34 protein-coding genes (1 of these 34 only partly in view) are annotated in these 41,927 nt (G+C 55.7%); 11 read left to right on the top strand and 23 right to left on the bottom strand.

Annotated features, from left to right (window positions below; all coding sequences use genetic code 11):
• Positions 1–159 precede the first annotated feature (159 nt).
• The gene (locus D9N14_RS14725) at positions 160–1,491 is read left to right on the top strand and encodes an amidohydrolase family protein (protein WP_290581014.1); all 1,332 of its coding nucleotides are present in this window, start codon (positions 160–162) and stop codon (positions 1,489–1,491) included.
• Between the two features lie 38 nt (positions 1,492–1,529).
• Here the strand turns inward: D9N14_RS14725 and D9N14_RS14720 are convergent, their stop codons facing one another.
• Positions 1,530–2,192: a TetR/AcrR family transcriptional regulator gene (locus tag D9N14_RS14720; RefSeq protein ID WP_290581012.1), complete on the bottom strand. Its 663-nt coding sequence runs from the start codon at positions 2,190–2,192 to the stop codon at positions 1,530–1,532.
• Between the two features lie 199 nt (positions 2,193–2,391).
• Here D9N14_RS14720 and D9N14_RS14715 point away from each other — a divergent pair, with 199 nt between their 5' ends.
• A complete protein-coding gene (locus tag D9N14_RS14715; protein ID WP_290581010.1) occupies positions 2,392–3,645 on the top strand; it encodes an acetyl-CoA C-acetyltransferase in 1,254 nt (417 codons plus the stop codon).
• 94 nt (positions 3,646–3,739) lie between these two features.
• Here the strand turns inward: D9N14_RS14715 and D9N14_RS14710 are convergent, their stop codons facing one another.
• The 3 genes from D9N14_RS14710 to D9N14_RS14700 form a co-directional block, all read right to left on the bottom strand.
• A complete protein-coding gene (locus D9N14_RS14710; protein WP_290581008.1) occupies positions 3,740–5,236 on the bottom strand; it encodes a class I adenylate-forming enzyme family protein in 1,497 nt (498 codons plus the stop codon).
• An 11-nt stretch (positions 5,237–5,247) separates the two neighbouring features.
• On the bottom strand, positions 5,248–5,442 hold the full coding sequence (locus D9N14_RS14705; RefSeq protein WP_290581006.1) for a hypothetical protein: 195 nt from the start codon (positions 5,440–5,442) through the stop codon (positions 5,248–5,250).
• Between the two features lie 142 nt (positions 5,443–5,584).
• Complete coding sequence (locus D9N14_RS14700) at positions 5,585–6,811, bottom strand: CaiB/BaiF CoA transferase family protein (protein ID WP_290581004.1); 1,227 nt, start codon at positions 6,809–6,811, stop codon at positions 5,585–5,587.
• Between the two features lie 230 nt (positions 6,812–7,041).
• On the opposite strand from D9N14_RS14700, the gene D9N14_RS14695 reads away from it, so the two are divergent.
• The 5 genes from D9N14_RS14695 to D9N14_RS14675 all read left to right on the top strand — a co-directional run bounded on the left by D9N14_RS14695 (position 7,042) and on the right by D9N14_RS14675 (position 13,475).
• Complete coding sequence (locus tag D9N14_RS14695; protein ID WP_290581002.1) at positions 7,042–7,821, top strand: SDR family NAD(P)-dependent oxidoreductase; 780 nt, start codon at positions 7,042–7,044, stop codon at positions 7,819–7,821.
• Positions 7,822–7,868: 47 nt separating this feature from the next.
• Positions 7,869–8,705: an enoyl-CoA hydratase gene (locus D9N14_RS14690; protein ID WP_290581000.1), complete on the top strand. Its 837-nt coding sequence runs from the start codon at positions 7,869–7,871 to the stop codon at positions 8,703–8,705.
• An 18-nt stretch (positions 8,706–8,723) separates the two neighbouring features.
• The gene (locus tag D9N14_RS14685) at positions 8,724–9,434 is read left to right on the top strand and encodes an SDR family NAD(P)-dependent oxidoreductase (RefSeq protein ID WP_290580998.1); all 711 of its coding nucleotides are present in this window, start codon (positions 8,724–8,726) and stop codon (positions 9,432–9,434) included.
• 38 nt (positions 9,435–9,472) lie between these two features.
• Positions 9,473–10,945 carry a class I adenylate-forming enzyme family protein gene (locus D9N14_RS14680; RefSeq protein WP_290580996.1) on the top strand — a complete coding sequence of 491 codons (1,473 nt, stop codon included), beginning with the start codon at positions 9,473–9,475 and terminating at the stop codon, positions 10,943–10,945.
• 88 nt (positions 10,946–11,033) lie between these two features.
• A complete protein-coding gene (locus D9N14_RS14675) occupies positions 11,034–13,475 on the top strand; it encodes an efflux RND transporter permease subunit (protein WP_290580994.1) in 2,442 nt (813 codons plus the stop codon).
• A gap of 21 nt (positions 13,476–13,496) precedes the next feature.
• On the opposite strand, the gene D9N14_RS14670 is transcribed toward D9N14_RS14675, so the two are convergent.
• The 3 genes from D9N14_RS14670 to D9N14_RS14660 are packed head-to-tail and all read right to left on the bottom strand — an operon-like array spanning position 13,497 to position 16,558.
• Positions 13,497–13,862: a Rieske (2Fe-2S) protein gene (locus tag D9N14_RS14670; RefSeq protein WP_290580992.1), complete on the bottom strand. Its 366-nt coding sequence runs from the start codon at positions 13,860–13,862 to the stop codon at positions 13,497–13,499.
• A 12-nt stretch (positions 13,863–13,874) separates the two neighbouring features.
• Positions 13,875–15,269, bottom strand: a complete 1,395-nt coding sequence (locus D9N14_RS14665; protein ID WP_290580990.1) for an aromatic ring-hydroxylating oxygenase subunit alpha — start codon at positions 15,267–15,269, stop codon at positions 13,875–13,877.
• Between the two features lie 32 nt (positions 15,270–15,301).
• Positions 15,302–16,558: a metal-dependent hydrolase family protein gene (locus D9N14_RS14660; RefSeq protein WP_290580988.1), complete on the bottom strand. Its 1,257-nt coding sequence runs from the start codon at positions 16,556–16,558 to the stop codon at positions 15,302–15,304.
• Positions 16,559–16,727: 169 nt separating this feature from the next.
• Between D9N14_RS14660 and D9N14_RS14655 the strand changes: the two genes are divergently transcribed.
• A complete protein-coding gene (locus D9N14_RS14655) occupies positions 16,728–17,213 on the top strand; it encodes a VOC family protein (protein ID WP_290580986.1) in 486 nt (161 codons plus the stop codon).
• Between the two features lie 43 nt (positions 17,214–17,256).
• Complete coding sequence (locus tag D9N14_RS14650; RefSeq protein ID WP_290580984.1) at positions 17,257–20,772, top strand: indolepyruvate ferredoxin oxidoreductase family protein; 3,516 nt, start codon at positions 17,257–17,259, stop codon at positions 20,770–20,772.
• Between the two features lie 13 nt (positions 20,773–20,785).
• Here the strand turns inward: D9N14_RS14650 and folE are convergent, their stop codons facing one another.
• The 4 genes from folE to D9N14_RS14630 all read right to left on the bottom strand — a co-directional run bounded on the left by folE (position 20,786) and on the right by D9N14_RS14630 (position 24,696).
• The gene (gene folE, locus D9N14_RS14645; protein WP_290580982.1) at positions 20,786–21,331 is read right to left on the bottom strand and encodes a GTP cyclohydrolase I FolE; all 546 of its coding nucleotides are present in this window, start codon (positions 21,329–21,331) and stop codon (positions 20,786–20,788) included.
• A 75-nt stretch (positions 21,332–21,406) separates the two neighbouring features.
• The gene (locus tag D9N14_RS14640; protein WP_290580980.1) at positions 21,407–22,030 is read right to left on the bottom strand and encodes a nucleotidyltransferase family protein; all 624 of its coding nucleotides are present in this window, start codon (positions 22,028–22,030) and stop codon (positions 21,407–21,409) included.
• Positions 22,027–22,998 carry an XdhC family protein gene (locus D9N14_RS14635; RefSeq protein WP_290580978.1) on the bottom strand — a complete coding sequence of 324 codons (972 nt, stop codon included), beginning with the start codon at positions 22,996–22,998 and terminating at the stop codon, positions 22,027–22,029. The genes D9N14_RS14640 and D9N14_RS14635 overlap by 4 nt, the downstream gene beginning before the upstream one ends.
• A gap of 48 nt (positions 22,999–23,046) precedes the next feature.
• A complete protein-coding gene (locus D9N14_RS14630; protein ID WP_290580976.1) occupies positions 23,047–24,696 on the bottom strand; it encodes an MFS transporter in 1,650 nt (549 codons plus the stop codon).
• Between the two features lie 197 nt (positions 24,697–24,893).
• Between D9N14_RS14630 and D9N14_RS14625 the strand changes: the two genes are divergently transcribed.
• The gene (locus D9N14_RS14625; RefSeq protein WP_290580974.1) at positions 24,894–26,063 is read left to right on the top strand and encodes an MFS transporter; all 1,170 of its coding nucleotides are present in this window, start codon (positions 24,894–24,896) and stop codon (positions 26,061–26,063) included.
• Positions 26,064–26,072: 9 nt separating this feature from the next.
• Here D9N14_RS14625 and D9N14_RS14620 read toward each other — a convergent pair whose 3' ends face one another.
• The 9 genes from D9N14_RS14620 to D9N14_RS14580 all read right to left on the bottom strand — a co-directional run bounded on the left by D9N14_RS14620 (position 26,073) and on the right by D9N14_RS14580 (position 36,579).
• The gene (locus D9N14_RS14620; RefSeq protein ID WP_290580972.1) at positions 26,073–27,332 is read right to left on the bottom strand and encodes a hypothetical protein; all 1,260 of its coding nucleotides are present in this window, start codon (positions 27,330–27,332) and stop codon (positions 26,073–26,075) included.
• Between the two features lie 40 nt (positions 27,333–27,372).
• Positions 27,373–28,440 (bottom strand): aldo/keto reductase, encoded by a 1,068-nt coding sequence (locus D9N14_RS14615; protein WP_290580971.1) that lies wholly within the window; start codon positions 28,438–28,440, stop codon positions 27,373–27,375.
• Positions 28,440–30,194: an FAD-dependent oxidoreductase gene (locus tag D9N14_RS14610; RefSeq protein ID WP_290580968.1), complete on the bottom strand. Its 1,755-nt coding sequence runs from the start codon at positions 30,192–30,194 to the stop codon at positions 28,440–28,442. The genes D9N14_RS14615 and D9N14_RS14610 overlap by 1 nt, the downstream gene beginning before the upstream one ends.
• 32 nt (positions 30,195–30,226) lie before the next feature.
• Positions 30,227–30,559 carry a 2Fe-2S iron-sulfur cluster-binding protein gene (locus D9N14_RS14605; RefSeq protein WP_290580966.1) on the bottom strand — a complete coding sequence of 111 codons (333 nt, stop codon included), beginning with the start codon at positions 30,557–30,559 and terminating at the stop codon, positions 30,227–30,229.
• A gap of 6 nt (positions 30,560–30,565) precedes the next feature.
• Positions 30,566–31,417, bottom strand: a complete 852-nt coding sequence (locus D9N14_RS14600; RefSeq protein ID WP_290580964.1) for an SDR family oxidoreductase — start codon at positions 31,415–31,417, stop codon at positions 30,566–30,568.
• A 34-nt stretch (positions 31,418–31,451) separates the two neighbouring features.
• Entirely contained in the window at positions 31,452–32,822 is a 1,371-nt protein-coding gene (locus D9N14_RS14595; protein WP_290580962.1) for a cytochrome P450, read from the bottom strand.
• 40 nt (positions 32,823–32,862) lie between these two features.
• Positions 32,863–33,945: a helix-turn-helix transcriptional regulator gene (locus tag D9N14_RS14590; RefSeq protein ID WP_290580960.1), complete on the bottom strand. Its 1,083-nt coding sequence runs from the start codon at positions 33,943–33,945 to the stop codon at positions 32,863–32,865.
• A gap of 191 nt (positions 33,946–34,136) precedes the next feature.
• Positions 34,137–35,354: a CaiB/BaiF CoA transferase family protein gene (locus D9N14_RS14585; RefSeq protein WP_290580958.1), complete on the bottom strand. Its 1,218-nt coding sequence runs from the start codon at positions 35,352–35,354 to the stop codon at positions 34,137–34,139.
• Positions 35,347–36,579, bottom strand: coding sequence for a CaiB/BaiF CoA transferase family protein (locus tag D9N14_RS14580; RefSeq protein WP_290580956.1), 1,233 nt, complete (start codon positions 36,577–36,579; stop codon positions 35,347–35,349). The genes D9N14_RS14585 and D9N14_RS14580 overlap by 8 nt, the downstream gene beginning before the upstream one ends.
• A gap of 276 nt (positions 36,580–36,855) precedes the next feature.
• Here D9N14_RS14580 and D9N14_RS14575 point away from each other — a divergent pair, with 276 nt between their 5' ends.
• The gene (locus tag D9N14_RS14575; RefSeq protein WP_290580954.1) at positions 36,856–37,914 is read left to right on the top strand and encodes an AraC family transcriptional regulator; all 1,059 of its coding nucleotides are present in this window, start codon (positions 36,856–36,858) and stop codon (positions 37,912–37,914) included.
• 46 nt (positions 37,915–37,960) lie between these two features.
• Here the strand turns inward: D9N14_RS14575 and D9N14_RS14570 are convergent, their stop codons facing one another.
• The 3 genes in view from D9N14_RS14570 to D9N14_RS14560 are tightly spaced (at most 31 nt apart) and all read right to left on the bottom strand, a layout consistent with a single transcriptional unit that may run on beyond the window.
• A complete protein-coding gene (locus D9N14_RS14570) occupies positions 37,961–40,036 on the bottom strand; it encodes a hydantoinase/oxoprolinase family protein (protein WP_290580952.1) in 2,076 nt (691 codons plus the stop codon).
• Positions 40,033–41,862: a hydantoinase B/oxoprolinase family protein gene (locus tag D9N14_RS14565; protein WP_290580950.1), complete on the bottom strand. Its 1,830-nt coding sequence runs from the start codon at positions 41,860–41,862 to the stop codon at positions 40,033–40,035. Before D9N14_RS14565 ends, D9N14_RS14570 begins: the two co-directional genes overlap by 4 nt.
• A gap of 31 nt (positions 41,863–41,893) precedes the next feature.
• Positions 41,894–41,927 carry the end of an enoyl-CoA hydratase/isomerase family protein gene (locus D9N14_RS14560; RefSeq protein WP_290580948.1) on the bottom strand. The gene runs 947 nt beyond the window's last position, so only the last 34 of its 981 coding nucleotides appear in the window; its start codon lies off the right edge, out of view — the gene reads right to left on this strand; the stop codon is at positions 41,894–41,896.

Raw genomic sequence — 41,927 nt, 5'->3', positions numbered from 1 at the left:
CCGTTTGGTGCAAATTGGGCCATCAAATGGCCAAAAATGAAGAGATGCTTGGCTTGTTTTCTTGAGATTGGTGCCAGTTGGTATTTTGCAGGCCAATTACCAAGTTATTCAGAGGTTCCTTAGAACTCCAACAAACGACTAACCTTGAGGATGTGAGTCATGGAAATGAACGATATGGTGATCATTAGCGTAGATGATCACATTACTGAACCACCCGACATGTTCGATAAGCACTTGTCCGCCGAAGACCTCAAAACGGCGCCCAAATTCAACACCGATGAGAACGGCAAGAGCTATTGGACCTACCAGGGCATGTATATGCCGTCCGTGGGCCTGAATGCGGTCGTGGGGCGCCCCCTGGAAGAGTATGGCATGGAACCCAATTCCCTGGAGGAGATGCGCGCCGGTGTCTATAACGTGGATGCCCGTATTGACGACATGAACGCCAACGGCATCGCTGCGTCACTGAACTTCGGCACCTGCGTGGGTTTTGACGGTGGCCGCTTCCATAAAGCGCCGGACAAAGCGCTGTCCTTGAAGCACCTGCGTGCCTATAACGATTGGCACATCGATGAGTGGTGCGGTGCCTATCCCGGACGTTTCATTCCCTGCGCGTTGTTGCCCACCTGGGACATGGACGCCACTGTGGAAGAGATCAAGCGCATTGCAGCGAAAGGCTGTACCGCTGTCTCCCTCAACGAAAACCCCACAAAGCAAGAGCTGCCCAGCGTTCACAATGAATACTGGAACCCCATGTGGAAGGCCATCGCTGATCACGACATGACAATGTGTTTACACATCGGCGCTGGTAATCCGGTCCCCCATGCTTCTGCGGAAACCCCCATTGAGGCCTGGATCACCACCATGCCGCTGTCCAGCGCTGTGGGTGCCGCAGACTGGCTGCATCTCAGCGCACTGCATGAGTACAACCTGAAAATCGCGTTGTCAGAAGCCAGTATCGGCTGGGTGCCATACTTCCTGGAGCGGGCCGATTTCGCCCATTCACGTCACAAGTTCTGGACTCATAATCACTTCAACGGCATGCAACCCAGTGAAGTATTCAAAAAGCATTTCATGCTGTGCTTCATCGACGATGCCTACGGTTTGAAAAACCTCAATGAATTGAACGAAGACCTGATCTCTTATGAGTGTGACTATCCACATTCGGATACTCTGTGGCCTGAGTGCCCCGAGCATCTGTGGAAAACCATCAATCATTTGCGCGAAGAGCAGATCGAGAAAATCACCCACCTCAATGCGATGAAGTGGTTCAACTTCGACCTGTTCAAATTCAATGACCGGGAAAATTTGACCGTGGGTGCATTGCGGGCCCAGGCGCAAAAGGATGGGGTGGATACCACGCCGAAATCCTACAGTGGTGAAAGCCCACTGGCAGCGGGTGAGGAGCCCCGTCGCATCACCTCAGGTGATTTGATGAAGATGTTCGCTCATCATGCGCAGGAAGGTACCAAGAAGGTGCAAGCGGGTTAATGGCCCAGCCTGACACACGGGAGCCGAATGGCTCCCGTTTACTTAGGTTGTTCTGGTGATTCAGGCCTTTGATCATGGGCAATCGCATGCTCCACCAGTTCGATCAGCCAACTGAGCGTTGCCATGGATTGATCTGAATCGAAATTCCATGCATTCATCAGCCTTTCATAGGTTTCCGGCTGCCATAGAATATCCAGGGTAGCGGTGACAATCTCCTGTTGCGCAGGCGTCCATTCGGGTGTGGATTCGGCAACGGATCTGAGCAGCGCCTCCCGCCGGATTTTATCCAGACTGCTGAATGAAGGGTCCGCCACGGGTTTTGACTTGGCGGCGAAGGATTGCATGTACTGGAACAGGCCCTTCACCGTGCTGTTGAACTCACTCAGACTCAAGGAGTCCAGGTCGACGCCGGATTCTTCCACCAACCTCTGTATTACGGCATCCTTCAGGGCCTGTTCGGTTGGGAAATATCGATATACCGTGCGCTCACTCACGCCTGCCCGTTCCCCGACAGCGCGGAACGTCAGATTTTTCCAGTCCCATTCGGTGAACTCCTGCACCAGTTCAACACCTCCCTTGATGATCTGCTCCCGGGTTTTATTGGATTGCGCCTGGCGTACTACGCTGTTGTAGCGGCGTTTTTTAGCGCTACCAGATTTGCTCTGGTCAGCATTGATATTGTCATTGGATCGGGACTTCATTCTGTTCGGAACTCAATTGCGTAAGTGAATGAATTGTCCCAAAAACAACGTACTAAAGCAAAGCAATGCCGGGTTTGAATGGTTGCCCACTAACTACTGAACAACTATGTTGTGCAGTGTAAAATGGGTATAATGTTCAGAACGAGAAAGTCAAAGCAAAACAATAAACCAGGTAACAGGAAGAGCAGGAGATCCCGCCATGTCAGAAGCGTTCATCATTGATGCCGTCCGCACACCCCGCGGCACCGGCAAAGTAGGCAAGGGGGCTCTGGCGGAGCTGCATCCCCAACATTTGGCTGCAGCGGTACTGAAAGCGTTGCAGGAACGCAATGACATTGTTACCGCAGATGTGGACGATGTGATCTGGGGTACCAGTGCGCAAAAGGGCAAGCAGGGCGGTGACATGGGCCGTATGGCGTTATTGGACGCCGGCTTTGATACCCGGGCCAGTGGCGTTACCCTGGACCGGTTCTGTGGTAGTGGCCTTACGGCCGCCAACCTGGCCGCCGGGCAATTGGTATCAGGCTTTGAAGATCTGTTGATTGCTGGCGGCACCGAGATGATGTCGCATATCATGGATCTGGGCAAACGGGAGATGGAAGCCGGATTTCGCTCGCCCGGGCTGGGAACGGGCAACGCGCGCCTGCAACAACGCCATCCCCAGTCTAACCAGGGTGTCTGCGCAGACGCCATCGCCTCTATGGAAGGCATTGATCGAACCACGCTGGATCAATTGGCGCTGGAAAGTCAGCGTCGGGCCGCTATGGCCATTGAGGAAGGTCGCTTCGATCGCGCCATCATCCCGGTGTTCGACGACAACGGAACATTATTGCTGGACCGCGATGAGCATCCACGCCCACAAACCACGCTGGCTGATCTTGCCGAGCTGAAACCCAGCTTCGAAAAAATTGCTGATTTCCCTGCCGATTCAACAGGCACCACTTTCCGCCAACTGATCAATCGTCGCTATCCGGATCTGGAGATCAAGCACTTCCACCACGCCGGCAATTCCTCGGGCGTTGTGGATGGCGCTGCGGCACTGTTGATGGCGTCGAAACGCTATGCCCAACAGCAAGGCTGGAAACCGAGGGCCAGGGTGGTGGCGGTCGCCAATATGGGGGGAGACCCCACCTTAATGCTGAATGCGCCGGTTCCTGCAGCGCAAAAAGTGTTGGCAAAAGCCGGCTTGAAGCCGCAGGACATTGATTTGTGGGAAGTGAATGAAGCCTTCGCCGTGGTGGTGGAGAAATTCATTCGCGACCTGAATATTGATCGCGACAAGATCAATGTTAACGGTGGTGCAATTGCACTGGGGCATCCTATCGGCGCAACCGGCGCCATTCTGATCGGCACCGTACTGGATGAGCTGGAACGTCGAGACCTGCGACGTGGTTTGATTACCATGTGTGCTGCCGGAGGCATGGCACCGGCCATGATCATTGAACGGGTTTAATTTGCATCGCTATGAAAAAGCCGCTTCCATATGAAGCGGCTTTTTTGTTGGTTCCGGCTTATTGTGTAAGGAGCTGACTCCACCACCGCCGTCACTATTCGCTGAACAACTTGCGGATTTCCCGTCGCAGAAGCTTACCCATTTCGTTATAAGGAAGCTCATCCAGGACTGCAATCCGTTCCGGCACCCGCGATGAACGCAAGCGGTCCTTAATCAAGGATTTCAACTCACTTTCACTGGGCGCTGCACAATCCGGTTTGATTGAAATGGCGATGCCCACAGCTTCTCCCCATTCTGTTGAGGGCGCAGCAACTGCAGCTGCGTCGGCGATGGCAGGATGCGTTAATAGCACATCTTCAATTTCACCAGGTGAGATGTTTTCGCCGCCCCGTACGATGACATCATCTGCCCGACCTGCCAGGAACAAGAAGCCTTCCTCATCCAGCCAACCGGCATCACGGGTGGGGAACCAGCCATCGGCGTCCAATGCGGAACGCTCCCGGTATTCACCGGAAACCTGTTCGCCTCGAACGTAAATCTCACCCCGCTCACCCGCGGGCAAGCAGTGACCTTCCTCGTCACGAATCTCCAGCTCGATGGTGGGTAGAGGTCGTCCCACCGATCCCAGCCTGGCCCGCACCGCTGGCTCCTGGGAGGAGAACGCAACACGATGATCTTCCGGACCCAGTAACGCGATGGTGGAGCTGGTTTCGGTCAGGCCATAGGCGTTGGTAAAGCCGCAGTTGGGGAACAACTGCATGGCCCGCTCGATCACCACCACCGGCATGGGGCCGCCGCCGTAGGCGATGGCCTGCAGGGAGGAGAGGTCCGCCTTCACACCTTCATCCAAGCGCGCAATGATACGGGTGAGCATGGTGGGCACGACAAAGGCGTTGCTGGCGCGTTCTTCGCTGGCCAGTGCCAGCCATGCGTCCGGATCGAATGCCGGCAACAGGAGGATCTTACGCAGAGAATAAATGGAGCTCAGCATCGCGGCAATACCCGCGATATGGTACGGAGGCACACACACCAGACCGGCTTCTTCCGGTGCGGCTGAACCGAATTCTACGGTACCCAGAATATAGGACAGCAGATTGGCGTGCTTGAGCAAGGCCGCTTTGGGGGCAGAGGTGGTCCCACTGGTGAAGATCTGCGCCGCCACGTCGGCTTCTTCCGATTCCACCGCGTCAAACGCCTGCTTCACGGATTCCGCAGCAGCCACAAACTCAGCGCGGGTCAGGCAGGTGTGCCCACCGTCGGCGTTAATACGTTGAATGCGCGACACATCACCGATCGCATAAGCCGGGGCGATGCGTTTCAGCAACGCCGCCAGATCTTCATCGGCCAGACGGTAATTCAGCGGTACATAAGGCACTCCTGCCAGGGCCGCACCAAACAGCGCCATCGGCGTGGCTTCGCTGCTTTCATCGAGAAAAGCAACAAACTGGCAACCACTGCGGGAAATATTATGGGCCGCACCCTGCGCTGCCTGCCATAATTCGCCGTAAGTCCAGCGCCGCCCGTTGCACACCAGCGCTTCCCGATCCGGCTCCGCATCTGCCGCCATTTGCAGAATGAGTGAAATATTCATGGAACAACCCCTTAGTCAGAGGAAGGCAGAGGTTTACTGTCCTTGATCTGAAGTGCGACCCCAGCAATGGACAGAGAGCCTTTACCGGCCTTCACACACAACAGTTCCACCGAGCCATCGGAGTTCACATAGCGCTTACCCACCTGGGTTCCCGCGGAAAACTGACCATCCAGCTCGGTTGGCGTCTCAGGAGCGGTGTCCGACATGGGGCTGCCCCCGCAATCCACGGTAAAACCACTTCCTTTAATGACCATCACTTCGGTCGTGCACGCTGCACTTTTTAATTTTGTTCCAGGCTTCATAATGCTCTCTTATGTCTGCGCTTATCGTTGCTCTTGTTAGAGTTTATTATGCAATGGCACCGGTGGATTTCAGGGCCTCAATACGATCCCACTCCAGCCCCAGTTCCATCAGGTACATTTCCGTGTGCTCTGAGGCTTGCGGTGCCCGGGTGGTGTTCACTGACTCGTGATTGAACTGCACCGGACCACGGACCAGTTTCAGCGGATCACCGCCATCGGCGGCTTCCACCTCAAACAGCATATCGTTGGCCAGGGCCTGCTCGTCGGTGCTCAGGTCCAACAGGCTTTGGATCGGTGCCCATTGTCCTTTCATGGTCTTCAGATGCTGTCGCCAGTACTCAAACGGTTTGGAGGCAAACGCGGTGGCGATCAGGTCACTGGCATCACTCCAGTTCTTCATCAGGGCCTGCACGGTGGAGAAGCGCTCATCCTGTGCAGCCTCGGGCACACCCAGATGGGCAAAAGTATCTTCTATATAGGCACCGGGCGTGATCATGCACAGGTTGATGGTGCCCCCATCGGCAGTGGTGTAGTTACCGGTAAACGGGTTACCCGGGTTGCCGCCGGAAGTGGGCATACGGTTGCGCATGACCTCACCTTTTTCAATGAAAAGATCCATGGCGGAACCGGCTGCCCACCAGGCAGTGCTCAACAAAGATACATCCACCTCGCTGGCTTCGCCGGTCTGGGCCCGGTGGAAGAGGGCAGCGGCTACCCCACCCGCGATGTTCATACCGCCAATGGAATCCCCGAATGCGGCAATGCCCTGGGCCAGTGGTTGGCCCAGTTCCGCAGGCGACATGGAGAAGCCCACACCACTGCGGGACCAGAAGGCAGTACCATCAAACCCACCCACATCCCGCTCCGGGCCTTTGTCGCCATAGGCGCTGCCACGGGCATAAATAATGTTCGGGTTTACGGCACGAATGTGCTCCAGATCGATCTTCAGTTTCTGGCGCTGAAAAGGAAGGTAATTGGTGAGGAAGACGTCCGCGGTCTTGGCAATTTCATAGATCAGTTCAACGCCTTCCGGTTTCGAGATATCAATCCCCACGCTGCGTTTACCGCGGTTGGCATGTTCCATCATGGTGTTACGTTGCGGGTCTATTTTCATGCCACCCATATTGATGAATCCGCGCTGGGTATCGCCCCGCACCGGATGCTCAATCTTGATTACGTCCGCCCCCCAATCCGCCAAAATCGCACCGGCAGCAGGTACAAAGGTGAATTGCGCCACTTCAAGGACTTTGATGCCTTTCATTACTTGCGTCATAGGTACTCTCCAGCTCCTCTCCGGGTGTTCGCCTCTCTTTGAAGACGTTGGATTTATAAGAGAATTTCAGAGTATAATACTAAACAACAACACTGTTGTATATAAACAGTTGGCGCTATGATAATCAACAGATTAGCGCCATTACGCTATGAGAGAAGATACTTAATGCCTTGAATTTTCGGGCAAATCACCCATGCCAGGTAAAGATAACAATTAGAGGGCCATATACCATGAAAATCGATTCCGACATTGCAGCCGTAGTGACCGGTGGCGCATCAGGCCTGGGCCTGGCCACCGTCAAGGCGTTGCGGGCCAAGGGCGTTAAGGTCGCCATCTTTGATCTGAATGCGGAAGTGGGGGAACAGGCCGCGGCTGCCACCGGTGCCACGTTCTGTCAATGTGATGTATTGTCGGATGAGAGTGTTGACCAGGCCTTTGCCCAGGCCCGCGAAGTCAATGGACAGGAGCGGATTCTGGTGTGCTGTGCCGGCGGCGGAAATGCCATTCCCACTGCGCGCCGGGACAAGAAAACCGGCGAGATTAAAATGTTCCCCAGCGATCAATTTGAATGGGTGCTGCGCTTGAACACCGTCGGTACGTTTCGCTGCATCACCCGGGCCGCAGCAGGCATGATGAGCGCAGACCCCCTTGACGGTGAGCGTGGCGTCATCATCAATACGGCTTCCGCGGCCGCCACGGAAGGCCAGATGGGGCAAGCAGCCTATTCCGCAGCAAAGGCGGGGATCGTGGGCATGACACTGACCATTGCCCGTGATTTGTCCCGCGAAGCCATTCGGGTGAACACCATCCAGCCTGGCATTTTTGATACGCCGGCCATGGCCAGAGCACCGCAGGAGATGAAGGATGCGCTGGGTGCCATGGTGCCTTTCCCTCCACGCCTGGGCCACGCAGATGAATACGCCAGTATGGCGTTGGAGATCATCCGGAACAGTTATATCAATGGCACCACTCTGCGTTTGGACGGTGCCATCCGGATGCAACCACGATAAATCACACATCAATAACAAGCACACAATGCGTTAACGGGATAATCACTATGACAAACGAAAGTACTGCTTCAAGCCCGATCACATACGAAACAGAAGGCCCGGTCGCTGTGATCAGCCTTAATCGCCCCCAGCAGGCCAACGCCCAGAATAAAGAATTGTTGGTGGAGCTGGACAAAGCCTGGGACCGTGCTGCTGAAGATGAGAGCGTAAAAGTCATCGTGCTGCGGGCCAACGGCAAGCACTTTTCATCAGGCCATGACCTGTCCAATTCCGGAGCCAAGGATCAGTTCGATAAGGACAAAGCGGAATCCGGCATGATGAAACTGTATATGCACGAGCGCAAACACTTCCTGGGATTCAGTCGCAAGTGGCGTGACATTCCCAAACCCTCCATCGCCGTGGTTCAAGGTTCCTGTATTGCCGCTGGTATGATGTTGTGTTGGCCCTGCGATTTGATTCTGGCGGCCGACAACGCTGTGTTCCGGGATCCGGTAGTGATGATGGGCATCGGTGGTGTCGAGTACCATGGTCACACCTGGGAGTTCGGCCCCCGCAAAGCCAAGGAAATGCTCTTCACCGCATCGTCCATCACGGCCGCAGAAGCGCGGGAGTTGGGCATGGTCAATCGAGTCATCCCACTGGCGGAACTGGATTCACAGGCGATGGAGCTGGCCCAGCAGATCGCCAAAATGCCCGCATTCGGTTTGGCCATGGCCAAGCGCGCAGTCAATCAGACCCTGGACACCATGGGTCAATATGCGGCCATTCAATCCGTGTTTGATATTCACTCCCTGGGACATGGCAATGCGGTGGCTCAATGTGGTTTCCCGGTGTTGGTCGATCTTGAAAAACTGAAACAGGCCGGCAAGAAGTCCGATTCGTAACCATAGGGAGTGAATATAATGGGTAACTTCAGCGATAAAGTGGTAGTGATCACCGGTGCTGCCGGTGGTCTGGGGCAGGGCATCGTTGCTTATTTCCGAAATCAGGGTGCCAAACTCGCGCTGGTGGATTACAGCGACGAGTTGTTAAACAAGGCATTCCCACAAAGTGATCAGGAGAATGAGATCCTGGTCAGTTGCGATCTGACCAGCCGGGAATCCACCCAGGCCGCGTTTGAGCATATTCTGGGTCGCTTTGGCCGCATTGATGTACTGGCCAACATTGCAGGCGGTTTTACTATGGGTGAGGCCGTTCACGAAACCTCGGACAAGACCTGGGATTTTCTGCTGAACCTCAATACGCGCTCCATCATCAATACCGCTGCAGTCGCGGTTCCGGCCATGCTGCAGCAAGGGGCGGGTAAGATCATCAATGTGGCATCGGCCTCATCCGTGAAAGGGGCTGCACTGCAAGGCGCTTACCTGGCGTCCAAATGCGCAGTGGCACGCTTGTCTGAGACCATGGCAGACGAGTTGCGGGCCAAGCACATCAACGTCAATTACATCATGCCATCCATCATCGATACGCCGGTAAACCGTGACAGCATGCCCAACGCGGATTTCAGCAAATGGGTCAAGCCGGAGGAGCTGGCCAACGTGGTGGGGTTCCTGGCTTCCGACGCCAGTAGCGCGGTGCATGGTGCCGGTATTCCGGTGGTGGGATTGAGCTGATCCGCTCCCGCGGACCGTTGAAACAGAGTGTTATGGTCATGAGTGCACTACAAGAACTCAGTCTGGCGGTGCTCAATGGCCCACCGGAAGAGCAGGCCCTGGAATACGAAAAGCGGTGGTATACCTGGGGCGAACTGGGCCAGGTGGCACGTGATGTCGTGACACTGATCCAAGAAAGTGGTGCGCCCGCCAATAGTAAAATTGCGCTGGTGGCCAAGAACCGTCCGTCTGCAGTGGCTGCGTATCTTGGCCTGATGGGCGAGGGCCTAAGCTTCCGCATGGTGTATCCGTTCCAATCTTCGGTGGCCATGGCAACGGAACTGGCTTCTATCAAACCCTCAGTGATGGTGGCTGCGGCGGAAACCTATGACGCAACCCTGATTGCAGCACTGCAGGACATGGGGGTCGCCGCCATCGCGTTACGGGAGAAAAGCGCGATCTTCGTTCCCGGGCTGGAGCGCAGTACTATCGAGCCTGCCGTCAGCAACACGCCGATCATTGAAATACACACCAGTGGCACCACTGGCACGCCCAAGCCGTTTGAGTTTGATTACGATACCGTTGCCAGGCACATTGTCGGTGGGCGGGCCACGCCATCGTCGGTGGGGGCAGATCCCAAAAACCTGCCGCCGGTGCTCATGTACTTTCCCGCTGGCAACATCACCGGTCTGCATTCCACCATCGCGCCCTTACTCCGGGGGCTGCGTGGAATGTTACTGGACCGGTTCAGTGTGGAGGGATGGCATGATCACCTGGTTCGGTATCGACCCTCCGCCGGTGGCTTGCCGCCAGCCGGAGTACAGATGATTCTGGACGCTGACCTGCCTCCGGAAGATTTTCGTTCCCTGAAAATGATCGGCTCCGGCTCGGCGCCGCTGGACCCGACCGTTCAGAAGCGCTTCGAAGAACGTTATAAGGTCCCCATCCTGCTGGCCTATGGTGCCACCGAATTCGGCGGTCCGGTGGCCAGCATGACCCCGGAGGTGTATCAAACCTGGGGGGACCAAAAGGTCGGCAGCGTCGGCAAGCCGTTCCCCGGGGTTAAGCTCAGGGTGATTGATCCGAACAACTTTACCGAATTGTCCGCCGGAGCAGTGGGACTGCTGGAAGTGGTGTCACCGCGTATGGGCGAGCATTGGATACGCACCGCCGACCTGGCGTATCTGGATGAGGACGGATTTCTGTTTCTCTGTGGCAGGGCAGACGGCGCCATCATGCGGGGCGGCTTTAAGATCCTGCCGGAAACCATTGAGAAGGCCCTGTTACAACATCCGGCGGTGGCTGCAGCGGGGGTGGTGGGCGTAGCGGACCATCGACTGGGGCAAGTGCCCGCGGCGGCCATTCAAGCCAAGGCTGGGCAACCTTCGCCGTCGGTGGAAGAACTTGAGTCGCACTTGCGGGAACGCGTGGCGGCCACCCACATCCCGGTAAAGTGGACGTTTGTAGAAGCCTTACCCAGAACCGCCTCTTATAAGGTCCATCAGCCGGCGCTGCGGGAATTGTTCGAATGAACGATACGCTGAAAGACCCGACCACACTATACTGATACCCCAAACCGTCGTCGACGGAAACCAGTAGATGGGCAAAACAAGAATGAATATGAAGAAATCCAACTGGAAACTACGGATCGAAAAAGGCTTCGAGCAACTGGGCTTTGCCATGGGGCGCCACCCCTTGGCCTGGTTAGTGGGCAGCTTGTTGATCATCGCGGCCATGGCCTCCCAACTTGGCAACCTCAGACAGGATACCAGCCTGGAAAGTTTCCTACCCAAAGGGGCGGACATCATCCAATCCTACATGGAGTTTAAAGAGACCTTCGGGCGCGATGAAACCTTCGCCATCACGGTGGAATCAGAGAACCCTTACACCCAGGAATTCGCCACCCAACTGCATGCGCTGCACCAGCAACTCATGGATGAAGTCCCTTATATAGCCAATGTGGACTCCCTGGCCAATGCCCGCCATACCCACGGCGCAGACGACACTTTATATGTGGACGAGTTGCTGCCTGAAATCCTCCCGGAGGATCCGGAAGAAGTGGAAAAGCTGAGAAACTATGCGCTGGCCAGCGAGAACTATCGAAATTTCCTGATCTCCGAAGATGGACAACTGGTTGCGTTGATCGTTCGACTCAATTCATTTCATTATGAGAAAGACGCCAGCGGGGAGCTGCACCGCCGTTATCTCGAAGAATCGGACATGAAGGTTTCCTATGACAGAATCCGCGCCATCATTGAACAATACCAGGGGGTAATGTCCGATGACATCCAGTTGACCGGGGGTATGCCCATCTCCCTGGAACTGGCGGAGCTGACGTCGCGGGACTTTGTGGTGCTGGCCGGACTGGCCAACCTGGTGATCGGGATTGTTCTGTTTGTGATCTTCAAACGGCTATCCGGCGTAGTAATGCCCCTGCTGATTATGGCGTTCGGCATCACCGTCACCATGAGCATGATGGCCATTCTGGATTCCCCTATCCAGATCAGCACCTCCATCCTGCCCGCGTTCCTGCTGGCAGTGTGCGTGGGGGACAGTATCCACATGTTAACTATCTTCTATCGACACTATGATGAAGGGGACGAAAAGCTGCACGCCTTGGCCTCCGCCATGGGTCACACCGGGCTTGCCATGCTGTTCACCAGTATCACCACCGCTGCCGGGCTGTTGTCGTTTTCCACTTCGGAGTTAACCCCGGTGGCATCACTGGGCATCTACGGCGCCATCGGCTCCCTGGTGGCCTTCCTGTTATCGGTTACTATATTGCCGTGTCTGATCGCATTGCTGCCACTCAAACGGCGCAAGTTGCATCAGGAAGAACATAAAATGATGCATCGTTTCCTGTCCTGGTGTGGCACATTTTCAGCGCGAAATGCCAAACCGATTGTCATCGTCGGAGTATTACTGCTGGTGAGCAGCGCTTTCTTCGCCAGTCAGATTCGGTTCAGCCACTATCCTTTGTCCTGGCTGCCGCCGGACAATCCTTTCACCATTGCCATCAAAGAATACGAACAGCGCATGGGCTCCACCGTCAGCATTGAAGTGGTACTGGATACCGGTGTGGACCGCGGTATTCTCAACCCGGGTTTCCTGAGAGCAGTGGATCGAATTCAACAGGATGTGGTGCACTGGGACACGGAGCATTATCAGATTGCCAAGGCCATGAGTGTTACCAATATCGTGAAGGAAACCAACCGGGCACTGCACGATAACGAAGAAGCACATTACTCCATACCCGATGATCCCAACCTGATCAGCCAGGAATTGTTCCTGGTGGAAATGGATGAACCGGACGATCTGTATAACGTAGTGGATAAGGATTACCGCATTGCGCGCTTGACCATCACCTCCACCTGGTTTGATGGGCTGTACATGCAAGGGCTGCTGGACAAGCTGGATGTGCGGATCAAGGATGAAATGGCCCCCTACAATGTTTCCATCACCTACACCGGCCTGGCCCCGATTATGGGTGTCACCTTTGCCAAGATGCTGTTTTCAACCGCAGAAAGTTACGGCCTGGCGGCCATCAGTATCAGCCTGATGATGGTACTGTTGATCGGCAACGTGAAGCTGGGCCTGCTCAGTATGATCCCGTCGTTACTGCCGATCCTGACCGTGTTGGCTGCCATGCAGATTCTTGGTATACCGCTGGACATGCTCACCATGTTGATCGGTTCCATTGCCATTGGTCTGACGGTGGACGACAACATTCACTTTATGCACGGCTTCAGAAAACTTTACCTGAAAACTGGTGATCCGATTTTTGCGGTAGAGAAAACCCTGTTATCAACCGGACGCGCCATGTTGATTACCTCCATTGTGTTGAGTCTGGGATTCCTCGTGTACATTCAGGCGGAAATGACCATCATGGCGGGATTTGGTGTCATTACGGCGGTCTGCATTGTGCTGGCGTTGCTGGCGTCGTATCTGATCGCGCCGGCACTGATGATAGTGGCCAATAAAACCTGGCATCATCAGGGCGAAAAGAAGGGCAGAATCAACCCAAGATCGGATGAAAAAGAAGAGCGGGAGGTCGTGGAATAACCCACGACTCCCGATGTTGAATCAGACAGCCACTTCGACCCAGTCGTCCACCACCCGTACTTCATAAGTGGGTATGGGTTTGGTGGCGGGCAGGCAGGTGGCTTTACCGGTAGCCAGGTCAAACTGCGCGCCATGCAGCGGGCATGTAATACGACAGTTGCGCACACGCCCGGTGTGCAGGAACTTGTCCTGATGGGAGCACAGGTTCTGCACCGCATACAGTTTGCCCTTGGTGTGCACCACCAGCACCATGGTGCCGTTGATTTTACGGGCACGCTTGGACCCCTCAGGCACTGCAGACAGTTCACAGAAGCGGGTGAATTCCAGGGTAACGCTTTGCTCTTCGGCAACGTCCAGGCGATCCGATGGTTCTGTTGTATTGGTCATCTCAACTCTTTTTTATTTTCCGTACACGTATTTTTCCACCGTTTTCTCAAAATGGCGGATGCGGATTTCCTGGTAGTTGCCTAAGGTCAACCCCGGTTTGGCACTGGCTTCCAGGCCTTCCTGTTCCAGTAACAGGTTCTCGGTATCCTGATCCAGAATCGCGCCAAAGCCTGGGTCCATACCCTCTGCTTCGGTGAAAGATTGATGTTCCTCCAGGCGTACCTCACAGGCGGGTTCCGGACGCTCACCATCTTTGGGCACCGGGCGCAGGAAGAACACCTCGTAAATACACTTGCGATGGTCGCCTTTCACCGGGCGGAACCGATACACCATTGGCAGGGAGATTCCGGGGAACAGGAAGGTGTTGGGGAACACAGTGTAAGAGAAGCAGTCCAACAGCTCCGAATCAGACACAGCGCTGAGATCCGTATTGGTAGCCTGCTCAAACATGCCCCGCATCATATCCGCCATACGTTGGCGCGCGGTTTCACCTTCCTGCAACTTGCGGTCTGCTCCCTGCAGCACCGAGCTGTCCCCCACGGTAAATTGATCCAGAACGTCCTGTTCGCTGATCCGGCCCTTGAGGTGCGGACTCACCACGCCGAGGGTGGAGATGAAGCGGTTTACATGCTCGCCGTAAGTATCATACTGGGAGTTGGCATCGCCATTGGAGGGCGCCACCTGAGGGTGCGTTTCCAGCACGTGATAAGCTTCCATAAACGCTTCCATGGTGAGTTTCCAGTTGGCCGGAATCACCTTGGTTACATGGGCCACGATATAGCGATCTTCCAGCTTCCATTTATTGATGTGGGCCATGGCATCTGCGCCGATGTATTCCGCCAGGGTAGGGGCATTCTCATCCATGTTGACGAACACAAAGCCGCCCAGGGTTTCCACTTTGGCCTGGGGCAGGCACATGCTTTTCTTATCAACATGGGGGAAGTCCCAATCGCAGACCACGTTCTTGCTGGTGCCGTCGATATTCCAGGACCAGCCGTGGAACGGACAACGAAACTCACTGGCGCAGCCTTCGGTGCCGGATGCCCGAAGTTTGGTGCCCCGGTGCAGGCAAGCGTTGTAATAGGCGCGGATATCGTTTTCCGCTACCCGGGTGATGATGAAGGAGTAGTGCTCCAGGTCATAGACATAGTAGTCGCCGACTTCAGGAATATGCTCTTCACGACAGGCAAACTGCCAGGTTTTTTTCCACAGGGTCTGCAGTTCTTTTTTGGCGAATGCGGGATCGATATAGCGATCAATGGATATGTCCTCGTCACCCAGGAATTCGTAACTTTCGGAACACACCCAGTCCGGCGCAGACACTTTGTCACGCGCGATGATTTCCTGGGTACTGGGAGCATCCGGACAGCGGGCTTCACCTTTTTCAAACTTGACTCGAATATTCATTGCAATCTATCTCCGAAAATCGTGGCAGGGGCTCATTGAGTCAGGGCATTCTTATGCAGTGAGCCATCTTTCATAATCATTGTTAAGTTGTTGGCATCCACCAGTACTGACGGATCAGCGATGGGGTCACCGTTCACCAACAGCAGATCTGCCAGGTAACCTTCCTGAACCAGACCCAGTTTTTCATCGGTACCCATGGTCATCATGGCGCCGCCGTTGGCGGTGGCACACACCAGCGCCTCTTTTGTGCTGTAGCCGAAGTACTGCACAAAGAAGCCCACATCCCGGGCATTGGTGCCGTTGTGGCTCCAGGCGAAGCCGTAGTCACCGCCGATGGTGTGGCGTATGCCGCGTTTGCGCAGGGCGTTATGGGTATCCTGGGATGCTTCCAATAAACGGTCGATTTGCATGGCGCGGGCGATTTCATTGCTCATATACGGCTCAGCCTCATACAGCAGGGTATGAAACAGGCTGACGGTCGGGGCCACGAACACGCGATCACGGGCTTCCTCAAACAGATCCAGGGCTTCCTCATCAGTGAATTCGCAATGGTAGAGCACGTCCACACCGGCTTTAAGGCAGACCTTGGCGCCCTCGATGGAGCGGACATGGGCATTCACCCGACGACCGAAGGCGTGGGCGGTATCCACTGCCATTTTCACTTCGTCAAACGTCATGGGCGTGGTATTGGCGGGCGTTCCCGGGTAGAAAGGGTCACCGGACACATCCAGTTTGATGTTGTCGCAGCCTTCCCGGCAGGCAAGTCGCACGGCTTTGCGCATTTCCTCAGGTCCATCCACTATCATGGACGGGCCACCGGGCCGCGGATCGTGCAGTCGGCTTTCATCGCCCATGGCACCGGTTACGGAGATTTCCAATGAACCAGCCCGTATTCTAGGGCCTTTCATATGCCCCTCGTTGATGGCGTTACGAACCGCCACACCCAAGCGCAATTTGGCTTCAGAGGCCCCCCAGGCACTGGTAAAGCCTTGATCCAGCAGGCGCGCTGCCACCCGGGCAGTGAGGAGGGTATGTTCTTCCGGGGGTGGAGTGATCAGATCGGCGGTTGCAGTCACGTTATCAAAGGACAGGTGGGCGTGGCCTTCGGTCATGCCGGGCATCAAAAACTGGCCATTGGCCTGGATCACCTCGCAGCCTTCCGCCGGCAGTTGGCCTGGCGCCATCAAAACCCGTTTGATGCGGTTTCCCTCGATTAAAACATCACCGGGGTAGGGGTCTGCTCCGGTTCCGTCGAAGATGTTTGCTCCTCGTATCAGTACTTTGCTCATAGCGCGCCTGTTGGCCTCCTTTTTTAGATTTCATTATGCCTGTCGGGCAAAATGGTCAAAATGACCTCAAGCGCACAGCCAATTGACTCGTATTGCAGGGTTACTTATCCCGTTTGATCTAAATCAGTAGACTCGCGTTATCCCACTGCAAAACGTTCAGGAGATAACAATGATAAGGGGTATTCACCACGTTGCCGTCCATGTGCACGATCTGGACAAAATGATCCGGTTTTACCGGGATGCTTTCGGGTTCGAAGTGGTTGGAGAACCGTTCGGGTGGGAGAACGATGAGTTCATCGATCGCATTGTGTCCGTGAAGGGCTCCGCCGCCAGAGGCGCCATGCTACGGGCCGGCTCCTGTTATTTCGAGCTGTTTGAATACAGCGCGCCGCAACCGGGCAACACCCGTGGGCTCAATCCGTACGACAAGGGTTACACGCACTTCTGTGTGGATGTTACGGATATCAAACAGGAATTCGAGCGTCTGCAGAGCTTGGGCATGACCTTCCCGGAACCGGAGCCCATCAACGTCGGCCATGTAATCACCATCTACGGCCGAGACCCCGAGGGCAACCTGATCGAAATTCAGGAAACCATCGACGAGAACTGTGACTTCCCACTGGATCAGCTTCCGTCTATCCCCGCAAAGCAATAATCAGCCACATCAGAGCCAGCAACATACGAAGTAATTTCACTGCATGACACAGACCGCCGTTACACTCGATGACAAATACGTCCAGCCCGCTGGGCAGGTATTTTTGAATGCCAACCAGGCGCTGGTGCGCTTGCCGCTGGATCAGGCCCGTCGCGACCGCGCCATGGGGTTGGCTACCGCCGGCTATATCTCGGGTTATCGGGGCTCCCCCCTGGGCGTGTACGACTCCGCGTTGTGGAGCGCACAGAAGTTGCTGGACGAACACAACATCGTGTTCAGGCCCGGCCTCAATGAAGAGCTGGCCATCAGCGCCATTCGCGGCACCCAGGAACTGAAATGGTTTGGCCAGTCGGATCTGGACGGAATTTTCGGGCTTTGGTACGGCAAAGGCATCGGAGTGGATCGGGCCTGTGAATCCATGAAACTGGGTAATCTGGAGGGCGCTTCCGCCGCCGGTGGCTTTTTGATAGTGGCGGGTGACGATCACGGGGGAAAGTCGTCAGACAGCGCTCATCAATCCGAAAACACGCTGATGGCGGCCATGGTGCCCATCCTCTATCCCGCCAACATTCAGGAGATCATCGAGTTTGGGCTTCTGGGTTGGGCCATTTCCCGCTACAGCGGGTGTTACGTCGGATTGAAGACCATTACGGACACCCTGGATCTTTCCGCCTGTATCGAATTACCCGATGCCTATCACCCCTACCAGATTCCCACCGATGTGGAGATCCCCCCCCAGGGCCTGAACTTGCGACCGAACCTGCCGGCACTGGAGGAAGAACGCTGGCTGGTGGACTACCGGTTACCCGCCGCCACCGCATTTGCCCGCGCCAATCAGGTTGATCGCATCGTCCTGGATGGCGTGCAGCGCACGTTGGGTATCGTCGCAGCAGGCAAAGCCTATCTGGATGTGCGCCAGGCACTGGATGATCTGGGCCTGGACGAAACCCGTTGCGCCCGGTTGGGCATCCGCCTGTACAAGCCCGGCCTGATCTGGCCCATGGACAGGGTGGGGTTAACCCAATTTGCAAAAGGCAGCCGTGCGCTTCTGGTAGTCGAAGAAAAAAGGCCGGTGATGGAAGAGCAGATTGCCCGTCATCTTTATCACCTGGAGGGGGATCTGCGACCGGAACTTGCCGGCAAACAGGATCTGCAAGGCGCACCCTTGCTGCCGTCGGTGGGGGAACTCTCTGTCGGCAAAATACGGCATGCCATCATCCAGGTTCTGACCCAGCTCGGTATTGGCGACGCTGAAGCCAGCCAGCGTTTGCATCATTTCAGCCAACTGGAACGGCAAGGAGTGGCGTTGGGCAGTGGCGTCAATCGCCCAGCCTATTTCTGTTCCGGCTGCCCGCACAATACCAGCACCAAGTTACCCGCTGGCTCCAAGGCTATGGGGGGAATCGGGTGCCACGGTCTGGCCGCAGTGGTGATGGAGCGGGATACCATGCAGTTCATGCCGATGGGGCACGAAGGCTCCCCCTGGGTGTCGGTTTCCCAGTTCGTGGACACACCCCACATGTTCCAGAACATCGGCGATGGCACCTACTCTCACTCTGGAATCCTGGCCATTCGTGCGGCTGTGGCTGCCAAAGTGAACATCACCTACAAGGTGCTCTATAACGACGCTGTGGCCATGACCGGCGGACAACCGGTTGAACAACAGATCACACCATTGGATATGGTGAATCAAATGCTCTCCGAAGGCGTGCGGCCGGTGTATCTGGTATCGGATAATCCAACCCAGTACCGTCATCTCACTATGCCAAAGCATTCAGCGTTGTTTCACCGCGATGAGCTGGATCGACTGCAGAGGGAATTGCGTGAGACCAAAGGTGTCAGCGGTATTGTCTACGAACAAACCTGTGCCACAGAGAAGCGCCGGCGCCGCAAGCGCGGCTTGATGGATGATCCGCCGCAGCGCTTGTTCATTCACCCCGAAGTGTGCGAAGGGTGTGGTGATTGCTCGGTGCAATCCAACTGCATCAGCATTACGCCCCTGGAAACCGAATTTGGCCGCAAACGGCGTATCGATCAGTCCACCTGCAACAAAGACTACAGCTGTGTAAAAGGTTTTTGTCCGTCGTTTGTGACTGTGACCGGCGCGGCAATTGCCACGCACCTGAAGGGCAATGCAGAACGGATTAACGAATTGATCGCCACTTTGCCGGCACCCGCAATCTCACCATTGGATCAACGGGGTTTCAATATTCTGGTTGCGGGGATCGGTGGAACCGGCGTGCTGACCATCGGTGCCTTGCTGGGTATGGCCGCGCATCTGGATGGAAAAGGGTGTACCGTGTTGGACATGACGGGCATGGCGCAAAAGGGTGGGGCGGTTACCAGTCATATACGCATCGGCACCAACCCCCAGAGCATCTATACATCGCGCTTGAGTGAAGGCATGACCGATCTGCTGCTGGCCTGTGACATGATTGTCGGGGCCAGTGCGCCGGTTCTGAAAACCGTCCAATCTGGTAACACCAAAGCCATCCTGAATAACGATGTCGCACCCACCGGGGATTTCCAAAGCAACAAGCACCTGGATCTGGGAGAAGCCCGCTTGCGTGCCGCTATACTGAAAGCACTGGCCGGTGGCACCACTTTCGATATTCATGCCAGCAAACTGGCCACTGACCTCACCGGCGACAGCATCGGCACCAACATGCTGATGTTGGGCTATGCCATTCAAAAAGGCTTGCTGCCACTGACGGTGGAATCCATTCAGGAAGCCATTCGACTCAATGGCACCTTTGTTGAAGGCAACCTGCGCACTCTGGCACTGGGTCGACTGGCCGCCCACGTGCCGGCTGCTTTAGCCGCGGAGCTTTCGGCCGGGGCGGATGCAGAATTCGAGCTTCCGGATTTGAGCACGGTGGACGCGGTGCTGAAAAGCCGCGTCAACCTGCTCACCCGATACCAGAATCAGGCTTATGCCCTTCAGTATCAGGATTTCGTTACTGACGTGCGTAGACAGGTGAAACACAAGCAGTTGGACACCGCTGAGGCTTTTAGCCGTGAAGTGGCGCTGACCCTGGCCAAGCTGATGAGTTACAAGGACGAGTATGAGGTGGCGCGCCTGTACAGCGACCCTTCATTTGCGCAACGCCTGAAGTCACAATTCAAAGGTGACTACAGCATCCGATTTAACCTGGCACCGCCTATACTGCCCGGCCGGGATAAGGCCACCGGGCGCCCCAGGAAACGCGCCTTTGGGCCCTGGATGCTGCAGGGGTTTCGTTGGTTGAGTAAATTGAAGTTCTTACGGGGCACGGCATTTGATCCCTTTGGCTATTTTGCGGAACGCAAGATGGAGCGGCAACTGATTGAAGAGTACCGACGCCTGATCCTCGAGGTGGTGGCCAGGTTACGCGATGACAATCTGGAAGCCGCCATACACCTGGCAGGTGCTGCCCGCGAGATCGGCGGCTACGGACCGGTGAAGGCGGCATCACTGAACCAGTATCGTGCCCGCCTGCCAGTGCTGAAAAAAGCGCTTGATGCTCAACCGGAAGAGACGCAAACCGCGCCCAGGAAACTGCAGGTCACCCAGGCTTGATATGACTTTGCCCCTAACGGGCATTGATCAGCGACAAAAACTCGTAGCGGGTGGCTTGGTTATCCCGGAAGGTTCCGAGCATGGCGGAGGTTTTCATCACCGAGTTCTGTTTTTCCACGCCCCGCATCATCATACACATGTGCTGGGCTTCAACCACCACACCCACACCGGCAGCACCCACCACGTCCTGAATGGTCTCGGCAATCTGAGTGGTGAGCTGTTCCTGGATTTGCAGACGACGGGCGTACATATCCACTATACGCGCCACTTTGGATAAACCCAGCACTTTGCCGGATGGAATGTACGCCACGTGGGCACGACCAATAAAGGGCAGCAGGTGGTGTTCACACATGGAATACAGCTCGATATCTTTCACTACCACCATCTCACTGGCGTCGGAAGGGAACAACGCATTGTTGATGACGTCGTCCAGCTGTTGATGGTAACCACGGGTCAGATATTCAAACGCCTTGGCGGCCCGCTCCGGGGTCTTTTCCAGACCAGGACGGGTAAGGTCTTCTCCGATGGCGGTGATGATGGCGGCAAAATTTTCTTTCATTGTTCAGGTCTCTTTTACTGCTGATCTGGATTTTAGCGTGGACTAATGCAGGCTGCGGATAGGATGGACTCGCTACTATAACACACTGCTGTTGATTAGAAACTGCTGGAGATCGTCCGGAGTATCGATGTCACTGAGCACCGCTGGATCATCCACCTGCACCTCGATGGGCTGGCAGCGTTTCAAGATAGCGCGCCCACCCTGGTCACCCTGCAATTGGGATAGTTGGGAAAACTGTGCTTGTTGAAAGCCCACCGGATGCCCCCATCCACCTTCATATACCGGAACAACCGGTTCACCCTGTTGTTGCCGTTCTACGAGGGCCTGGATAAGGCTTTGAATGGTGTCCTGGCGGATGCCGGGCATGTCTGCCAGTGCCACCAGGGCAGCCTGCCACTGCTGTTTTGATGCCGATTTTATAGCGGCCGCCAGACTGTCACCCATTCCTAATCCGTGTTCATTCTGAGTCTGCCTGGGGAGCAACAGAAGCTCTGCATCGGCGCGTACAGCAGACTGGATTTCCATGGGCAGATCATCACTGGCGACCACCAGCTTGGGGCCGGGAATCACCGCTAAGCTGGTAAGCGTGTGTAACAGCAGCGGCTTCCCATTTAACAGGGCCAAGCGCTTATCTGAGCCAAAGCGGCGAGAGTATCCCGCGGCCAGAACGATGGTTCCTATGCGTGCAAGGCTACTCATGATCGTTCCCGCTTGCGTCGCAACTGGGTCAACTCCGCCAGCACGGACACCGCAATTTCCGGGGCGGTTTTACTGCCAATTGACAACCCCACAGGTGCATGCAGGCGTTGCAACTGTGCCTCGGTCACGTCCAGCTGCCGCAGTCTTGCAATACGCTGTTCCGTGGTACGTAAGGAACCAAGCGCACCCACATAGAGGTTGTCCCGGGTCAGCGCCTCCATCAAAGCCATATCGTCGATACGGGGGTCATGGGTCAGGGTGATCACAATGCTGAATGGATCGCTCCCATATTGCCTCACGACGTCGTCCGGCATCCCCAACACACACTCACAGGCTTGCTCAGGGCCAATGATATGAGTCTGGAAATCGTCCAATTTGTCGGCGCGCGGATCGGTCACCACCACCCGATAGTCCATCAAGCTCCCCATCTGCGTCAGGCAGCCCGCAATTTGGCCTGCACCCACCAGCAACAGGGTGTAACGGGGGCCGTAAACCTGCACCCACTTTTCTTCCGATAGATAGAAGGGTTTAAAATTCGTCACTTGCCGCAGGCTGGACACACCCGTCTCCAAATCAACGGATCGTTCGATGCAGGCGCGCCGCTCAAGCCTGTCATTCACCGCACGCAGTAAATTCAGATTAGAGACATCCAGTTTTTCCACCAGTACTGTCAGGTAGCCACCGCAGGGGAGGCCAAGGCGGGCATTTTCCTCAGCATTGAGTCCGTACTCCACCAGAGTCGGGAACCCTTCAGTGCCACCGGAAAGCAGCTTGGCCACCAGATCATCCTCCACACAGCCACCAGACAGTGCACCCACCACCTGACCATTTTGGTTGCAGGCCATTAACGAACCGGCCGGGCGGGGAGAAGAGCCATGAGTCGCCACAATGGTACACAACCAGGCGCAATGCCCGTCGGCAATCCAGCCTTGCAGCGTTGCCAGCACCTGATGATCAAGACTGTGCATGGTAAACCCTGTCTGTGGTTAAACTATGGGGTAGTTTGTGCATACTGGTTAAGGCCCCGTGTAATCCAGCGTTTCCTGTTTGGTGTCCGGCGATTCCGCCTGCCAACGCACCGAGCCGATGGGCCGTTCCAGCTTGCGCCGCACGTGCGTTGGCCCAGTGAACCGATTGAATATTTTAACCTCACCATGAGTGGCCAGGTCGATCTGCGTGTAGCGGGAACGCATTCTGAGATAGTCGCCCCAGGTTGGGCAATGAAAGCGCTCCGTCCAGAGATCGGGGTTTTCGATGTCCCGTGCCAGCGACCAATCATAGGCCCCGTTGCGCAGCCGGACTTTCTGCATGTGAAGCATGGCGTTGTAGAACTGGCGGGCCTGCTCCGGCGCAATGTCGTAATCGATCTCCAATACAATGGGGCCGGAGCGCATGGTCAGATCCAGCGCCACGTTCGGTTCATTGGACAGTTCAATTTGCTCTATGTCTTCATCGGCATCCTTCGGTACGGGTAACAACCAACCAATCAGGATGGTCAGCAGCAAGGCCAGGGCGGAAAGCATCATAGCCTGCTGCACCGAATAGTCCGACGCCACCAGCCCCCAAACCCAGGAGCCAATGGCAATGCCGCCGGCCGTGCAGGTCTGAAACATGGACAACGCCCGCGCGATCACCCAGCGGGGTGTGGAGAGTTGTACCGATATATTCAACAATGACACCACCAGAATGCTGGCCCCGCTGGCCACGAACAATGCCAGGCAGGTGAGCACCAGAAACTGGCTGAGCCCCACCACCAACAATGACCCAGATCCTATCAACGCCAGAATTTTCAGTGTGCGCTCAGTGTGGGTGAGGGCACGAATGTGGCTCACCGCCAACCCGGCGGTCACCGCCCCCACACCGCTGACCCCCAGCAATAATCCATACATGTCGGCGCCACCACCCAGCACATCCCGGGCAATCAGGGGGGCCAATGCATTGGCGGAAGCGATACAAATACAAACACTGAATGAGCGCAGTAACGCCCGCTTGATGGGAGAGGAGTGTTGCGCATAGCGCAGGCCGGAAATCACTGCCCGTCGAAAGCCTTCTGGCGGCAGACGGGAAGGGGCAACGTTCCTGCGCCATAAATAGAATGTGATGAATAATGGAATGTAAAAGATTGAGTTGACGATGAAGGCGTAGTTGGCCCCAAAAGCCATCACGATGATGCCACCCAAAGCGGGGCCAACACTGCGCGCCGCATTGTAAGCCACAGAACCCAGGCCGATGGCCGCGGGTAACTGGTCCGGGGGGACCTGCTCCGGAATCGATGCCTGCCAGGAAGGCGCATAAAACGCGACCCCGCATCCGATCATGACCGTAAACAGCAACAGCATCCAGGGGGTGGTGTACCCGAGAAACGCCAGGGAGGTCAGAGTAATGGAAGTGATGATGGCAAAAGCCAGGGAGCACAGGGTAATTAACCTGCGGTCAAACATATCCGCCACCGCACCGGCCACAATGGCCACGAGCATGTAGGGCGCCATCAACGCGGTTTGGGTGAGAGCCACCATGGAGGGGGAGTCGGTGATACGGGCCATTTCCCAGGCCACCCCAACCCCCAGTATCAAATGCCCAAAATACGCAAATACACTGGCGGACCAGATATTACGAAAGTTCTTATGCTTTAAGGGCGTAAACGCACCGACGTTCTTATTACTCAAAGATCGACCCAGACCGTTTATTATTATACAACAATGGTGTTTAATAGATTATCCAGTATTCGGGCGCCCCAGGCAACCACATTCAATATATTGAACATTATAAGAATAACGAGATTAGGTTCTGGCAAACAACGATGAAATCCAAAAGTGGTGAATTTCGATCCGGATGGACGGCCCTCCTGGCAGCAACATCCGGCATGAGTGCTGGGCTTGGACTGAATGCCTACGTCAACAATATATTTGGTCCCTATTTGCTGCAAGCATTTGATTGGACCAAATCTGAGTACGCCCTCAACGGGGCCATTTCCATCATCACGGTCTTCTGGATTCCGTTTATCGGTCGTATGGCGGACTTGTTCGGTGTACGCACCGTTGCCGTGTTCGGTATCGTCGCCTATCCCATCAGTTTTATCCTGATGAGCCTGTTGACGGGTGATGTGAAAGTTCTGTACGCCATTCACTTTATGCAGGTGATATTCTGCGCATCCACCACTGCGACGGTGTATTGCCGAGTGGTGGCGGAACGCTTTACCCGCCAACGGGGCCTGGCCCTGGCGGTTTGTGCGGCGGGGCCCGCCGTGACCGGGGCGGTCGCCAGTCCACTGTTGACCGGGTATGTGGACCTGTACGGTTGGCGTTCCGGTTTTCACGCCATGGCGGTGTTTTCCGGGGTTTTGGGCATTCTGGCCCTGATACTGCTGCCCAAGCGTGCCCCGGAACGGCGACAAAATGCGGCCAGACAAAGTGCCCGCAAAGACTATCCCATGATTTTCAAAAGCCCTGCCTTTCGCATCATTGCCATCAGCTCGTTCCTGTGCAGTCTCACTCACGCCCTTGCCACTTCACAACTCAAAATTGTGCTCGCCGATCACAATGTGTCAGATGTGGCGGCAGGGTACATGGTGTCGGTGTTTGCGGTGGGGGTCATCATCGGCCGGTTGATCGCCGGTGTTGCCCTGGATAAATGGCAGACCCACATTGTGGCCGCCATTGGCATGGGCCTGCCGTGCCTGGGTTGTTTTATTCTGGCCACAGGCACAGAAACCCTGTTACTACTCGGTATTGCCATCGTATTGATCGGTCTGTCGTTTGGAGCGGAGGCGGATATTCTTGCTTACGTCACCGCGGAATACTTTCCCATGGCGATTTACAGTACGGTGATGGGATTGTTGACCACGGCGGTGGGACTGGCCATTGGATTGGGGTCCGGGTTGTTGAGTTTTATGCTGGCGAAAACAGACAGTTTCACCGCGTTCCTGTTACTTGGGGGTACCCTGGTGTTCTTCGGTGGCATTAACTTGCTGCGACTGGGGGCTCACCGGCCAGCGCAGACCGAATCGGCCACAGCTTCGACAGTTGCAAGCTGATATCCATAATCACACTGCCATATCACTGTGGCTCCAGTGGTTCAAAAACACCTGCATAAGGTGCAATTGAGACCGAGCGGGTTCATTACGCTCAATGATTGGGTCAGTTCGGGTACTTGCGGCGTTGAGCCCCTCGAGACCGGACAATGTCCTGATTGGGCCTCGCAACAGCCAGCTCAACCCCATTGAGCCCATATAAAGGTTCAAGTGCCGTTTCAACTGTTCAATGTCTAGTTGAACACCACAGCCCGCCTGATACGTCGCTATGAACAGGTGCAGCAGGCCGTCTAGATGTTCATTCCAGAGGTCCAGTTCCGCACCACTCAAGCAGCCCCACAGAGCCATTGCGACATTCATCTGGCTGACATTACCCCAATCCAACAGTCCGCATTCCAGCGCGCCGCTGGGCTCACGCCAGAACCAGGCGTTATCCACATGAGCATTCCAATGACAGAGTGCGATCATGTCCGGTTCACTTTGCAATAGGGCGTGAATATGCGGTTGATGGTGTTGGAACTGACATGCCTGCCGTCTGAACCGAGCAAGAAATTCCGCACTGCGCAGATGCGCTGGAATCAAGCCTGGATAGGTTTTGCAAAACTGCGCGTAACGATCGACGTTTTGTTCCAGCTGGCCTGGCTGCAGGGCGCGTCTGGGGCCTACATCCAGCTGTTCCGGTTGGAAAGGAAATTGGCGTTCAACTTCATCCCGTAGCGAGCCATTTTTGCTGGCGGCAGCCAGCCTTGCCAGATTACGAATCAACGCCCGGTAGTAGGGAAGACTGTCACCCAGTCGATAATCCATGGCCTTGGGGCGTTGGGGTTCCACGTCACCCTCTCCGTAGGGAATACACTCCGTGATCATAAGCCCGGTACCGGTGCGGTGCTGGAAATCCGCAAAGTAGCAAGTGGGTACCACGATGGGGAACTGCGGTAACTGGGATAATTGAGCAAATCGAATTTCCAATGCCATCTGTTGCCGGGAAGCATCACGGATCTCATTGCTGAAATCCCGGGAGAACTTCACAAACAGGCGTTGCTTCTTGCGCGAAGTCGCGGCTGCTATCTCAACGGTTAACAGTAATTTGGTTCCGGTGCTACCGGCATGGATGATCTGGCTGTCTAATATGCTTTCGATTGAGCGCGAGGCGTTGCCGGTCGCATGGATTGAAGCTGCATGCTGAAACGCACGATTCAGAAACGCCGCTCCACTTTTCAATAGTGCGTCCGGGTGAGCGGGTATATCCAGCCCATAGGTATCACCCGTCACCCAATCGACCGTGTTGTTCTGGCGGAAAGCGGGCATCAGGTCAACAATAACGCCGCCTGGCGATCGTGCATTGCCCCAGCATCATGTGAGACGTGGGTGAGTCAATCAGGTTGTGGGGAAAGCAGGTCTCAATATCACTGACCTGTTGCAGTTGCCGGAGGTGTTCATCGCTGAATTGAATGGTAAGTGCCTTGAGGTTCTCAGCCAACTGGTCAAAGGTCCGCGCCCCGATAATAGGCGAAGTTACTGAGGGGTTCTGCAGGGTCCAGGCCAACGCAATCTGTGAAGAAGTGCTGTCCAGATCATGGGCGACCGCAGCGACGACTTCGGCAATATCCAACGCCTGTTCGGTAAGGCGCCCCGTAGCCAGATTAATATTCTTGCGAGAATCCAGTGCTGAAGGCTTCAAGCTCAGATCGTCGCGGCGGTACTTTCCGGATAACACGCCGCCGGCGAGGGGAGACCAGGGCAACACGCCTAACCCCATCTCGGTCGCCATACTCATGAACTCCCGCTCCACCGTACGCTCAGTGAGATTATAAGGAATCTGCAAAGCCACCAATGGTGACCACCCCCGCAACTGGGCCAGGGTCTGCAGGCGCGACACCTGCCAGGCCGGGGTGTCCGATATGCCCACATAGAGGATTTTTCCGGCGCGAACCAAATCATCAAACGCCCGCAGGATCTCTTCAACCGGTGTGAGGTTATCCCACAGATGCAGGTAGAATAGATCAATGTAATCCGTATTCAATCTCTGCAGGCTGGCCTCAACGGACTGAATCATGTTTTTGCGATGATTGCCGCTGGCGTTGGGGTCGCCTTTTTTCATGGTCAGGCTGTATTTGGTCGCAACCACCAGTTGCTGGCGCCGCTCAGCCATCAGCCGCCCCAGTATGCGCTCGGATTCCCCATTGGCGTAATAGTTTGCGGTATCCAGGCTATTGCCGCCCAGCTCAATAAAGTGGCCCAACATTTTATCTGCCTCACTGAGCTCCGTTCCCCAGCCCGGCATACCGAAGGTCATGGTTCCCAAGGTCAGAGGCGAAATTCGCAAACCGGAGCGCCCCAACAGCCGGTAGTGATCCAGTTGTGAGGTGGAGTCAGGCATCACGCCACGGCCTGCGCAGAGGCACTTAGGGTAGCCGATGAATCGGACTCCACCTTCACGCCGGCTGCAGCGGCCATATGATTGGCCGCCACGAAGCCAAAGGTTGCCGCTGGCCCGATGGTACCGCCGGCACCGGGGTAGAGGTTGCCAAAGGGGTTGCCGGAATTGTTCCCCGCTGCGTACAGCCCGGGGATGGGCTTGTTTTGGCCATCCACTACCTGTGCCTGGGCATTGGCTTTCAATCCACCCTTGGTGCCCAGATCTCCCAGGTTGATGGGGACAGCATAGTAGGGCGGGGTATCGATTGGTCCCAAGCAGGGATTGGGGGCTACACTGGCATCGCCAAACATTTGGTCATAGGCATTGCTGCCGCGGGCGAACTCGGCATCCGTACCGGTGCGGGCGTACTCATTCATGTTGCCCACGGTCGTCCGCAATTCACTGGCGGAAATTTGAATTTTCGATGCCAGTTCGTCGATGGATTCCGCTTTGAACAGGTAATGATCCCAACAATCCGCAGGAATACGCCAATCCGGCATAATCATGCTTGGCAAAAAGCCGCCGGCAGTGAATTTTTTGCGAAAATTGGCATCGAACACCAGCCAGCAGGGGGTATTGGCGCCGGTCTTGAGTTGATCCTCCACCATTGCAATTCCGAACTCGTCATAACTGCAGGCTTCGTTCACAAAGCGATGGCCATTGCGGTTGACGCAAACACTGTGGGGGCGCCCCACGTCGAAGGCGGCCTGATGGATCTCGTCGAAGTTGGAGGCGCTGTCCATGGGCTTGTGCATAGTAGGAATCCACCAGCCAGCTTCGGTGTGTTCAGTGGCGGCCCCAATGTTCATGCCCGCAATCAGGGCCTCGCCCCGGTTGGCATCCTCTGGCGAACTGCTGTGGCGGGTCAGTCCGGGAACCTGGAAAAAGCGTTCCCGGAGTTCCTGGTTCCATTCAAATCCCCCGGCCGCCAGAACCACGCCATGACGGGCTTTAAGGCTGTATTCACGGCCGAAGGTCTGCACCAATACACCGCTGACGCGGTCCCCATCCATAACCAATTCCCGCAATGCGGTCTCGGTTCGCACCTCCACACCTCGATCCAACACCTGCTTGTACAGATGTCCCATCAAGGCGGCCCCCTGGGTAAAGCGTCGATCCCGACTGCTCAGCAAGCGTGTATTGATATCCGACCAATAGCGCCAGAGCATTTTCAGAAAAACCTTTATCCAGCCCGGTGCACGGGTTGAGATGGCAAAGAACTCGGCAATGTCCATGGCATAGCGACGGAATATCTTGAAGCGGTTGTACTGTTCCCGCATGCCGACAAAATGTCGATCATCCAACAGCCGGCCGTCAAAGGTATCGCACAACACTGAACGGTCAGCACGGGCCTCCGGCGCCGTTTGGAAGTAGTCTGGCCAGGCCGCCTGCATCAGAGGAATGCCAACCGAGGTCAGGAACCGGGCCATCTTTGGCGCCTGGTCCACATAGGCTTCCAGGCGATTCTGCTGTACCTCACTGCGTAACAGGCTGTTGAGGTAAGTGAAGGTTTTATCTTTGCTGTCGTCATTGGGCGTCAGTTGATTATTGGGAATCCACATAACCCCGCCCGAGGTGGCAGAGGTGCCACCGTATTTATGGGCCTTTTCCACGATCAGTACCGAAAGCCCCAATTCAACCGCCCGCAGGGCAGCCACAGCCCCTGCTGCGCCGGAACCCACAACGATCACATCATAGGTTTCAATCGCGCTCATGACATTTCTCCGTATGTTCTTGAAGGCAGGCCTTACAGTGATTCCGGTGCGACCGTGACCCGTAATCCGTCCATATTTTCCGCCAGCTCAATCTGACAGCATAAACGGCTGTTGGGCTTTCGGGTTTCAAAGACCATATCCAGGGTCATATCCTCCACGTCATTGGGGCCGCCAACAACAGACTCCCAATCCGGATCAACGTAGATGTGGCAGGTGCCACAGGCACATCCGCCGCCACACTCACCCAGGATCCCGGCCACCTCATTGGCCGTAGCGACCTGCATGATGTTCTCGCCGACCCCGGCGTCCGTAATCACTTTTTCTGTTCCGCCGATTTCGACAAAGGTAATGGTAATCTCACTCACTACAGGTTACTCCTTACTGATTTCTGCCAACGCCTGTGCCCGTGCATCCATAATTTCCCGCAGGTGATTAACCGGGTCACCGGCTGTGATGCCGCCATCAATTGGCAATACAACGCCCGTAATCTGGGCAGCACGATCACTCACCAGAAACAGCACTGTTTCTGCGACATCTGCGGGTTTACCGTGCCTTTTTAACGGTTGATTCGAATCGAAAGCGGGGGATATGGCCTGCTTCACTCGTTCTATCTGATCGTCGGTCATACCAGGCATGGAAAACGCCGTCAGGCTGGTCCGGATATGCCCGGGTGCCAGGCAATTCACTCGAATGCCGTATTCCGCCAGATCAATGGCCAGTGATTTGCTGAACATAATCACTGCCGCCTTGGTCGCCCGGTACGTCATAAGTGCCTGCCCGGGCAGGATGCCGGCAATGGATGCGTTATTGATGATCACGCCACCCCCGTGCCTGGACATGTAGCGCCCCGCACTGCGACTGCCCGCCATAACACCCAACAGGTTGATTCCTACCACTTTATCGAAGTCAGCCAGATCGTCATCCAGAAAGCGCGGATACTGCGCACCGGAGATGCCCGCGTTGTTGAACATGATGTCCAGACCGCCAAAATGCTCCACGGTGAAATCCACCAGCGCCTGCATCTGTTCTGGACTGGAAACATCAACTTTACGATAAAATGCTGCATCCCCCAGTGCCTGCACCAACTGTTCGCCTTGCTCGTCATTGACGTCAGCGATAACCACCTTGGCCCCTTCGCGCACAAAGGCCTCCACGGTAGCACGCCCGATCCCGCCAGCACCGCCGGTTACGATGGCGACTTTTCCTTGCAGATCCTGTTTCATATCAGCCTCCAGGTGATGGCAAAACGCTTACTCATCAGGACACCACCGGAGCGGAAGTCGCGTCAATTCTTCCAGCGGCGCCCTTCGCGGCAGGCCGCTTCTTGAGGGTAATCGGCAGGGAGGAAATGGAATGGGTGGCCACCGTTTTCTGATACGTGACATCCTCCGCCGGAATTGCCAACGTGATGTCACTGACCCGCTTAATCAACTCCCTGGCGGCCACCTTGATTTCCATTCGAGCCAGGGAGGCACCGATGCAACGATGAATTCCGACACCGAATGCCACATGGGTGCCGGTGTTGCCGCGGGATACATCAAACGTGCGCGGGCAATTGAAGTGGGACTCATCATCATTACCGGAACCGTACAGCACCAGCATGTGGGCGCCCTTCGGCAGTTTCACACTGCCCAACTCAGTGTCACAGGTCGCCATCTTGGCCAGACCACGAACCGGGGGGGCAAAGCGCAATAGCTCCTCCACAAATCGGGTCAGGAAGCGCTCGTCTTCCACATTGTCATAGAGTTGATGTGCTACCTGGGGCTGGGTTGCCAGAATGAAGAGCAGATTGCCTATGGCGGTTGCAGTAGTGTCGTTACCGGCGATGATCAGGGCCCGCACCAGCGATACCGCCTCACCGAATTCAAGCTTTCCACCGTCCTCGGTACGGGCATGAACCAGGTCCGAAATCATGTCTTCCTTGGGTTCTGCTTCACGATCCCGCATCTGCTGTATGATGAAGTTCTGCAGCTCACACACCTTGAGGGCATTCTTGACCATGTCTTCGCGGTTCTGCATGCGCCCGATCTGGGCGGTAATGGCTTCGGACCATTCTGAGATCTTGTTACCGTCGTATTGATTGATGCCCAACTGTTCACAGATCACCGCAATGGTGAGCGGGATCGCAAAATCCTTGACCCCATCGATCACCGTACCATGGTCTGCTTTGTCTGCCATCTGGTCCACCAGGTCGGCGATGATGCGGGTAATTACAGGCTCCAGGGTTTTTACCCGATGGGCACTGAATGCACCGTCCATCAATTTTCGAATTCGGGTGTGTTCCGGTGGATCACTCTTAATGACATCCGGGAAAAACCCGCCACCTTGCTCTATCAGGATCTGCTTGAACTCCTCGAAGAAGCCACTGGCATACTGAGCTTCGTAGCCCTGCTTGTCGGAAAACGTTTTCGGATCACGGAGCAGGGTGACGATATCGTCATACCGGGACACCAGCCACATACCCAGTTTTTCATCATAATGCACCGGATCTTCGTTACGCAGCTTGGTGTAAAATGCCTGCGGATGAGCCTGGATTACCGGATCAGTCAGCGACATATCGCCGAGTGCCATAGCTTCCAGGTGTGCCGGGCAACCACTGCCTTGGGTCGTATTTTCACTGCTGGACATTTTATCCTCTCACTATTCTTGAATGGCTACGCAATGCCGGTTACTGCAACGAGCTGGAACCCGCACCGTAATATTTTGGGGACATTGATTTGATGGACTTGGTTTCCATGGTCTTGGCGTCTTTGGATTGGGCATCCTCGGACTTCATCGCATCGCGTTGGGCAAGCCGGTTGTTGCGGTACTCGCGGGGGCTGACCTTATACACACGTTTAAACAGACGGCTGAAATGGGCAGGGCTTTTGAACCCGATTCGAAATGCCACTTCTGAAATTGAGATGTCATCGGCCATACTGGAAGACAGCCATTCGTGGGCCGTCTTCAGCCGCCAATCCCAGATCAGGGTCGGAAACGACGTGCCGTGCTGGCGCATGAGGTGCGACAAATAGCGACGAGAGATACCACAGGCCTGCGCCACCATTTCTGCGCTGAGTTTGGGGTCCGACAGGTGAATCTCAATGAAACGCAGAACATCCTGGCGCCGCTTCTGCGACAGTGATTGGCGCTCGTGCAGGGAATCCTCACAGTTTTTCAGGCGTTCAGCCAGTACTGCCAGGGCGTTGTCCACCAGAATGTGTTCAACTCGCTCGGACAACTCCTCTGAATCGTCATAGACTTCCGTCAACATGGCTTCGGCGATACGGAATTCGCGCTTCTTGGCAGACGTGCAAAACCCGGCGTTGATTTCCGCTGACACAAATTTTCGGAAGATATGGGAGGGAACGACAATGTGCAGAACTTCGTGCAAGTCCTGATCATCGGTTCGACACTCCATGGAAAACGGTGCCATGGATTTGGTCACCAGAAAATCCCCGGCATGGGCTATACTGGTGCCCGCCTGGTGGTTGATATAGAGGCTGCCTCGCTTTACAAACCAGAGTACCGTGACATCGGTGGCATCCTCCCGGATATGGGACCAGGTGCGACGAAAGGACAGGTTGGTGCGTGATTGCAGACGGATGATGGAGTAGGCCCCCACCGCTTTCTTATCGGCCCGCACATCAATTTTTGACCCACCATCGATGCTGTATTCTCCCAGGTAATACTCCTGGTTGTTCTCACCACGGAAAGTGGACTGGCATTCGTGATAGTTGCGCTCATCAAATGCGAATAGTTTTTCTGTCATTTGAGCTCTCCCGGACCAGGCGAGGCCCAAATGCTCGGCCAGAACCTGTCTCTCTCTTTGCCACCGGATGGCAGCCTGATTACAACCTGACTTTGACTATATCCGGCCCTTGCCGGCAACTCTCTCCAGTCAACGATATTTCATGTACATTTCGTGCAGGGACAAGTCCGTCACCATTCCATCGCCACCGCTCACCGGATAACACCGCTCCCATCGAGCGCCCGGCGTTCTGCCTCAGTGAGGCCAAGCACCTCCCCGAAGATATAATCATTGTGTTGCCCCAAATTTGGCGCTGCATTCTCGATGGTTGCGCCTCGACTCATCTTCCAGCCGGGCCCCACAATTGTTTGCGACTGGCCGTCCGGGCCATGGACTTCACGATAGAACTCCCTGGCCCAAAGATGGACATCAGAAATCAATTCAATGGAATTCAGGCTTTTGGTGGCGGCAATCCCTAACTGCTGTAGTTTTTCCACCAGCTCATCCGCCCTCTGGCTTTGGGTCCAGCTTGCCAGGCAATGATCCAGAGCGTCCTCATTCGCCTTGCGTTGGGGCAGGGTGGTAAACCGACTCAGGTTGACCTCTGCGCCGGTGCTCGGTGCCGCAGTCAACTGCTGTGCCAGCGTGTTCCAGGCCCTATCGTCGCGCACGGCTATGCAGATCCACTCGTTATCCAGACAGGGATAGACCCCGTGGGGTGCCATCTCGGGATGGCGGTTACCGGTACTGGTTGCGATCTCTCCGTTCAGGGTAAAGCTCATCAGCGCATCGCCGATCATGCTGCTCATGGCCTCCACCGCAGATACGTCCACATACTGGCCGCGCCCGGTTTCATTGCGATGGTAGAGTGCGGCAACAGTGGCCAGCGCAGCAGCGGCACCGAAGGTGGAATCGGCATAACGAACATTCATGCCGGCCGGGGGCTCGCCTTCGTAGCCCACCAATGCGCTGATCCCCCCCAAGGCAGCAAAACAGGGGGCATAACCGGTCTGATAACTTAATGGGCCCTCATTGCCGTACATGCCCATTGAGGTGTAGACAATATCCGGTTTAACCGCTTTTATTGTCTTGTAATCCAATCCCAGGCGCTGCACGGCACCGGGTCGCAGATTCTCGATCAGAACATCGGATTTCTGCACCAGGTCCAGCAACAGCCGAATCCCCTCATCAGATTTCATATCAATCTGCACGCTAAGCTTTTCCGGGTTCACCGCTTTGAATCCCGGGGCATTGTTGATGTCTGAGACACCATACACCCGAGTTACATCCAGCGACTTTTCGCTTTCCACGCGGATCACTTCTGCACCCAGGAACGCCAACAGTTTGCCGGTATAGGGGCCAGCCCAGACTTTGGTCAGCTCCACCACCCGAACACCCTGCAAAGGGCCACCACGATGTCGTTTAGTCATTGTGTTTCACCTGCGCCGGTTGTGTTTGGGGTTGTTGCCATTCGAGCGTCTGGCGTTGCCCCAGCAGCGGTGCCGGGCTCAAGGGTTTCGCCGGGGTTTCACTCATGCGGTATGGAACGGTGGGGTATTTCAAGTTGCCGAGGACCGGGTGCTCCAATCCAACGAAGAACTCCCGGAACTGGTATTGCGGCGAATTCACCAGGTCCGCCGCGTTGTTCACGGCAACCAACGTTACACCCAGCTTCTGCGCCTGTTCGGCCGCTTGTTGTTTACCTTGGGTTTTTAACCACTGTACCAAATGCCGACGGCAGGTAGCGACGCGCTCTGGTGTGCACGCCTTTTCCAACCAATTCTCGGGAAACTCGTGCATCCAGGCAGGGTCTCCCAGCAGCTGACGTAACCCCTGCCAGTGGGCCGGGGCCGACAACCAGATATATACAAAACCATCTTCACAGGGAAAAATTCCGGCGGGGCCAGACAGGTCGAACGCCGAGCGGCACTGGCTCACGTTCATGTCGCCGCCCACCATCTGCGCCAACACATAATCCACCCGCGACGCCAGCACCTCCTGCTTTGAAATTTCAATGAACTGGCCTTCACCGGTCTGGCGCTGAGCGAGCAACGCGGCACTGATACAGAGCGCGGCCTCAAGCCCCGCTTCGTAACTGGGAAGGAAACGTCCGGCACCATTCAAAGGGGGCAGGGCAGGGTCGCCGCCAGTGGGGGTATGGAAACCCCATCCGCTACTATGGAATACATTCAGGTCTTCAGCATGCAATCGATCCTGGGGTGGCTCCAATCCGAAATTCGAAATAGAACACACCACCAAGCCGGAATGCATGTGTTGCTGTTGGGTGGCGTGCAAACCCAACGCACTCAGCCATTCCAGGGAATGGTCATCAATCACTGCATCGACCTGGGACAGCAGCCGTGAGAGGATGGATTTGTTCTGCAGCAAATCCAACTCGATGGACTGCTTGCCAGTGTTCAGGTACGCAAACAATCCACTGCTTTCAACATCCACATTCCTGGCATCACTTGTCTTACTGCCTGGAGCAGACGCAGGCTGCACCTTGAACGGCCCCATGCGACGGGTAGGGCTGCCCACCCCGGGAGTTTCGATTTTGATGACTTCAGCGCCGAAATCCGCCAGCAGCTTGCCGCAGTATTCACCACTGACACTTTCCGCCAATTCCAGTATTTTTACACCGCTCAAGGCCGCCATAGAGTCCTCTGTGGTTCATATTTTTATTCATTTATTCAATAGGTTAGAGACAACCACCAGGCTCTGTTTCACTTTCTGTGTACAACACCACTGTTGTACAGTAGGATAATGAATTGCGGGCCTGATTTTCACCCCTGACACTTGGCAACAGCATCGCCCTGAATTCTAGGTTTTCACAGGCAGGGTATCGTTTCCTGACAGAAGGTGAGATTCGATGAACAGTTGGCGCGGCCCCACAGTCAAACCTAATAAAACACTAACAAAAGGTGACGGCTCATGAATGAAAACGCTTTTTTTAGCTTGGACGGCCCACTGGAAGTCATGCCATCGGAGCGTCAGATGCGGGTTGCCAATCTGGGCGCTTTTCCCGTTCTGGCCCGCAATCTGGGAGCAGACCCCAACCGATTGCTGGAACGTCATGAAATTGATCCCTACAGTCTGCGCGATCCCGACCATTACATCGATTGCCAGTCCTACGTGGACCTGCTGGAGGACTGCAGCAGCCAGTTCAACGATCCCTTGTTCGGCCTGCGCCTGGCACAGGTGCAGGAGCCCGACGTGTACGGCTGCGTTACCGCACTGTGTCGGGCGTCTTCCACCATGCGCGAAGCCATTCATTGCCTGATCAAGTTTATTCCCGTCACCCATTCGCCTGCGGCTATGCAGGAATTAGTGGTCAACGAAGAATTGGCCATGTTGCGTTGGGGTGTACGCACGGATCTGGGGGAGAACAAACAGGCTAACTACCAAGCCGCCTTGCTGAACCTGAAACTGCTGCGTCAATTGGGCGGTAAGAACTTCCGCCCCAATTACGTCAACCTGGCGGTGGATACCCGCCATCGTGATATTGATGAGCTTGAACATCAACTTGGGTGCCGCTTTAACGGGCGCACCACAGAAAACGTCATTGCATTCCCCTCGGCTTATCTGGACCAGCGCATCAGCAGTGCCAATCGGTTGTTGTTCAAACTTCTGGGAGGCTATCTCAGTAAAGTAAAAGAAGCCGCCCGCACCACATTGGTGGACCGGGTGCAGGACTACATACGATCATCACTGCCGGAAGGCCAATGCACCATTGAACGCTGTGCCGCGAAGATGGACATTTCGGTGCGTACACTGCAGGCAAAACTGAGCGAAGCGAACCTGAGCTTCTCCGATATTCTGGAGGAACAACGAATTGCCTTGGCCCAGGGGTATTTACGCCAACACCAGATTTCCCTGGACGATGTGGCCGCCAACCTCGGTTATTCAGAACAATCCAGTTTCGGCCGTGCTTTCAAACGCTGGACCGGCGTGACACCAAAACAATACCGACAGAAATCATTGGTCAACTAATCAAGGCATTTTGACCCAAGGCCCCGTACTCGGGGCCTGTTACCGTTTATTGGGTTTTCTGCATCTCATAGTCGCCGGAATCATCAACCTGTACCTTCCACCCTGGGTACACCACAATGGTGGTAAAGGTTTCTTCAATGATCGCCGGTCCGGTAACCTCATAACCTGGTAACAACGCGTTGCCCGCATAGATTTCGATATCCATGTAGCCTTCACCCAGATTGGCCCGCCGCCGTTTGACGGACGCAGCAGCCATCCGTGGAGCGGAACAACCTCTACCCACCGGTGGTGCCGGTGTATCCACCGCCGTGATCAGGCGAACGCCGATGATCTCTGGCAATTCCGCTTCACGAATATGTTCAAATTCCTGCATGTGGCGGGCATTGAACGCTTCCAGTGCCCGCGCTCCGAACTCAGCATCCAGAAACCTGAAATCCTGGGCGCCCTGGCAACGGTGCACATCAAAGCTCACGGCAAAGTTCTGCCCTGCATAACGCATATTGATCTGATAAATGTATTCAACCTGCTCTGTTGAGAAGCCCGCATCCCTGAAGTAACGATTGGCTCGCTCTTCCAACTGGCTCCAAAGCGTTCTCATTTTCTCCAGATCCGGGGCATCCACCGAACAACTGCAGGAACGCTCCTCATCGATGGTGGGTTTAGCCACCAGCGTCCCCAATGCCGAGAACGTAGGTGAGGCCTTGGGCACCAAAACCTTTTTGATGCCCAGTGCATCGGCGTGTACCGCTGCAAAAGCGGGTCCGTTGCCACCGTAGGCCAACATCACCATCTCCTTGGGATCGATCCCCTTACCGGCGGTGGTACGACGAATGGCCTGGATCATATTGGCGTTAACCACGCGCCAGCAATCGAAGGCAGCATCCTCCGCGCCGTAGCCCATTTGATCGCCCAACACCTGGAACGCCTCACGCACACCCTGTTCCTGCAAGGCAAAACTGCCGCCGGCAAACTCAGCATCGGCAGAAAGAATCCCCAACATCAACAAGGCGTCGGTCACGGTCGGTTCAACGCCACCCCTGCCGTAACAGATAGGACCGGGCTCGGAGCCGGCGGATTTTGGCCCCACCTGGATTTCACCACCACTGACATGGCAAATCGATCCGCCGCCAGCTCCCAGGGTTTCCACCTGCACCATGGGTACACCCACCAGGTAGCGATGATGCATGTTCCAACCAGCGGTGGCCGGTGCCGCTCCATCCAACACAATGGACATATCATAGGAAGTGCCCCCCATGTCCACGCACAACAGGTTAGGGGAGCCTTTGGCCACACCCGTGTGCGCGGAGCCAATCACGCCACCTGCCGGGCCGGAGGCCAACACGCGAATGGGTGAGCCATCAATGTATTCCCGGGTCATCACACCACCGCTGGCCTGCATCACCATCAATTGGTTTTTGTAACCGGCCTCCTGTAGGCGCGTCACCAGTTTTTCCAGATAGGAGGTGACCCTCGGCCCTACATAGGCGTTGACCACGGTGGTGCTGGTGCGGTCATACTCCGGCCCCCGCGGCAACACCTGGTGAGAGACAGAAAGATGTACACCCGGCATCTCTTCTTCCACAATCTGTTTGACGCGCAGTTCATGGGCCGGATTGACGAAAGAGAAAATCAGCGAAATTGCCACGGACTCCACATTCTGCTTTCTCAACTTACGACAGGCGTCACGCACCGCCTGTTCGTCCAACGCCTCGTAGATTGAACCATCAAACAGCATGCGCTCCGGCACAGTCAGACGCCGTCGCCGCGGAGTAATCTGCTTGAATGGCGCCAGGGTGGCATCCCAAATGTTCTCTTTAAAACCCCGACGGTACTCCATTTCATCCCGAAAGCCCTGCGTGGTGATCAGGCCGGTAACAGCACCGTTCATCTCAATCAGCGTATTGTCGGCGATGGTGGTGCCGTGCACGATGCTCTCACACTGACCCAACAGATCCCCCAGGGTCATACCTTCCTTTTCCGCCAGCTTTTCCAACCCGGTCATCACACCGATGGAGCGGTCTTCCGGGGTGCTGAGATTTTTGTGCAGAATGATTTCTTCGCCTTTAAGCATGGCGAAATCCGTGAACGTACCGCCTATATCAATGCCTACTCGATAACTCATGACGCTGCCCCCTGTGCGGCGGTCTCTGCTTTCATTTTATTTCTCAGTGCCTGGGTCGCAGCGATGTCAACGGCAAGGTCATACTCCTCCAGACTGCCGGTCAGCACCACACCATACTTGGAGCGGGCCGCTGCCAGACTGACGTATTCGTCCAGCACATCTTCTTTCACCGCTTCCGGGTCGCGCTCAAGCGCCGGGCCGAAGCCGGCGCCACCACCGTGCTGATAGGCCATGACAGCACCCTCGGGTAACTGTGCACTTTCCACCAGTTCGATTTTGTATTCCTGCTCGGTTCCCACCAGAAAGCGGTTACTGTAGGGAATGGCATCCTCACCACCACACATGCCTCGTAACGGATGTTTGGCAGACACCATCCACGCCATGGCCGATACCGGTTCCAGTACTTTTTTCACATTCAGGCTGCCGGGTGCGCCGCGCCACTGGCCGGCACCACCGCCATCGGTCACCATTTCCCGGCTGATGTTCAACACCGGAAAACGGGCTTCACTGTCTTCGGCCATGGACAGCAGCAAGCTGCCCAGAGACGCCGGGCTGGAACCCCAGCCATCCACGCCTTTCACTGCCGACACGTCCATGGAACGGGAGTCCACCCCCTGATCCATCCACATCATGCCGTTGGCGTTAAACCCGATCACCGCGTTGGGCATCCCGATCTTATAGACCTGGGGTTGTGCGCGCTCCGGCACAATGTTGGAAAGGGCAATGCACACTGCCTCGGTGATTTCACAGGCGGGGTGGAACGAGCCCAGTGCCGCCGGCTTGTTCGGTGGCGGATGGGCGATACAGCCTTCCGGCAGAATAATGTCCACCGCATTGAACAGCCCTTCGTTTTTTGGAATCTCCGGATCAATCATGCTGCACAGTTGCACCATGATATAACCGCGGGAATTGGCAAAAGTGTTCCACACACCCACCAGGTGGGGGCGGTCGTCGGTTCCGGTCAGGTCCACCGTCAATTGGTCACCCCGTACCTCACATGCCACATGCACTTTCACATCCGGAGTGCCCTGAGTGTCGGCGTCCACCCAAACGTCCGCCTCATAGGTCCCGTCCGGCCAGGCGGCAATCTCTTCACGAAACCGCTTCTCTGTGTGTTCCACCGTATAGTTCAGTGCTGCCCGTACGTTGTCCGTGCCGTACTTACGGATCAGCGCCTGATGCTCGCGCACGGCCATCTGCACGCCGCCGATCATGGCCGCCAGGTCACCGGCAAAGGTGGCAAAGCGATTGTTGCGTTCGATCAGGTTTATGACGTCGCGACGCTTCTCCCCTCGGTGCACCAGCTTCAGACAGGGAATCGCCAGGCCTTCGGTGAAAATGTCCGTGGCCTCCAGGGTGAAGCCACCTGGGTCCTTGCCACCGGTGTCACCCTGATGGGCCTGCAGGGCCTGAATCATGACCAGCCTACCGTCATCATCAAACACCGGCGCATACACGTTATAGTCCGGCAGATGACCGCCCCCATGATCCGGGTCGTTGGCCAGGAACACATCGCCCGGCCCCCAGTCGTAATCGTCCTGATGCATCAAGCCGTAACGCACAGTCAATTGCGTCACGAACGTCAGGTGAGGCGTGCCCACCGATCCCACCACCAGGCGACCATGGGAGTCGATGATGGACGAGTTACGTTCATTGGACTGATTGATGATAGGGGAGGAGGCGGCCCGGCCCAGATGAGTACAAGCCTCAAAGCACACGGTTTCCAAAGCACCACGAATAATGCTGGCGGTTACCGGGTCAAGATCGGATGCGGTGGGCAGGGGTTCGCGCTTGGCGGCCAGGCGCCGATTCAGTTCGTATGACATGGTGTGATCCTTAAATATGGCGCGGCAGAAGTCAGGGTTTCTTACGGTTCGACATACCCAACCGC

The sequence above is a fragment of the Ketobacter sp. genome (genome assembly GCF_003671495.1).
In the GTDB taxonomy this organism is placed as follows: Bacteria; Pseudomonadota; Gammaproteobacteria; order Pseudomonadales; family Ketobacteraceae; genus Ketobacter.
Note: the sequence above shows the minus strand (reverse complement) of the source record. Positions and strands in the feature narration are given on the sequence as shown.

Bases quoted from the DNA above. Each gene is read 5' to 3' on its own strand.
- D9N14_RS14590 (WP_290580960.1), bottom strand. From the start codon at position 33,945: ATGACAGAAAAACTATTCGCATTTGATGAGCGCAACTATCACGAATGC.
- D9N14_RS14690 (WP_290581000.1), top strand. From the start codon at position 7,869: ATGACAAACGAAAGTACTGCTTCAAGCCCGATCACATACGAAACAGAA.
- D9N14_RS14725 (WP_290581014.1), top strand. From the start codon at position 160: ATGGAAATGAACGATATGGTGATCATTAGCGTAGATGATCACATTACT.
- D9N14_RS14640 (WP_290580980.1), bottom strand. From the start codon at position 22,030: ATGAGTAGCCTTGCACGCATAGGAACCATCGTTCTGGCCGCGGGATAC.
- D9N14_RS14570 (WP_290580952.1), bottom strand. From the start codon at position 40,036: ATGAGTTATCGAGTAGGCATTGATATAGGCGGTACGTTCACGGATTTC.
- folE (WP_290580982.1), bottom strand. From the start codon at position 21,331: ATGAAAGAAAATTTTGCCGCCATCATCACCGCCATCGGAGAAGACCTT.
- D9N14_RS14720 (WP_290581012.1), bottom strand. From the start codon at position 2,192: ATGAAGTCCCGATCCAATGACAATATCAATGCTGACCAGAGCAAATCT.
- D9N14_RS14615 (WP_290580971.1), bottom strand. From the start codon at position 28,440: ATGCCTGACTCCACCTCACAACTGGATCACTACCGGCTGTTGGGGCGC.
- D9N14_RS14660 (WP_290580988.1), bottom strand. From the start codon at position 16,558: ATGAGCAAAGTACTGATACGAGGAGCAAACATCTTCGACGGAACCGGA.
- D9N14_RS14670 (WP_290580992.1), bottom strand. From the start codon at position 13,862: ATGACCAATACAACAGAACCATCGGATCGCCTGGACGTTGCCGAAGAG.
- D9N14_RS14665 (WP_290580990.1), bottom strand. From the start codon at position 15,269: ATGAATATTCGAGTCAAGTTTGAAAAAGGTGAAGCCCGCTGTCCGGAT.
- D9N14_RS14600 (WP_290580964.1), bottom strand. From the start codon at position 31,417: ATGAAACAGGATCTGCAAGGAAAAGTCGCCATCGTAACCGGCGGTGCT.
- D9N14_RS14580 (WP_290580956.1), bottom strand. From the start codon at position 36,579: ATGGCGGCCTTGAGCGGTGTAAAAATACTGGAATTGGCGGAAAGTGTC.
- D9N14_RS14685 (WP_290580998.1), top strand. From the start codon at position 8,724: ATGGGTAACTTCAGCGATAAAGTGGTAGTGATCACCGGTGCTGCCGGT.
- D9N14_RS14655 (WP_290580986.1), top strand. From the start codon at position 16,728: ATGATAAGGGGTATTCACCACGTTGCCGTCCATGTGCACGATCTGGAC.
- D9N14_RS14700 (WP_290581004.1), bottom strand. From the start codon at position 6,811: ATGACGCAAGTAATGAAAGGCATCAAAGTCCTTGAAGTGGCGCAATTC.
- D9N14_RS14680 (WP_290580996.1), top strand. From the start codon at position 9,473: ATGAGTGCACTACAAGAACTCAGTCTGGCGGTGCTCAATGGCCCACCG.
- D9N14_RS14610 (WP_290580968.1), bottom strand. From the start codon at position 30,194: ATGAGCGCGATTGAAACCTATGATGTGATCGTTGTGGGTTCCGGCGCA.
- D9N14_RS14625 (WP_290580974.1), top strand. From the start codon at position 24,894: ATGAGTGCTGGGCTTGGACTGAATGCCTACGTCAACAATATATTTGGT.
- D9N14_RS14705 (WP_290581006.1), bottom strand. From the start codon at position 5,442: ATGTCGGACACCGCTCCTGAGACGCCAACCGAGCTGGATGGTCAGTTT.
- D9N14_RS14565 (WP_290580950.1), bottom strand. From the start codon at position 41,862: ATGTCATACGAACTGAATCGGCGCCTGGCCGCCAAGCGCGAACCCCTG.
- D9N14_RS14675 (WP_290580994.1), top strand. From the start codon at position 11,034: ATGAAGAAATCCAACTGGAAACTACGGATCGAAAAAGGCTTCGAGCAA.
- D9N14_RS14715 (WP_290581010.1), top strand. From the start codon at position 2,392: ATGTCAGAAGCGTTCATCATTGATGCCGTCCGCACACCCCGCGGCACC.
- D9N14_RS14710 (WP_290581008.1), bottom strand. From the start codon at position 5,236: ATGAATATTTCACTCATTCTGCAAATGGCGGCAGATGCGGAGCCGGAT.
- D9N14_RS14595 (WP_290580962.1), bottom strand. From the start codon at position 32,822: ATGTCCAGCAGTGAAAATACGACCCAAGGCAGTGGTTGCCCGGCACAC.
- D9N14_RS14575 (WP_290580954.1), top strand. From the start codon at position 36,856: ATGAATGAAAACGCTTTTTTTAGCTTGGACGGCCCACTGGAAGTCATG.
- D9N14_RS14585 (WP_290580958.1), bottom strand. From the start codon at position 35,354: ATGACTAAACGACATCGTGGTGGCCCTTTGCAGGGTGTTCGGGTGGTG.
- D9N14_RS14635 (WP_290580978.1), bottom strand. From the start codon at position 22,998: ATGCACAGTCTTGATCATCAGGTGCTGGCAACGCTGCAAGGCTGGATT.
- D9N14_RS14695 (WP_290581002.1), top strand. From the start codon at position 7,042: ATGAAAATCGATTCCGACATTGCAGCCGTAGTGACCGGTGGCGCATCA.
- D9N14_RS14650 (WP_290580984.1), top strand. From the start codon at position 17,257: ATGACACAGACCGCCGTTACACTCGATGACAAATACGTCCAGCCCGCT.